52 protein-coding genes, 2 pseudogenes, 1 riboswitch and 1 other annotated feature (1 of these 56 cut by a window edge) are annotated in these 57,671 nt (G+C 40.0%); of the genes and pseudogenes, 17 read left to right on the top strand and 37 right to left on the bottom strand.

The annotated features are described in order from the left end of the window. Nucleotides 1–293 carry the 5' portion of a signal peptide peptidase SppA gene (gene sppA / locus ACQKMR_RS07885; RefSeq protein WP_427696791.1) on the bottom strand. Its footprint begins 709 nt before the window's first position, so 293 of the gene's 1,002 nt are visible here — the first part of the coding sequence; the start codon lies at nucleotides 291–293; the stop codon falls past the left edge of the window. Nucleotides 294–497: 204 nt separating this feature from the next. Here sppA and ACQKMR_RS07880 point away from each other — a divergent pair, with 204 nt between their 5' ends. Then, on the top strand, nucleotides 498–1,298 hold the full coding sequence (locus ACQKMR_RS07880) for an NAD kinase (RefSeq protein WP_427696790.1): 801 nt from the start codon (nucleotides 498–500) through the stop codon (nucleotides 1,296–1,298). 29 nt (nucleotides 1,299–1,327) lie between these two features. On the opposite strand, the gene ACQKMR_RS07875 is transcribed toward ACQKMR_RS07880, so the two are convergent. Genes ACQKMR_RS07875 through ACQKMR_RS07855 form a run of 5 tightly spaced genes read right to left on the bottom strand, consistent with a single transcriptional unit; the run spans nucleotide 1,328 to nucleotide 4,914 of the window. After that, on the bottom strand, nucleotides 1,328–2,098 hold the full coding sequence (locus tag ACQKMR_RS07875; protein ID WP_427696789.1) for a TatD family hydrolase: 771 nt from the start codon (nucleotides 2,096–2,098) through the stop codon (nucleotides 1,328–1,330). An 18-nt stretch (nucleotides 2,099–2,116) separates the two neighbouring features. Next, complete coding sequence (locus ACQKMR_RS07870; protein WP_427696788.1) at nucleotides 2,117–2,860, bottom strand: ABC transporter ATP-binding protein; 744 nt, start codon at nucleotides 2,858–2,860, stop codon at nucleotides 2,117–2,119. Further along, complete coding sequence (locus tag ACQKMR_RS07865) at nucleotides 2,844–3,626, bottom strand: ABC transporter permease (RefSeq protein WP_427696787.1); 783 nt, start codon at nucleotides 3,624–3,626, stop codon at nucleotides 2,844–2,846. Before ACQKMR_RS07865 ends, ACQKMR_RS07870 begins: the two co-directional genes overlap by 17 nt. Continuing rightward, nucleotides 3,623–3,907, bottom strand: a complete 285-nt coding sequence (locus tag ACQKMR_RS07860; protein WP_053347303.1) for a thiamine-binding protein — start codon at nucleotides 3,905–3,907, stop codon at nucleotides 3,623–3,625. The genes ACQKMR_RS07865 and ACQKMR_RS07860 overlap by 4 nt, the downstream gene beginning before the upstream one ends. An 11-nt stretch (nucleotides 3,908–3,918) precedes the next feature. After that, nucleotides 3,919–4,914: an ABC transporter substrate-binding protein gene (locus ACQKMR_RS07855; protein WP_427696811.1), complete on the bottom strand. Its 996-nt coding sequence runs from the start codon at nucleotides 4,912–4,914 to the stop codon at nucleotides 3,919–3,921. Between the two features lie 144 nt (nucleotides 4,915–5,058). After that, a riboswitch (TPP riboswitch) is annotated at nucleotides 5,059–5,168 on the bottom strand. Between the two features lie 217 nt (nucleotides 5,169–5,385). Between ACQKMR_RS07855 and ACQKMR_RS07850 the strand changes: the two genes are divergently transcribed. Continuing rightward, nucleotides 5,386–6,207, top strand: a complete 822-nt coding sequence (locus ACQKMR_RS07850) for a protein-glutamine gamma-glutamyltransferase (protein ID WP_427696786.1) — start codon at nucleotides 5,386–5,388, stop codon at nucleotides 6,205–6,207. Nucleotides 6,208–6,364: 157 nt separating this feature from the next. Here the strand turns inward: ACQKMR_RS07850 and rarD are convergent, their stop codons facing one another. The 6 genes from rarD to ACQKMR_RS07820 all read right to left on the bottom strand — a co-directional run bounded on the left by rarD (nucleotide 6,365) and on the right by ACQKMR_RS07820 (nucleotide 13,484). Beyond that, a complete protein-coding gene (gene rarD / locus ACQKMR_RS07845; protein ID WP_427696785.1) occupies nucleotides 6,365–7,294 on the bottom strand; it encodes an EamA family transporter RarD in 930 nt (309 codons plus the stop codon). A 79-nt stretch (nucleotides 7,295–7,373) separates the two neighbouring features. Then, nucleotides 7,374–8,975, bottom strand: coding sequence for an amidohydrolase (locus tag ACQKMR_RS07840; RefSeq protein ID WP_427696784.1), 1,602 nt, complete (start codon nucleotides 8,973–8,975; stop codon nucleotides 7,374–7,376). Nucleotides 8,976–9,120: 145 nt separating this feature from the next. Continuing rightward, nucleotides 9,121–10,704, bottom strand: a complete 1,584-nt coding sequence (mbcS, locus tag ACQKMR_RS07835) for an acyl-CoA synthetase MbcS (RefSeq protein WP_427696783.1) — start codon at nucleotides 10,702–10,704, stop codon at nucleotides 9,121–9,123. A gap of 134 nt (nucleotides 10,705–10,838) precedes the next feature. After that, a complete protein-coding gene (locus ACQKMR_RS07830) occupies nucleotides 10,839–11,045 on the bottom strand; it encodes an alpha/beta-type small acid-soluble spore protein (RefSeq protein WP_053347308.1) in 207 nt (68 codons plus the stop codon). An 82-nt stretch (nucleotides 11,046–11,127) separates the two neighbouring features. After that, complete coding sequence (gene thiI, locus ACQKMR_RS07825) at nucleotides 11,128–12,339, bottom strand: tRNA uracil 4-sulfurtransferase ThiI (protein ID WP_427696782.1); 1,212 nt, start codon at nucleotides 12,337–12,339, stop codon at nucleotides 11,128–11,130. Then, complete coding sequence (locus tag ACQKMR_RS07820) at nucleotides 12,336–13,484, bottom strand: cysteine desulfurase family protein (RefSeq protein ID WP_427696781.1); 1,149 nt, start codon at nucleotides 13,482–13,484, stop codon at nucleotides 12,336–12,338. The genes thiI and ACQKMR_RS07820 overlap by 4 nt, the downstream gene beginning before the upstream one ends. Nucleotides 13,485–14,137: 653 nt before the next feature. On the opposite strand from ACQKMR_RS07820, the pseudogene ACQKMR_RS07815 reads away from it, so the two are divergent. Then, nucleotides 14,138–14,371, top strand: a pseudogene (locus ACQKMR_RS07815) (IS5/IS1182 family transposase); the annotation flags it as partial. Beyond that, a pseudogene (locus tag ACQKMR_RS07810) lies at nucleotides 14,338–14,528 on the top strand (transposase); the annotation flags it as partial. The pseudogenes ACQKMR_RS07815 and ACQKMR_RS07810, both read left to right, overlap by 34 nt. 129 nt (nucleotides 14,529–14,657) lie before the next feature. On the opposite strand, the gene ezrA reads toward ACQKMR_RS07810, so the two are convergent. Continuing rightward, nucleotides 14,658–16,352, bottom strand: coding sequence for a septation ring formation regulator EzrA (gene ezrA / locus ACQKMR_RS07805; protein WP_427696780.1), 1,695 nt, complete (start codon nucleotides 16,350–16,352; stop codon nucleotides 14,658–14,660). Nucleotides 16,353–16,519: 167 nt separating this feature from the next. Between ezrA and hisJ the strand changes: the two genes are divergently transcribed. Beyond that, nucleotides 16,520–17,323 carry a histidinol-phosphatase HisJ gene (hisJ, locus tag ACQKMR_RS07800; protein WP_427696779.1) on the top strand — a complete coding sequence of 268 codons (804 nt, stop codon included), beginning with the start codon at nucleotides 16,520–16,522 and terminating at the stop codon, nucleotides 17,321–17,323. 1 nt (nucleotide 17,324) lies between these two features. Here the strand turns inward: hisJ and refZ are convergent, their stop codons facing one another. After that, the gene (refZ, locus tag ACQKMR_RS07795) at nucleotides 17,325–17,981 is read right to left on the bottom strand and encodes a forespore capture DNA-binding protein RefZ (protein ID WP_427696778.1); all 657 of its coding nucleotides are present in this window, start codon (nucleotides 17,979–17,981) and stop codon (nucleotides 17,325–17,327) included. Between the two features lie 153 nt (nucleotides 17,982–18,134). On the opposite strand from refZ, the gene ACQKMR_RS07790 reads away from it, so the two are divergent. After that, nucleotides 18,135–18,614, top strand: coding sequence for a GAF domain-containing protein (locus ACQKMR_RS07790; protein ID WP_427696777.1), 480 nt, complete (start codon nucleotides 18,135–18,137; stop codon nucleotides 18,612–18,614). 126 nt (nucleotides 18,615–18,740) lie between these two features. Here the strand turns inward: ACQKMR_RS07790 and ACQKMR_RS07785 are convergent, their stop codons facing one another. Further along, on the bottom strand, nucleotides 18,741–19,010 hold the full coding sequence (locus tag ACQKMR_RS07785) for a hypothetical protein (RefSeq protein WP_427696776.1): 270 nt from the start codon (nucleotides 19,008–19,010) through the stop codon (nucleotides 18,741–18,743). Between the two features lie 467 nt (nucleotides 19,011–19,477). On the opposite strand from ACQKMR_RS07785, the gene rpsD reads away from it, so the two are divergent. Next, nucleotides 19,478–20,080, top strand: a complete 603-nt coding sequence (gene rpsD / locus ACQKMR_RS07780; RefSeq protein ID WP_427696775.1) for a 30S ribosomal protein S4 — start codon at nucleotides 19,478–19,480, stop codon at nucleotides 20,078–20,080. 106 nt (nucleotides 20,081–20,186) lie between these two features. Here rpsD and tyrS read toward each other — a convergent pair whose 3' ends face one another. Next, complete coding sequence (tyrS, locus tag ACQKMR_RS07775) at nucleotides 20,187–21,443, bottom strand: tyrosine--tRNA ligase (RefSeq protein WP_427696774.1); 1,257 nt, start codon at nucleotides 21,441–21,443, stop codon at nucleotides 20,187–20,189. Between the two features lie 69 nt (nucleotides 21,444–21,512). Then, nucleotides 21,513–21,729: a binding site (T-box leader), on the bottom strand. Nucleotides 21,730–21,876: 147 nt separating this feature from the next. Between tyrS and ACQKMR_RS07770 the strand changes: the two genes are divergently transcribed. Continuing rightward, the gene (locus ACQKMR_RS07770; protein ID WP_427696773.1) at nucleotides 21,877–24,876 is read left to right on the top strand and encodes a transglycosylase domain-containing protein; all 3,000 of its coding nucleotides are present in this window, start codon (nucleotides 21,877–21,879) and stop codon (nucleotides 24,874–24,876) included. 211 nt (nucleotides 24,877–25,087) lie between these two features. Here ACQKMR_RS07770 and acsA read toward each other — a convergent pair whose 3' ends face one another. Further along, nucleotides 25,088–26,806, bottom strand: a complete 1,719-nt coding sequence (acsA, locus tag ACQKMR_RS07765; RefSeq protein WP_427696772.1) for an acetate--CoA ligase — start codon at nucleotides 26,804–26,806, stop codon at nucleotides 25,088–25,090. A 354-nt stretch (nucleotides 26,807–27,160) separates the two neighbouring features. Here acsA and ACQKMR_RS07760 point away from each other — a divergent pair, with 354 nt between their 5' ends. The 3 genes from ACQKMR_RS07760 to ACQKMR_RS07750 are packed head-to-tail and all read left to right on the top strand — an operon-like array spanning nucleotide 27,161 to nucleotide 29,645. Then, on the top strand, nucleotides 27,161–27,793 hold the full coding sequence (locus ACQKMR_RS07760; RefSeq protein ID WP_427696771.1) for a GNAT family N-acetyltransferase: 633 nt from the start codon (nucleotides 27,161–27,163) through the stop codon (nucleotides 27,791–27,793). A 27-nt stretch (nucleotides 27,794–27,820) separates the two neighbouring features. Further along, complete coding sequence (locus ACQKMR_RS07755) at nucleotides 27,821–28,471, top strand: acetoin utilization AcuB family protein (RefSeq protein WP_427696770.1); 651 nt, start codon at nucleotides 27,821–27,823, stop codon at nucleotides 28,469–28,471. After that, nucleotides 28,464–29,645, top strand: a complete 1,182-nt coding sequence (locus tag ACQKMR_RS07750) for an acetoin utilization protein AcuC (RefSeq protein ID WP_427696769.1) — start codon at nucleotides 28,464–28,466, stop codon at nucleotides 29,643–29,645. The genes ACQKMR_RS07755 and ACQKMR_RS07750 overlap by 8 nt, the downstream gene beginning before the upstream one ends. Nucleotides 29,646–29,745: 100 nt before the next feature. Here ACQKMR_RS07750 and ccpA read toward each other — a convergent pair whose 3' ends face one another. Together ccpA and ACQKMR_RS07740 are read right to left on the bottom strand one after the other, a co-directional pair. Beyond that, nucleotides 29,746–30,750 (bottom strand): catabolite control protein A, encoded by a 1,005-nt coding sequence (ccpA, locus tag ACQKMR_RS07745; RefSeq protein WP_427696768.1) that lies wholly within the window; start codon nucleotides 30,748–30,750, stop codon nucleotides 29,746–29,748. 379 nt (nucleotides 30,751–31,129) lie between these two features. Then, nucleotides 31,130–32,206, bottom strand: coding sequence for a bifunctional 3-deoxy-7-phosphoheptulonate synthase/chorismate mutase (locus tag ACQKMR_RS07740; RefSeq protein ID WP_427696767.1), 1,077 nt, complete (start codon nucleotides 32,204–32,206; stop codon nucleotides 31,130–31,132). A 240-nt stretch (nucleotides 32,207–32,446) separates the two neighbouring features. Here ACQKMR_RS07740 and ACQKMR_RS07735 point away from each other — a divergent pair, with 240 nt between their 5' ends. Further along, a complete protein-coding gene (locus tag ACQKMR_RS07735; RefSeq protein ID WP_427696766.1) occupies nucleotides 32,447–34,588 on the top strand; it encodes a cell division protein FtsA in 2,142 nt (713 codons plus the stop codon). A gap of 56 nt (nucleotides 34,589–34,644) precedes the next feature. On the opposite strand, the gene ytxJ is transcribed toward ACQKMR_RS07735, so the two are convergent. From ytxJ to ACQKMR_RS07720, 3 genes are all read right to left on the bottom strand, one after another. Further along, nucleotides 34,645–34,971, bottom strand: a complete 327-nt coding sequence (gene ytxJ, locus ACQKMR_RS07730; protein ID WP_427696765.1) for a bacillithiol system redox-active protein YtxJ — start codon at nucleotides 34,969–34,971, stop codon at nucleotides 34,645–34,647. Nucleotides 34,972–35,105: 134 nt separating this feature from the next. Beyond that, entirely contained in the window at nucleotides 35,106–35,687 is a 582-nt protein-coding gene (locus ACQKMR_RS07725; protein WP_427696764.1) for a YtxH domain-containing protein, read from the bottom strand. Between the two features lie 47 nt (nucleotides 35,688–35,734). After that, nucleotides 35,735–36,244, bottom strand: coding sequence for a DUF948 domain-containing protein (locus ACQKMR_RS07720; protein WP_427696763.1), 510 nt, complete (start codon nucleotides 36,242–36,244; stop codon nucleotides 35,735–35,737). A 227-nt stretch (nucleotides 36,245–36,471) separates the two neighbouring features. On the opposite strand from ACQKMR_RS07720, the gene ACQKMR_RS07715 reads away from it, so the two are divergent. Next, nucleotides 36,472–37,584, top strand: coding sequence for an aminopeptidase (locus ACQKMR_RS07715; protein WP_427696762.1), 1,113 nt, complete (start codon nucleotides 36,472–36,474; stop codon nucleotides 37,582–37,584). 96 nt (nucleotides 37,585–37,680) lie between these two features. On the opposite strand, the gene murC is transcribed toward ACQKMR_RS07715, so the two are convergent. From murC to ACQKMR_RS07700, 3 genes are all read right to left on the bottom strand, one after another. Further along, nucleotides 37,681–38,985 (bottom strand): UDP-N-acetylmuramate--L-alanine ligase, encoded by a 1,305-nt coding sequence (gene murC / locus ACQKMR_RS07710; protein ID WP_427696761.1) that lies wholly within the window; start codon nucleotides 38,983–38,985, stop codon nucleotides 37,681–37,683. A gap of 285 nt (nucleotides 38,986–39,270) precedes the next feature. Beyond that, nucleotides 39,271–42,138, bottom strand: coding sequence for a DNA translocase FtsK (locus ACQKMR_RS07705; RefSeq protein ID WP_427696760.1), 2,868 nt, complete (start codon nucleotides 42,136–42,138; stop codon nucleotides 39,271–39,273). 406 nt (nucleotides 42,139–42,544) lie between these two features. Beyond that, nucleotides 42,545–43,732 carry an amidohydrolase gene (locus ACQKMR_RS07700; protein WP_427696759.1) on the bottom strand — a complete coding sequence of 396 codons (1,188 nt, stop codon included), beginning with the start codon at nucleotides 43,730–43,732 and terminating at the stop codon, nucleotides 42,545–42,547. 682 nt (nucleotides 43,733–44,414) lie between these two features. Between ACQKMR_RS07700 and ACQKMR_RS07695 the strand changes: the two genes are divergently transcribed. After that, nucleotides 44,415–45,056 carry a DUF4272 domain-containing protein gene (locus ACQKMR_RS07695; protein WP_427696758.1) on the top strand — a complete coding sequence of 214 codons (642 nt, stop codon included), beginning with the start codon at nucleotides 44,415–44,417 and terminating at the stop codon, nucleotides 45,054–45,056. 282 nt (nucleotides 45,057–45,338) lie between these two features. Here ACQKMR_RS07695 and ACQKMR_RS07690 read toward each other — a convergent pair whose 3' ends face one another. The 3 genes from ACQKMR_RS07690 to ACQKMR_RS07680 all read right to left on the bottom strand — a co-directional run bounded on the left by ACQKMR_RS07690 (nucleotide 45,339) and on the right by ACQKMR_RS07680 (nucleotide 47,447). Further along, the gene (locus ACQKMR_RS07690) at nucleotides 45,339–46,145 is read right to left on the bottom strand and encodes a DUF1444 domain-containing protein (protein WP_427696757.1); all 807 of its coding nucleotides are present in this window, start codon (nucleotides 46,143–46,145) and stop codon (nucleotides 45,339–45,341) included. Between the two features lie 50 nt (nucleotides 46,146–46,195). Beyond that, on the bottom strand, nucleotides 46,196–46,507 hold the full coding sequence (locus tag ACQKMR_RS07685) for a thioredoxin family protein (protein WP_340450671.1): 312 nt from the start codon (nucleotides 46,505–46,507) through the stop codon (nucleotides 46,196–46,198). A 430-nt stretch (nucleotides 46,508–46,937) separates the two neighbouring features. Beyond that, on the bottom strand, nucleotides 46,938–47,447 hold the full coding sequence (locus ACQKMR_RS07680; protein ID WP_427696756.1) for a hypothetical protein: 510 nt from the start codon (nucleotides 47,445–47,447) through the stop codon (nucleotides 46,938–46,940). Between the two features lie 144 nt (nucleotides 47,448–47,591). Between ACQKMR_RS07680 and ACQKMR_RS07675 the strand changes: the two genes are divergently transcribed. Beyond that, complete coding sequence (locus ACQKMR_RS07675; RefSeq protein WP_427696755.1) at nucleotides 47,592–48,041, top strand: YtoQ family protein; 450 nt, start codon at nucleotides 47,592–47,594, stop codon at nucleotides 48,039–48,041. Between the two features lie 205 nt (nucleotides 48,042–48,246). Here ACQKMR_RS07675 and ACQKMR_RS07670 read toward each other — a convergent pair whose 3' ends face one another. The 3 genes from ACQKMR_RS07670 to ACQKMR_RS07660 all read right to left on the bottom strand — a co-directional run bounded on the left by ACQKMR_RS07670 (nucleotide 48,247) and on the right by ACQKMR_RS07660 (nucleotide 50,968). Then, nucleotides 48,247–49,110 carry an AraC family transcriptional regulator gene (locus tag ACQKMR_RS07670; RefSeq protein WP_427696754.1) on the bottom strand — a complete coding sequence of 288 codons (864 nt, stop codon included), beginning with the start codon at nucleotides 49,108–49,110 and terminating at the stop codon, nucleotides 48,247–48,249. Nucleotides 49,111–49,302: 192 nt separating this feature from the next. Further along, nucleotides 49,303–49,815 (bottom strand): DUF84 family protein, encoded by a 513-nt coding sequence (locus tag ACQKMR_RS07665; RefSeq protein WP_427696753.1) that lies wholly within the window; start codon nucleotides 49,813–49,815, stop codon nucleotides 49,303–49,305. Nucleotides 49,816–49,894: 79 nt separating this feature from the next. Next, nucleotides 49,895–50,968, bottom strand: coding sequence for a M42 family metallopeptidase (locus ACQKMR_RS07660; protein ID WP_427696752.1), 1,074 nt, complete (start codon nucleotides 50,966–50,968; stop codon nucleotides 49,895–49,897). Nucleotides 50,969–51,144: 176 nt separating this feature from the next. Between ACQKMR_RS07660 and ACQKMR_RS07655 the strand changes: the two genes are divergently transcribed. Continuing rightward, nucleotides 51,145–51,462: a hypothetical protein gene (locus ACQKMR_RS07655; RefSeq protein WP_427696751.1), complete on the top strand. Its 318-nt coding sequence runs from the start codon at nucleotides 51,145–51,147 to the stop codon at nucleotides 51,460–51,462. 45 nt (nucleotides 51,463–51,507) lie between these two features. On the opposite strand, the gene ACQKMR_RS07650 is transcribed toward ACQKMR_RS07655, so the two are convergent. Beyond that, the gene (locus tag ACQKMR_RS07650; RefSeq protein ID WP_427696750.1) at nucleotides 51,508–52,353 is read right to left on the bottom strand and encodes a YtnP family quorum-quenching lactonase; all 846 of its coding nucleotides are present in this window, start codon (nucleotides 52,351–52,353) and stop codon (nucleotides 51,508–51,510) included. A gap of 219 nt (nucleotides 52,354–52,572) precedes the next feature. Further along, on the bottom strand, nucleotides 52,573–53,211 hold the full coding sequence (trmB, locus tag ACQKMR_RS07645; protein WP_427696749.1) for a tRNA (guanosine(46)-N7)-methyltransferase TrmB: 639 nt from the start codon (nucleotides 53,209–53,211) through the stop codon (nucleotides 52,573–52,575). Between the two features lie 264 nt (nucleotides 53,212–53,475). Between trmB and ACQKMR_RS07640 the strand changes: the two genes are divergently transcribed. Beyond that, nucleotides 53,476–53,751 (top strand): YtzH-like family protein, encoded by a 276-nt coding sequence (locus tag ACQKMR_RS07640; protein ID WP_427696748.1) that lies wholly within the window; start codon nucleotides 53,476–53,478, stop codon nucleotides 53,749–53,751. Here the strand turns inward: ACQKMR_RS07640 and ACQKMR_RS07635 are convergent, their stop codons facing one another. The 4 genes from ACQKMR_RS07635 to thpR form a co-directional block, all read right to left on the bottom strand. Next, nucleotides 53,752–54,534 carry a phosphotransferase gene (locus ACQKMR_RS07635; protein WP_427696747.1) on the bottom strand — a complete coding sequence of 261 codons (783 nt, stop codon included), beginning with the start codon at nucleotides 54,532–54,534 and terminating at the stop codon, nucleotides 53,752–53,754. 305 nt (nucleotides 54,535–54,839) lie between these two features. Then, a complete protein-coding gene (locus ACQKMR_RS07630; protein ID WP_427696746.1) occupies nucleotides 54,840–55,784 on the bottom strand; it encodes a diacylglycerol/lipid kinase family protein in 945 nt (314 codons plus the stop codon). Then, a complete protein-coding gene (locus ACQKMR_RS07625) occupies nucleotides 55,771–56,778 on the bottom strand; it encodes an NERD domain-containing protein (RefSeq protein ID WP_427696745.1) in 1,008 nt (335 codons plus the stop codon). The genes ACQKMR_RS07630 and ACQKMR_RS07625 overlap by 14 nt, the downstream gene beginning before the upstream one ends. Before the next feature lie 24 nt (nucleotides 56,779–56,802). Beyond that, a complete protein-coding gene (gene thpR / locus ACQKMR_RS07620; protein ID WP_427696744.1) occupies nucleotides 56,803–57,357 on the bottom strand; it encodes an RNA 2',3'-cyclic phosphodiesterase in 555 nt (184 codons plus the stop codon). Nucleotides 57,358–57,671: the final 314 nt, after the last annotated feature.

Genomic DNA, 57,671 nt, shown 5'->3' with positions numbered 1-57,671 from the left:
TCCTCTGCCATCTTTAGCTTATCCATGAAGGCACGGTGATTATATGTTGCTGAACTTAGTAATGAAGCTTCTCCTGTATCCTGAATCGTTCCGTCTACATCGAATACTGCAATAACATTAGAAAAATCATCGCCTTCTATGACTTCCTCGTAAAATGCACTTTCGGAAGCAAATAATCCATCAATGATATTTTCCGTATCCGCTGTAAATACAGTCGTAGCCGTCCCTACAAGAATAGAGACAAAAAATAAACCGGCTGCGATTCCAAGTGCTGCCCAACGCTTTCCATTCATCTGTGTTCCCCCTTAAATATATGTATCCTTCTTACCATACGAACTAAATACAAAAATGTTTCAATCCATGATAAACTAAGACATATAAAATTGTAGCAAATAATCCTCTAATTGGAAATGCGAAGATATACTTTGTAATTTCGGCTTTCTCATATATAGAAAAAAGAAAGCCCTTTCATCACTATACATACTAGGGGGATCATGATGAACACTCGAAAGAATATTTATTTTTTCCATGCTTCAAATGCAGAGATGCTGAACAAGGTCGAACGTCTAGCCGAGTTGGCAAAGCAACATTCATATGAAATCGTTCAAGACTCCACAAAAGCCAATATTATCGTAAGTATTGGTGATGACGGCACCTTTTTACAGGCAGTCCGCAAAACCGGATTCAGAGAAGATTGTTTATATGCTGGGGTTTCCACTACAGGTAATCTGAATTTGTATTGCGATTTCCACCTAGAAGATACAAACAAAATGGTTGATGCCATGACAAGAGAGCAAATCGAGGTGCGAAAATATCCAACTATTGATATTCAACTAGATGACCAACCTTCCTTTTATGCCCTCAACGAACTAAGTATCCGCACTTCTATCATCAAAACGTTCATCATGGATATTTTCATTGATCAAATCCATTTTGAAACCTTCCGCGGGGACGGAATCATTATAGCAACACCGACCGGTAGTACCGCCTATAATAAATCGGTCAATGGGGCCATTGTGGACCCACTTCTCCCATGCTTTCAGGTAAGCGAGCTAGCTTCAATCAATAACAATACCTATCGGACCTTGGGTTCTTCATTCATCCTAAGCAGCGATAAAACATTGACTGTTCACCTTGAACAAAACGGGCCAAGCTATCCAATCATCGGCTTGGACAATGAAGCCTTGAGCATTAGCTATGTCGAAAAAGTCAAGGTCCGATTAAGCGGTAAAGTCATCAAAACCGTTAAGCTGAAAGACAACTCCTTTTGGGAAAAAGTAAAACGGACCTTTTTATAAATTATCCAAATTATTCAAGATGCTGGTACCTATATATTATAAAAATCTTTCGTATTCCGATAAAGGGTTTCATACACAAACTCAATTGGTAAGTTTTTAATTGAAGCAATTTGACACGCGCTGTAATGCATCATGCCTGGATGCGTCCATTTTGCTTCAAAAATTTTTTCAAACAGCCATGGGCCATCTGTTTCAATCATCATCAGCTTAAGCGGATAAATCGAAACTAACTCCTGTATTTCTTCTTCGTAACAAACATCAGGTGTGATGGAAATGTGGTACCCGTTTTTTACCATTCTTTCTACTGTCTTGATATCACCTTTAAACCAATGAAAATGGACCTTTGTAATTTGATTTTTCTCTAATAGGTCACAAACAATAGGCGCATCATCATAAACCGCATGAAGAACGACTGGTTTTTCAAACTCTTTCGCAAAAGCAAGGAATCTCTCAAGTATCTCTATGTACTTTGACGTATCAATACTGGGATTTTCTTGCCTTAAGTAATATGGCAGCCCTACCTCACCTACTGCAAACATATTGTCCCTATGTTCCCGCATCCAATTCAATAAATCAGTCACTTCTTCTTCACTCGGGAGGGACTGCTCAGGATGAAAACCAAAGGCAGGCTTAATACGTGAATCTTTGATGGAAAGCTGATAATTTTTTATGGAAGAGGTCAAATTCATGGAAACAGTTAGCAAGGATTCCACATGTTCCTTTTCCATATCAGAGAGAATCTGCATCTGCTTACTTTCATCATACTTATCCAAATGGATATGGCTGTCGATGATTTTCATTTTATATCCCCTCCTGAATTAAGTAGTAAAAGTTGGCTTTAGTGCGGCATATAATTCTCTCTTCAATTTGAAAAATTCATCACTAAGAAGCTGTTCCTCACTTCTTGGCCTTGGAAATGGAACTACAATTTCTTTGATGACAGTTGCTGGTTTTGCTGATAACACATATATTCTATCGGAAAGAAATACCGCTTCATCAATGCTATGCGTAACAAAAAGCACCGACCTCCGATTTTCTTCCCAAACAGACATCAGCCATTTTTGCATTTGCAATCTTGTCAGTTCATCCAAGGCAGAAAAAGGTTCGTCAAGGCACATCAATTCCTGTGGGCTTAATATACTTCGAATAAACGCAGCTCTTTGCTTCATGCCGCCAGATAATTCGTGCGGATATGCTTTCTCGTACTCTTCTAATCCGGCTTTCATCAATAGAGCCTTTGCCATCTCTTTGTCTTTAACACCCGCAAGCTCGCTTCCAAGCAAAACATTTTCTAATACCGTTCTCCAAGGTAAAAGGGATGGCTGCTGAGGCATATAACTGATATGACCCTTTAAGCCATTTATTTTTTTACTGTCCAGTGAAATGATGCCTTGATGCGGCTTCAAAATGCCCCCGATTAAGTGGAACAATGTACTTTTACCGCTACCAGATGGCCCAAGGATTGTTACAAACTCTCCATCATCCACATGGAAATTTATATTCTCTAAAATATTCTGTTTACCATCGAAAGAAATAGAGACATCTTTAATTTGCAGCTTCATCCTTTTCACCCTCCTTTCTCTTCCATGAAACAAAGTATTTTTCAAGTAAGGTAATGATTCCAAAAAAGAGAAGGCTCAGTCCCATAATGATAAAAATGGCAACAAACACCCGATCTGTCCTAAATGAAGAGGATGCGAGCGTCATGTAAACACCTATCCCCGATTTAGCCCCAAGCCATTCCGAAATAACCGCGCCCATTACACTGTATGTGGCCGAAATTTTCAGGCCAGAGAAAATGAACGGAATCGAGTGAGGAAGTTCCAGCTTCCAAAAAAGTTGCATTTTCCCCGCTCCCATCATCTTGAAATAATGCTTAAGTTCATATGGAGTCTGGCGAAAACCGTCCAATGAAGCAACAGCAAGCGGAAAAAAACATACGAGAGAAATCACTATCAACTTAGGCAGCATACCAAAGCCAAACCAAATCACTAGAAGCGGTGCCAAAACGATGATAGGAATATTTTGTGATAGTATGAGAAGCGGATAAACAGCATCTTTCACACCAGGAAAAAGGTGTAAGAGAGCCGCAATTACTAAGCCAATACAGCTTCCAATAAAAAAACCCGATAATGCAAGGTTAGTAGTTGATATAAGGTGTCCAAAAAGGCTGTGAAACGACTCTATTCCTTCGATAAAAATGGCAGATGGAGCAGGGAGTAGCCATTTTTCAACCTTTAATAAGCCTGTTGCTAACTCCCATACTATTAGCAACAATAATAAAAGAAAGAAGGGAGCCCCCTTCTTCCAAATCTTTCTTCCGCTCATGGCCGATATTTCTCCGTTAACGTATCCATCGTGATCCCGCTAGGCTGATACAATATTTTCACTTGGGATATGACGTTCGGCGAACCTATTTCAATCATTCTCACATTCATTTTTTCTATAACCGCCAGAAGCTCCGAAAGCTCACCTTCCATTGTTGTTTCAAGAGGGTGCACCTCGTACTTGACACCTGATTCATCTATGATTTTAATCGCTTCATCGACTAAAGGGATGACATTTTCCCCTTTAGGAATAATTTGTATACTAATTAATGAGTTTGCCATTGTAGTTCCTCCTATTTTGGTAAAAATTCATTGGTAAATGCTTTCTCCGGATCGAAATCACCTTCAAGAAGATTATTTTCAGTCATCCACTCACTATAATTCTTCCAAATTTCAAGCTTTTGTTCACCCCATCGCGGAGCATCATCCTGATACTTAGATGCAAGCCACTTCTGGCTTTTCTTTACTAGCTTTGTATCTAGATCTGGTGCAGCCTTGATTAAAATGTCTGCTGCATCATCCGGATTCTTAATAGCGAACTGGTACCCTTTCGAAGCTGCCTCAACGAATGCTTTAACCGTATCGGGATCCTCTTTAATCATCTTTTCATTTGTGGTCAAAACAGGTGTATAGTAATCGAGCTTATCTGAGTAATCGGTTAAGTAAACCATATTCACCTTTTCATTTCGCAATTCAGCCTCAACGCCTGTCCACCCATAATAAATCCAAGCGAAATCAATATCTCTTTTCACTGAAGTGAAAAAATCCGAGTCGCCTGTATTTACTATTTCCACTTTATTTACATCCGCATTTTCTTTTTTCATGAGAGATTCGATGATGGCCTTTTCAACTGGAGACCCCCAGCCACCATACGTTTTCCCTTCAAAATCCTTAGGTGTTTTAATATTTTTAGCCACAGGAGAAGCGAATCCAGAGGTATTATGCTGGATGACAGCAGCTAGCGAAACAATCGGCACACCTTGCACGCGGGCCTGTGTAATGCCCTCCTGGTAGCTCACGCCAAATTCTGATTTCCCTGAAGCCACAAGCTTATCAGCTCCCGCTTCACCTGGCATGATAATTTCTACATCCAGGCCTTGTTCTTTAAAATACCCTTTTTCCTTCGCTACATACAATCCTGTATGGTTTGTATTAGGTGTCCAATCGAGTACAACCGAAACCTTTTTTAATTCTTTATTGTCTTCATTTTTAGCTGATTCTTCCTTTTCAGTAGTGCCACATCCAGCTAAAAGGAAGAACAAAGTTAACAGTGGTAAAAATTTATTCACTATTTTCACTATTTTTTCCTCCTACACTTTATATAAGATCCATATGCCGAAACTATATTGGGCGCCAGGCCACATCCAAATAACAGATAAAAAAAACAAAAAAACGCCCGAGGATGAATTCGGACGTTAACATACAAAACAGAAAGTCAGTCATAATATGTTCCCTCCGCTGGCATCATCCAGATCAGGTTCAAAGAGTCAGCATCTAAAGGACACAATCTCAGCCAGCAATACCGGCCCCCCTACATTTCTTGCACATATGAACTTTTCTCTCTCATTATATCAATTCATACAGAAAAGGGAATACTAATTTGCTTCTTCTAACGATTGGCCATTCTGATCATCCTCAGTAATAGGAATTAATTTGATCAGTATTGTTCAACAACTCATATAATAATTATTACACTGTAGCTAGTTCTTGACCTACTTGTATTAATCATTTAATTTTGTGACCAAGAGGTGGATATGATTATGATAAAAATTAATCAAAAATGGTTAGATGTCAGTCAAATCCAACCAGGTATATTATCTGAAAAAGCATTAGAAATTCTCCATTTAATGTGGAGATATCCTAATATTTTTGTATATAAGACAATGGAAGATCTTAAATTTGATCTAGAGATGAGGCTGCAAGTCATTCAAGCTGCCGTTTCGTTAGATAAGAGTAATCCTGAATTTACATCACTCGAGGATTCTGTATGCAATGAACAATATTGGCGACTTACAAAAGATGGGGCCTTCGAACTTAAGCAAAGGGTACCCCCTCATGTAGCACTTGAAGATATTTTCATAAACGGAAGTCTTTACGCTTTCGAATGCGCGACAGCGATAGTCATTGTTTTTTTAAAAGCTATTTTAGATTCGGCTGGTCCTAAGAATTTTGACCGTCTTTTTTCAGGCCTTACTCTTTATGACTGGCACTATCCGCAGAATCTGATTATTAGAATACATGAAGGGACAGATTATGTACCAGGCGACTGTGTTTACTTCAAAAACCCAGATTACGACCCTGCCACTCCAGAATGGCAAGGGGAAAATGCGATATTCCTTGAAGAAAACCTCTTTTATGGCCATGGGATTGGGATTACAGATCAACAAGGAATCATCAATGAATTAAATAGCAATAGAAAAGGGAATGCCAGCATATCAGCGTTCCTAACACAGCATATTATACGAATAAATAGTTCCCACTATAAACAATTCAAGCAAAATACCCTCCGTAATAACCCCGTATCTGAGTGCCTATCGAATATGATTGTTTCTGAAATAGGCTCGATAACTTATCTTTCGTAGCATTAACAGTTTCTCTTTAAAGAAAAATAGAATTTTCATATTGAAGATATAGATTTTGAATCTCCATTTAATAGCTTTTGAAACTCGACCTTCACTGATGAGTATCACTATAAAAAAAACGCTTGGGAGATGGATTTCCCCAAGCGTTTTTTTCTATTTATGCACCAAAATTTCTTTTTTCTTTAAACCTACGGGCCCCTGCCTTACCCCATTTTGTAATGGAAAGCGTATAAACCACTAAGGCAGACCAAATGAATAAAAAGGCTAAAAGATGTGCTTTTGTAAAACTTTCATGATAGACGAATACCCCGATTAACAAGGTTAAGGTTGGAGCAATATACTGAAAAATGCCAAGCATCGATAACGGTATCTTTTCTGCCCCTTTTGCAAAATATAATAGTGGTAGGGCTGTGACAACACCACCGCCAATTAACAGCAAGCTTGTGCTCCCTGAGGTTAAAAATTGTGATTCGGTTTGGTACATCAAATATATCAAGTAACCCAGAGCAAGAGGGGTTATCATCATCGTTTCGAGTGTCAGCCCGATTGCTGATTCGGCCTTGATCATTTTTTTTGCTAGACCATATAACCCAAATGTCATGGCTAAGGCTAGAGAGACCCATGGGATCGTACCGAAATGAATACCAAGTATCAATACACCGATTCCGGCGAGCAGGAACGACACAATCTGTGCCCCGCTCAATTTTTCCTTTAAGACTATTACTCCCAATAAAACACTGACTAGCGGATTGATATAATAGCCGAGGCTCGTGTCGAGAATTCGGCCTGAATTAACAGCCCAAATGAACACTCCCCAATTAGCTGTAACAAGCAGTGATGCCGTAAGCAATGCGGCGAATAATTTTGGGTTTCTCATTATGTTTTTGACATAATCCAGAAATGCATGCCATTTTTTCATAAACATCAATAAAACAAGCATGAAGACGAAAGACCATAACACCCGCTGAGCTAAAATCTCTATTGCACCAACTCCCTGAAGGAACTTCCAGTAAATTGGTACAACTCCCCACATTAAATAAGAAAGGGCGGCATATATCGCCCCTTCTTTTTGTTCATTTACTTTCATAACCTGCCTTCTTTCTAATTTCATTCCTTTATCGAAATCCTATTAATATTTTGCTTATCTATTCCATGTTTTGCAACTGTTATTTTTTATCATACATTATTCGGTCGTCAATGACCGTCATGACCGCTTCCACTTTCAGAAGCTCATCTGGATCTATAGCTAAGACATCCCGGTTAAACACGGTAAAATCGGCGTCGTACCCCTTTATGATCTGACCTCGCTGGTTTTCAAGACCAATCGCAGCCGCACTGCCTTTTGTATAAAGCGCGAAAGCGTCATAAACAGAAAGCCTTTCATCCATGCCGTACACTGTCCCATCATCACTGTTAATCTTTCGCCTTGTAACAGCTGCATGAATCCCCAAAATTGGATTTAATGGTTCAATCGGTGCATCTGACCCTCCCGCACAAATGATCCCCAGCTTCAAATACGTTTTCCAGGCATATGAGGATTCCAATAATTTTGCTGAAACCTTTTCTTCCACCCACGGAAAATCAGAAGGTACGAAACCTGGTTGAATATCAAAGATGACCGGTAGTTTTGCAGCCCGCTCCAAGAGTTCTGGACGAACAATCTGTGCATGTATGAGTCGGTCCCGAAGACCCTTTTTAGGTGGAAAAGCTTCAATCGCATTCAGGACATATTCAAATGCGAGATCACCAATGGCATGAACAGCAATCGGCATATCAGCCTGACGTGCTTTTTGCACTAATTCCTGCAGTTCCTTTTCAGTGAAAATAGCCACACCATTCGTATCCTTTTGATCTTCATAAGGCTCGCTCAACAGGGCCGTATGTCCTCCTAATGAGCCATCGGTAAATATCTTCATGCTATCGAATTTAATATATCGAGTCCCTTCTTGATACCGCCCACCGGATGCCAGCATCTCTTCAAATGCTTGGTGATGAACGAGTAAATTGGCCCGAAAGGTCATGTTTTGTCCCTCAATGACCGATTTAAACGCCTGATAAGTCGGAATGAAACCATTGTAGTAAAAGAGATCCTCTGTATGCCCACCGGTCAAACCAAGCTTATATGCGTCTTGTATGGCCTCTGTAAGCGCGTTTTCGATATAGTCCTGGTCTATGCCGGGAAGACGGTCTAACACGAGGTTCTGGGCCTGATTTTCTTTAAACAAACCATTTAGACGTCCATCCTGATAACGGCAAATCACTCCGCCTGACGGTTCTTCTATTTCTTCTGTAATCCCTGCTTCTAATAGGGCACGAGAATTAACGACCAGGGCATGACGGCATACGCGTTTTAATACGATTGGATGCTCTGTAGATATGGCATCTAGTTCATCTCGTAGGATCAATTCAGAACTAGGCCATTCATTTTCATTCCAGCCCTCAGCAACAATCCACTTTCCAGCTGGTGTTATTTCGCACTTTTTCTTTACGGAACTCATGATGGACTCCCGGCTATTCATCAAAGAAAGGTCTAAACGGAGCAATCGTTCACCATGCCCAACCAAATGAAGGTGACTATCTACTAACCCCGGCAGCATAGTTTGTCCTTTTAAGTCGATTTCCCTGGAAATATTGTCAGCATATTTTTCATTTATATATGCAAGTCTCCCAGTATCAACGATCACACCATTGTCAGTGAAGAGTGCCTCCACTCGATCTTTTTCTTTTATCATCGTATAAATCGACCCATTGAACCATAAAGTTCCCATCCCCGTTTTACACTCCTTATTAAATGTTTCGTATATATGCAGTAAGTGTACCATCTCATTTCATGAATTCCCATATTTTTGATTTTGAAAAATCCTCTGTTATTTAAAAAAACGCCAGCCGGAGGGCTGACGGTATGGCTTTAATTTAATTATTAAGAAGTGCCTCTTCTCTTTTCCTTAAATCTACTCGTTTGATTTTGCCCGAAGTCGTTTTAGGAAGTTCTTTTAAAAATTCAATCTTCCTAGGATATTTATATGGCGCTGTCAATTCTTTTACATGCTTTTGCAATGTCTTGATCAAGTCTGGGCTGTTAGGATCAATTTCATCTATTAACACGATGTACGCTTTAACCACATTTCCGCGTATTTCATCAGGACTGGCTATAACAGCACACTCTTTCACATATGGATGCTTAACGAGTGCATCTTCTACTTCAAATGGTCCAATGGTATATCCCGAGCTGATGATGATATCGTCAGAACGACCTTCAAACCAGAAATAGCCTTCTTCATCCATTTTCGCTTGATCGCCAGTTATATAGTAGTCACCACGGAACTGCTTTGCTGTTCGCTCTGGATCCTTAAAATATTCTTTAAAGAGAGCAGGTGTATTTACATGCACTGCAATATCCCCTACCACACCAGGAGGACAAGGCTTACCGGAATCATCAATGATTTCTACTTGGTTGCCCGGAGTTGGTTTGCCCATTGAGCCCAGTTTAATTTCCATGCCTTTTGTTACACCTACCAACAGTGTGTTCTCAGTTTGTCCATATCCGTCGCGGACTTCGATATGAAAATGATTTTTAAAAACTTCATACACTTTTTGGTTTAAAGGTTCCCCCGCTGATACAGCACTATGAAGGTCGGATAGATTATAGTCGTCAAGGTTATCAACTTTGGCCATCAAACGGTACTCTGTTGGTGTACAGCATAGCGCATTCACTTTATAGTCCTGCAACAACTGTAGATATTTTTTCGCTTCAAACTTCCCGTGATAAGCAAGGCCGGTTGCTCCTGTACCTAGAACAGCTAAAAACGGACTCCAAATCCATTTTTGCCACCCAGGTCCTGCCGTTGCCCAAACCACATCTCCATCACTAATGCCCAACCAGTTTGCTGCAGACGTTTTCAAATGGGCAAACGCCCATCCATGTGTGTGGACGACTCCTTTTGGATTTCCCGTTGTTCCGGAAGTATACGATAAGAATGCCATATCCTCACTCTTTGTAGCTGCCATAGGCAGCTGATCAGATTCCGCGTCAGCAAGCTCATTCAAATCAATCCAATTCTCCATTTGTTTTCCGATTGAGAATTTAAGAAGGCTTTCCGTTCCCTGTACTTCATCAAATTCATGAGTGTATTCATGATAACTAACAATTCCTTTTACATCACCGTGATTGATTCGAAACTCCAAATCCTTCGCACGGAGCATTTCAGAACATGGAATGACAATCATGCCGATTTTCAAAGCGGCTAAATACACTTGATAAGCTTCTACTAAACGTGGGATGATGATAAGGACGGTATCACCTTTCCCAAGCCCTTTTTTCTGGAAGGCATTTCCGATTTTATTTGCACTTTTTAATAAGTTCTCATATGTAAGTTGTTTTTTGTCTCCGGATTCACTTTCCCAAAGGACAGCAACTTTTTCTGGATTTTTTGCAAAATGTTCCATTTCACTCACTAAGTTGTAATGTTCCGGAGCTAATAAATCTTCACGTTTCATTTTCTTCCCCTCCAATTATGAACTCTTAGTACCTACTCATTATACAAGATACTTCTCTAATATATCTATGTATTTTTACAAATAAATAAAGAGAGCGGGTTAGGAACCCGCTCTCTGTAGCCATATTTATTAAATTATCGTTTGTATCCTCCGCCTAATTGTTGTTCAGCCATTTGAACAAGGCGTTTTGTGATTTCTCCACCAACTGAACCGTTAGCGCGAGATGTTGTGTCGGCACCAAGTTGTACGCCGAATTCTGTAGCAATTTCGTATTTCATTTGTTCTAGAGCTTGTTCTACTCCAGGTACCAATAATTCGTTTGAGCTGTTGTTGTTTGCCATGTGTTTTTCACCTCCTTGTGATTATAGAGTGTGTTAAAACACATGGCTTCATTCGTACTTATTTATTGGTAATTGTAGGATATTAAAATAAATCTTCCATTGCTTCTTTTTTATCGAATGTCTGCCCCGGTGTAACCGTCAATACTTCTGTGTCCGACACCGCTTTTGCAATTAACGATTCGAAGTCGACGAAGCTTTCATAGTAATTGACTTTTTCTCGTTTCGGTTTTGTTTTAGGACTTGCCGGGGTAAAGACCGTACAACAATCTTCGTATGGAAGATTGGAAATTTCAAAGGTATCGAGCTCTCTGGCAATTTTGATTATTTCCGTTTTATCCATAGTAATCAACGGACGTAGAATCGGTGTATTCGTCACCTCATTGATGGCATACATGCTGCTCATCGTCTGACTCGCTACCTGTCCAAGGCTTTCACCGGTGATCAGTGCCATTGCTTCTTCTTTTTCACGGATTTGATCGGCTACTCGCATCATTAAACGGCGAGTTGTCGTCATAGAGTAGTTCTCCGGAATCTGTTTTTGAATTAACAGCTGAATTTCCGTAAACGGAACGATATGCACTTTCATGCTGCCATTTATTTCAGCAAGCTTGCCGGCCAAGTCAATTACCTTTTGACGTGAACGCTCACTTGTGAAAGGAGGGCTGTAAAAATGAATAGCTTCTACATCCAATCCACGTTTCATGGATAGGAATCCAGCAACAGGGCTATCAATCCCTCCTGAAAGCATCAACATTGCCTTGCCGCTTGAACCAAATGGAAGCCCACCAGCTCCCTGAATGATCTCACCCGTTAAATACACTGCTTCACGTCTTACTTCAACTAGCAAATTCAAATCCGGATTTTTTACATCCACCTTTAAATCTTCTGTATTGCGAAGCAGATGACCGCCAAGTGCCCGGTTAATTTCATCGGTTTTGTATGGAAAGTCTTTATCTGCTCGTTTTGTCGTTATTTTAAACGTGCCCACTTCTTCTAGAGTATGATTAAGATAATATAACGCAGCCGTTTTCATCACTTCTAAATCACGTTCGATTTTAATCGCAGGACTTAAAGACTGGATGCCAAAAATTCCTTTTAATCGTTCAATGACAGGCTTATGGTCGACCCCGTTTAAGAGCACATACATCCGTTCCCGATTGGCTGTAAGCACAACGCCCTCGATATCCTTTAAACTCCACCGGATATGCGCCTTCATCTTGTCCACAAAGCCTTTACGGTTTCTTTTTTTCGTAGAGATTTCGCCATAGCGAATAATTATATGATCAAATTTCATTTTGCAACCCTCATTATTTTTTCTAAATTAGCGACTATTTTCTGTATCGCCGCCAGAACTTTTTCTGCTTCTTCCATTTCATTGCTATAGGAAGTACTGATTCGGATAACACTTTCAGAACGAGCTTGATTATGGAACATTGCATCTACCGTTTTGCTCACCGTTCTCTTTTTCGAAGAGCAGGCACTAGTCGTCGAAACATATATCCCATCCGCTTCAAGAGCATGAATCAATACTTCTGATTTGAGTCCCGGAACGGAAAAATTCAAAATATGGGGTGTTCCCTCTTCAGGACTGTTAACTAGTACTCCATCCATCTCTTGCAAACCTTTATATAAATATTTTTTGATTTGCTGTAGCTTATCATGATACAGCAACTGGTTGTTCATACTAATACGGAAAGCTTTTGAAAGGGCGACGATGCCCGCGACATTTTCGGTGCCGCTCCTGATTTTCGTCTCTTGATTGCCACCGTGAAATAGCGGATCGATCCGGACTCCATCACGAATGTAAAGGATACCTGTTCCTTTTAAGCCGTGAACTTTGTGACCGGATATGGTACATAAATCCACATTCGCATCACACAGTGAAAGAGAAATCTTTCCAGCACCCTGAACGTTATCAACATGAAAGAGTACCTGTGGATATTCTCTCAACAATTTCCCAATTTCAATAATTGGTTGTATCGAGCCCACTTCATTATTAACATGCATAACAGATACTAAAATGGTATCTTCTCTTAAAGCTTGTTTGAGATCTGCTAATGCTATTTGACCATATTCATTTACAGGCAGATAAGTAATTTCATATCCCTGTTTCGATAATGAATGGCATGCATCTTCTACAGAAGGATGTTCAATTGCTGTCGTGATAATATGTTTCCCTCGGTTAGCATGTGCGAAAGCGGCTCCTTTAATCGCCAGGTTGTTTCCTTCTGTACCCCCGGAAGTAAAATAAATTTCCGAGCTTTTCACCTTTAATAATTCAGCAATCTGCTTTCTTGCAGCAGAAAGCAATTTTTCTGACTGTACCCCAAGCCCGTGAAGCGATGAGGGGTTGCCAAAATAGTCAGTAGAAACCTTTATGAAAGATTCAATCACTTCTGAATATGGTTTTGTTGTTGCACTATTATCAAAATAAATCATGGGTTCACCTTCCATGTTTTTGTATCTATGATGGTCAATCTTTTATATGTCGTTTCAAATGTTGTTGTTGCGACTTCTAATATTAACATAATTGAAATTGAAAGAGAATGTAAAACGCTGGTCAAACACCCTTAAATACATGAAAGAGAAGTTGTATGAATATTGTCTTTATAGACATTAATTGAATTCCCTACAATCAAATAGTGTAAAATGAAATGCTATATAAAACTCATTCTGCAAGAAATCTAACACGTTTCATGGTTTTTTTAATCAATATTTTGGAAACGGAATATGAAGTGAAGGCTATCTTAACTTTATGTGTTTCTACCATTTTAATAAAACAATAAAACACAAATAACTCGCCATAGCGGGTTTCAGACTGTAGACAAACTCGATGAAAATCGAGTTTTCCTACAGTTTTTTTATGGCTTGTACAATTTGAACGTTGATTGGAACGTGGGGCACTCGCTTTCCGCGGGCGGTCCGGGAGCCTCCTCGGCTGCGCCTGCGGGGTCTCCCCTAGACGCGCTTTTCCCGCAGGAGTCTCGCACCTTCCGCTCCAATCAAATTTGTTATAAAATTTAGATAGAACCTCTTTTGCCTACAGTCTTTTTTGTTTTAAAATGGAAGTATTAAAACTTGAGGTGATGAAGATGCTTTCTAAACATGATTCTATTCAGCGAGATCAGCTTGAAATGATTACTTTATATCAACTGGTGCCAGCGAACCATTTGGTTCGAAAAATTGAGGCCGCCATTGACTTCTCATTCATATATGACTTGGTGAAAGATATGTATTCAGAGGTAGGACGCCCAAGTATTGATCCAGTTATTTTAGTTAAGCTGACATTCATTCAATATACCTTGCGAAGCGTAAAGAAACGATTGAGCGTGTTTTCGCAGATGAAAAAGAAAAGCATGGCATGCGTTGGACTACTTTAAGGGGACTTAAAAAATTGTCGATGCAGGCGATGCTCACTTTCGCTCTGCCATGAATTTAAAGAAGATGGCCAATTGGACATGGCAAGGTCCAAAAATGGCCTAACATAGTGGTCTCGTAGAGACCCAATTCCTTAATATTGAGCAAAATCCAAAGGAAATTTCAAAAGAGGTTCGGAATGTTTTAATTCCGAACCCCTTTTGTCTACAAACTGAAACCCGCTATAGCGGGTTTTCAGGATAGAACTTTTTCTATATTTTCCCCAATTTTTCGTAAGCTGCCTGGATCGACCTTTTCAATAGCCTCGGCTGCGGTTTCCAATGCAGCTTGATACTCATAGCTGCGGAATTTCGCTTCTGCTTCTCTTAAGCTATCGGCAACGGTATCGTGGCTGCTGCGGTAGCGATTTCCGAATTGAATCACTTTTTCCGCTAAATACATATGCTCGATCAGCTCTTGTGCCTTTTCGTAGACCTTATTAACCTGTTCGACTGCTTTTTCTAAAAAGATAAAAACAGCTGCCATATCAAGCGGCTTTTCTTCAAGTTTGTTTTGAACGTCATCTATGCTTTCTTTTGCATCATGAAGCACCACTTTATACTCTTCAGGCAGACCAGGGATATTGCTTTTTGCAATTAAACGGCTTGTATCAACCATTTTGCGTTTCAGCTCTGCCAGTGAATCACGCGCATCCATTTCATCTTTTCTTAAAGCTTGTAATTTAACTGTAAATTCTTTCTGGTATTCCTGCAATTCGTTCAACTGTGCTGCTAGCCCTTGCATCTCTTCGCTGATAAGCGAGCTCGCCATCACATTGTCCTTCATTTTCAAGACAAGCAATTGATGGCGTTTCGAAATTTGCACAATTTGCTTTTCCATTTTCCGTTGTGCTTCCAACTCATTTTCAGTTAGATGATAGGTGTGTTGAACATGTATAGTCTCAACTTTGAGTTTATCGTTTTCATATTCAAGGTCACTTATCGTTTTCCTGAGGATTTCATCATTTTTCAAGACATACTGCTTGGAAAGCACTTCCTTCTCCAGGAGGTCATAAAGCACATCAATGCTTTCGCGCATCTCTTTAATCCCTTTATCAACAGCTTCAGTTTCGGCATTTTCCAATTGTGTTTTATATAGATCCAGTTCTTCCTCAAGCCGTGAAATCTCCTGTTCGAATTGGATATGACTTAACAGATAACCCTGTCCGGACATTTCCTCATATCCTTCTTTTAATTCATGAAGTTGAGAATGCAGCTCGGATTGACTATCAACCAATAATTTTGGAAGCATCTCCATTTTAGCAGTTAAGACCGCAAGCTTTCCTTTTATGGAAAGAACAAGCTCCCTCGCGTTCAAATAATTCCCATTTTCAGTTTCTGCTTCATACTTTTGAAGGATCTGCAATACTTCATCCAAAGAGGCCTCTAGCTTATCCGCAGCTTTCCCATAATTATGTCGGTGTGCAAGCAATGATTTCTTCAATTGACGATAAGATTCTTTTATATCCTCAATTTCTAATCTATTCTTTTCCTCACTGCCTACAAGTTCATTTAATTCGTACAGAATTTTTTTAATCATTTCTTCAATTTCATTCAGCTTGACTGTAATTTTCCGCTGTACCTCTTTTGAACGGCTGAAACGGTATTTATCGACAAACTCCTCGGCTTCGAATAAAAGCTCCTCGACTTCCGGCATATAATCCGTGATGATAGCGTCCCATTCAATGCGCCAGTTTTCAAACATTTCCTCTGTTTCACCAGTCATGTTCAATTGTTTGACTTTAGAAAGCTCTTCTAGCACGGGGCGGTGCATGATGCTTATTTTCCAGGATTCCAGACGATCAATATCTTTAAAAAATCTCTTTTTGAAAAAATAACCCCAAATAATAAAAATTAAAATTAATACAATTATCCCAAGTATGTAATCCATGGTAAGCCCCCTGTTCTAATCCTTACAGCCTCGCTCTTTTATATATCAATTTTAAAAATGTTAAATTTAATGCTTTTATGATACCATGTTAGCAATAATTTTTGATGAGAAAAAGATTTTTTTGTGGAAAATTGCTACAAAATACCGGTTTTTTGGAGGGAATGGCCATGAAAGCTGACAGACATGTACATACTCCGTTTTGCCCACACGGTTCTACGGACAAATTCGATGAATATATTACGCGGGGAATTGAGCTAGAATTAAAGGAAATCACCTTTACAGAACATGCTCCTTTGCCAAGAAATTTTCAAGATCCTACACCTGCAAAAGACAGCGGTATGGAAGCTGCCATCCTCCTAGATTACTTTCAAGAACTCCGCGTCCTGAAAGAACACTATAAAGACAAAATCCTGATCAAAATAGGTCTAGAGGTTGACTTTATAGAAGGTTATGAAACTGAAACAAAAGAATTCCTCAATGAAGTGGGCGAATTCCTTGATGACAGCATTCTTTCCGTCCACTTCATAAAGCAGGAAAGCAGCTGGCATTGCATTGATTTCAGTGATGATACGTTTGGTGAGATTGCCAATAAACTAGGTTCTATCGAAGCGGTTTATGCCAAATATTACGATACCTTAGAGAAATCAATCACCGCTGATTTAGGCATTTATAAGCCAAAAAGGATAGGACATATTACACTTGTTCATAAATTCCAGCACCGATATCCACCTGCAAAAAGCTTTGACGACCGTGTTTACAGGGTATTGGATATGATCAATGAACAACAATATGCAATAGATTATAATGGAGCAGGGTTCGTAAAGCCGCTATGCCGTGAGCCCTATCCTCCTGAACGGTTTGCAAAACGTGCCATAGACCTTGGCATCCCGCTTATATATGGTTCCGATGCCCACCAGGCTAAAGATTTAGGCCAGGGATATGAATCGTTGATTTCAGAATTCAAAGGGTAAATCACGTAAACACTTCAGGCCGTCCCGCAAGCAGGGGCTGGAGGTCTTCGGCAATAAATAATGTATCCTGCAGGAAACGGCCGACTTCCTCAACATATAAATTTGTGTAATAGGCTTCCTGTGGGAACACATGAAGGACCTCCATTGCATAATGAGTATGCAGGACCGGAGCCGATAGCAGGCCCTTTAGTTGCAGCATATACAAGGGGATAGAGACCGACTGAAAACTTCTGCTTTTAATGCCTTGTTCCAAAACATATTGAAAATAAGACTTTTCCTTTGTAAAATAAGTCGAATGAATTTCCCGGTTTAAATTTGAATCGAGTGAAGATTCTCCATATATAAATCTAGCTGCCAGGAAGTTTTCTCTTTGAAATGTAAGAATATCCTTTACCAAATTCATCAAGCAATGCTTCGGACCTTTATGATCCAGCAGTGTCATGTTCGTCTCAAGTACGATAATATAATCTTCTAAATAGGAAGTGAAACAGAATTCTAGCAAACCCTGCTTATTTTTAAAATAGTAAGCAATATTAGCAGCATTCACTTTCGCTTTATTCGCAATATCCCGAATGGATGTCGCATGATAGCCTTTTAAATGAAATAAATGTAAAGCAGCTTCCACAATAGCTTGTTTCGTTGGCGTCTGGCGATTCATTAGGCAATCCCTCGCTTTCTTTGAGACAAGTCTTGTGGACTATTTCTGCATTGAAGAGCTTGAATCCTTTAGTAAGTTCTCGACAATTTCTCTTCAATCAAGCGGCTTAACTATAAAGTACTGTAAAAATATGAGGAAGACAGGTGAACCCTTTTGTTTAATGTCGAAATGTATCAAGGAAAAAAAGAAAAAAACTATGAACTTGTCCAAAAACAGCTCTTTGCCTTAATTGAGGATGAAACAAACCAGATAGCCAATTTCAGTAATGCCGCTGCCTTACTGAATCAATTTCTCATTGAGATTAACTGGGTCGGCTTCTATTTACTTGAAGAAGACCAATTGGTACTAGGACCCTTCCAAGGCCTTCCAGCCTGTGTCCGCATTCCAATGGGCAAAGGCGTATGCGGGACCTCAGCGGCCACAAAAAAAACCTTGCGCGTCGATGATGTCCATCAGTTCCCAGGACATATTGCCTGCGATGCTGCATCGCGGTCTGAAATTGTCATACCCCTAATGAAGGATGGCAAACTGATTGGCGTGCTTGATATTGACAGCCCAATTACGAACCGATTTGACGAAGTGGATCAGCAAGGACTCGAGAAATTCGCGGACATCCTATCCAAGCGATTATAGAGTAAAAAGGGAGCGACAATCCATGCCGCTCCCTTTTATTGTTACAGAACTCCATGTACATGAACTTTTTTTTCCCTGAATTCTTCGCAATATATAACGCCTCATCGGCCCTTTCAACTACCTCTTTCATGTTATCAATATCGTTTCTATGTACTCTTGTACAGGAACCTGCATGTTATATTCGTGTAAACATCCGGTAGAGATTTCTTTATTAAATTGCTGTTTCCACTCGTCAAATTTAAAGAACATTACCTCTTCCAAACCTAGCAGGGCTTTCGTCTCAAATAAAAAAGTCTCCAAGCACGTTTCGTAATGGAGGTCACCTTGCATATTCTGCATGTGTTGAAAGAAAAGGACTCTTAATTCATTAATCAACCGAGCTGTTTTAATCTTCATCTCTATCATCTCTATATTACAGCCTATTTTTTCAAAAATCTTTTAAGGTTTCATAATACTCCAACTATAAAACAAAGCAAAAAACTAGATTCAAACGAAACTTATCGAAATAGTTTCCACTGAAAGAATTTTCACTTATTATAACGCTCCCATCGGAAAAACTCTCACAAAAATAGTGTTTTTATAACTGATTGTAATTTTATTCCTTGGATTAACTTTAAACTACCTTTAATGAAAAGCTAACTGTCCTTGACTCATTGAGCAGAATATTATACAATACTCCTTGTGTAAAATATTGCAGCCTATGTGACAGCTTTTATGTTCTCATTTTGTTCCTCAATACAGAGGTGTATCTCGTAACTCTCTGCTGCTAGGGCGAAGGTACATGAAAACAAAATGGTCATAACCGTTCATTCACACGGTTTTTATTTTACCAAAATAAAAACATTTAAAGGAGGAGTCATCCTATGGCTCGTTATACTGGCCCAAGCTGGAAACTATCCCGTCGTTTAGGAATTTCCCTAACAGGTACTGGTAAAGAATTAGAAAAACGTCCTTATGCTCCAGGACAACATGGTCCTAACCAACGTAGAAAAATTTCTGAATATGGAATTCAACTACAAGAGAAACAAAAACTTCGTCACATGTACGGAATCACTGAACGTCAATTCCGTACAATGTTCGACCGCGCTGGCAAAATCAAAGGTGTTCATGGTGAAAACTTCATGGTTCTTCTTGAATCACGTCTTGACAACCTAGTTTACCGTCTTGGTTTAGCTCGTACACGTCGTCAAGCACGTCAACTTGTTAACCACGGTCACATCACTGTAGACGGAAGTCGCGTAGACATCCCTTCTTACAAAGTGTCTCTTGGACAAACAATCTCAGTTCGTGAAAAATCACGTAACTTCTCAATCATTAAAGAATCAGTTGAAGCAACTAACTTCGTACCTGACTTCCTTACTTTTGATGCTGAGAAATTAGAAGGTACTTTCACTCGTTTACCAGAACGTTCTGAATTGCCTGCTGAAATTAACGAAGCTCTTATCGTTGAGTATTACTCTCGTTAATAACTTCAAAAACCCTCATCCTCGGATGGGGGTTTTTTTTGTACAGAACTCAACTCCCAGACATAAATAACAAGGCCCGGCTGAGATTCAACCGGGCCTTGTTATGTCATTTCACTAATGTATATTTCTTCTTACCGCGACGAACAAGGATGAACTCTCCTTCAATCTTAACCTCTTCAGTCACTACATATTGCAGATCAGTCACTTTCTCGCCATTGATGGAGATCGCTCCATTCTGAATATCTTCACGAGCTTGTCGCTTGGATGGAGAAATCTTTGCTTCAACAATAAAATCAACTAAGCTGATCTCTTCCTTACTTTCACGTTCAAAGGTCGGAACATCTCTAAAGCCCAATTTAATTTCGGCAGCACTTAAATTTTTCACCTCACCGCTGAATAAAGCTGCAGAGATTTTGATTGCTTGGTCAAGAGCTTCCTGCCCGTGAATCAAACGTGTCATTTCTTCCCCTAAAGCTTTTTGCGCTTTACGTAAATGCGGTTCAGTCTGCACGGATTGCTCTAACTCTTCAATTTCTTCACGTGATAGGAATGTGAAGAATTTCAAGTATTTCACGACATCAGCATCCGCTGTGTTAATCCAGAATTGGTAAAATTCATATGGAGTCGTTTTTTCCGGATCAAGCCAGATTGCTCCGCCTTCCGTTTTACCGAATTTCGTTCCGTCCGCTTTCGTAACGAGCGGAATCGTCATGCCGAACGCTTTTGCTTCCTCGTCATGCGATTTACGAATCATTTCAAGACCGGTCGTAATGTTACCCCACTGATCACTTCCGCCAATTTGCAACTTACAGTCATGATTATCGTATAAATGACCAAAGTCGATCCCTTGTAAAATTGTATACGCGAATTCCGTAAAAGAAATCCCTGTTTCCAAACGGGAAGCAACCGTGTCTTTTGCCAACATGTAGTTAATGCCGATGTATTTCCCGTAATCACGCAAAAACGTAACCATATCGATTTTACCTATCCAGTCATAGTTATTGACCATAACTGCGCCATTTTCACCTTCAAATTCAAAGATGTGGGATAGCTGCCCTTTAATACAGTCTGCATTATAAAGCACTTTTTCCAAAGTTTGCAGCTGGCGTTCTTCTTTTTTACCGCTTGGATCACCGATAAGTCCAGTCGCTCCGCCTACAAGCACAAGAGGACGATGACCGTGCTGTTGGAAACGGCGCATTGTCAAGAATGGCAGTAGATGTCCGATGTGCATACTATCCGCGGTTGGATCTACCCCACAGTATAAAGAAATTTTCTCTTTTTCTAAAAGATCCTTAAAACCCTCTTCATCCGTTTGTTGATAAATTATCCCTCTCCACTCGAGTTCCTTTAGCAATTCCATTTTATAATTCCTCCTTCAATCCGAAAAAATCCCGCAAAAAGCATACAAAAACGCCCCTTCATATAAATATGAAGGGACGAATAAATTCGCGGTACCACCCAACTTGAGGACATAGTGCGTCCTCCGCTCGAGACGAATAACGGTCGTCAACCGTTTCCTGCTACTAATCGTTTCACAGTAAATGCTCCAGGAAGTAATTCATCTCACTATGTGTACCGATTTCCACTGACCACCGGCTCTCTAAAACAGGGATAGTTTGACTACTGGGTCCTATCATCGCGCTTTTTTAATAAATTTTATTGTTAATAAATTTTTATCATACATAACATTCATTGTCAACATCACCCTTACAGATTCTAGAAAAATATGAAAGTTCGCCTTTCCTTTCCGTGTTATATGCTATAATATATGTGATTTCAGGGGGTATGATACGATGAATAATAATCAAAAAGATAGATTTCAAACAGCATGGAAACAGATAACCCGTTTTTTTAAAAGTGAAAAAACACAAAAGAATGCAAGGGTTACATACCAAGTCATTTGGAACCTAATGTTGATCCTCATTATTGTTGGGGTTCTAGGATTCTCATTCGCCGGTGGCGTTGGAGCCGGCTATTTCGCTGCCATCGTCAATGATGAGCCGGTACGCTCAAAGGAAGATTTAAAAAAGGACATCTACAATTATGAAGAGACCTCTGAGGTATACTTTGCGGATAACGTATACTTGGGCAAGCTTAAGAGTGACCTTGAGCGTGAAGAAGTGTCCATCGATAAAGTTTCCGAGCATCTTAAAAATGCAGTCATCGCTACAGAAGATGAGTATTTTTATGAACATGACGGGGTTGTCCCGAAAGCTATCCTGCGTGCCATTTACCAGGAATTTACGAATGCATCCGTCCAATCGGGAGGAAGTACTTTAACACAACAGCTCATTAAAAACCAGGTACTGACCAACGAAGTATCATTTGACCGGAAAGCAAAAGAAATCCTGCTTGCACTCCGTGTCGAAAAGTTCTTTGAAAAAGAAGAGATTTTGGAAACCTACTTAAACGTCTCCACTCTGGGACGAAATTCTTCCGGTCGTAACATCGCAGGTGTCGAGTCCGCTGCTGAAGGTATTTTCGGCGTGGAGGCCAAAGATCTGACACTGCCTCAATCTGCCTTTATTGCTGGATTGCCGCAAAGTCCTTTTGGCTATACTCCCTATACTCAGCAAGGGAAACTTAAAGATAATCAAGAACCCGGCATTAACCGGATGAAAACGGTTTTAAAACGGATGTATAGTAATGGATACATAACAAAAGAGGAATATGATAAAGCAATCGCATACGACATAACAAAAGACTTTATCGGTAAAAAGGCGTTGCCATCTGAGAAATATCCATGGCTCACCTATGAAATAGAAAAACGCTCCATTGAAATCTTATCTGTCAGTCTAGCAAAAGAAGATGGATATGAAGAGAAAGATTTAAAGAATGATGATTTAAAAAATCAATATCTAGAACTTGCCGATCGTAAGCTGCGTCAAAACGGCTATCAGATTTATACGACGGTCAATAAAGAGATATATGATAAAATGCAGGAAGTTACGAAAAACTATCCGAATTTTGGATACGATAAAGCGGGTGAGCCCGTTGAAGCCGGGGCTATTCTAATCGAAAATAAAACAGGAAAAATCATCAGTTTCGTAGGTGGCCGTGATTTCAAGCGGGAACAGACGAACCATGCAACCGCATCACTGCGATCAAATGGATCAACGATGAAGCCTTTGCTCGTATATGGTCCAGGGATTGAGTTAGGAAAGATCTCACCTGGAAGTGTATCCGCCAACGTACCCATTTCCATTCCAGCAGGCAGCAAAGCGTGGCATCCAGGAAACTATGGCGGCGGAAGCTATACGGGGGTAGCGACAGCCCGTGAGGCCCTGAAGAATTCCTATAATATCCCGGCAGCGCTCTTTTACATGAAAATAATCAACCAAAGGCCGGCTTCCTATTTGGAAAAAATGGGCTTTACAACAGTGACGAAAGATGATTACTCACATCCTTCCATGTCATTGGGAGCGATGGACAAAGGTGTGACCGTTGAAGAAAATGTCAATGCGTTTGGCACATTTGCCAATTCAGGGGAGTTCGTCGATGCTTATATGATTGATAAAATCGTATCGAAGGATGGCGAGGTCATCTATGAACATAAAGTGAAACCAGTGGAAGTATTTTCACCACAAGCCGCTTACCTGACGCTTGATATGATGCGTGATGTCGTAAACAGCGGGACAGCCGCTTCGGTCAGGAACCGACTTGCTTTCTCAAGCGATTGGGCAGGTAAAACCGGAACTTCACAAAACTATTGGGACGCTTGGTTCGTTGCCACCAATCCTAATGTATCATTCGGTACATGGCTGGGATATGACACACCGAAATCCTTACAAGGAACCTATAATGGTCTAGAATATAATAAACGTAATATGTATTATTGGGCAGATCTGATCAATGCCGCATACAAAGTCGATCCTAAACTCATCGACCCCGATAAGCGGTTTGAAATGCCGGGCGGAATTGTCAGCCGTTCCTTCTGTGGCGTTTCAGGACTGCTGCCTTCAAGTGCGTGCCAAAAGGCCGGGCTTGTCAAATCAGATTTATTCATCGCCAAGTATGCTCCTTCTAGAGCAGATAATAGTTTCATAGATGGACAATATGTATCAGTCGGCAGCAAACGCTACGCGGCCCTTCCACAAACGCCTAGTGAATTCACAAGCGGCGGGTTCATGCTGAATCCTGAATCCTTTGGAGATATCGGATTGAAATATGTGGATGACCCGGGAGCCTTGATTCCTGGAGGCAAAAATGGAGGAAATGTCGTAGGGACTAAAGCAAAACTTAATGATAATGGAAAAACGCCTGATGCCCTTTCTATCACTGTAAGTAACAATAAGATTTCATGGGGGCTTCACCCTGAAGGAGATGTCGTCGGCTACCGCGTCTACAATAATGGTAGAAAAGTGGCGAGCATTAAGGCTGGGGATAATCTTGTTTACACTGCCGGCTCAGGTGGATCATATTACGTAACAGCTGTAGATATAGTCGGTAAAGAATCAGCACCTTCGCAACATGTTGAAATCGGCGCTAAAAAAACCAGTGCAAAAACGGAAACTAAAGATACTGGCAATAAATCCAAAGATTCCACTAAGCATAAAGATAATATCGCAAATGAAAAAGTAGATACCGAAGATAAAAAGCCAGACTCAAAAGAAGAGACCGTTACTGTGGAAAAAGACACAGATAAAAACAACACAGATAAAGAAGATACAGGCAAAGATATAAATATAGATAAAGATACAGACAAAGATACTGGCAAAGATACAAATATAGACAAAGAAACAGACCAAAACAAAGATACAGATACAGATAAAGCTGAAGAGGAAGAAGAATAACACGCTTCTTAATTAACCTAGCAGGCTGCCGGAAAACGACCCGGCAGCCTGTTTTTTATAGATTTATAATTTCTTTTCTATGCTATTTAAGTTATTGATGAACTTGATTAGCATTGGACCTTTAAACTTGAGACACATGAAAAAGGCATCCATGCCAATGAACGTGGATGCCTTTTTTTCTACTATTCTTGATTCTAGATAACTCGGCTTTTTAATCTTCCATTGATGATAAATCGCCAGTTGGAAGATCAAGTTCCCAAGCTTTCAAGACCCGGCGCATGATTTTACCGCTTCGTGTTTTCGGAAGTTTATCTCGGAATTCAATTTCACGTGGTGCAGCATGTGCTGCGAGACCCAGCTTAACAAATTGACGAATTTCTTCAATCAATTCATCGTTGGCTTCGTATCCGTCACGAAGGGCAATAAACGCTTTAATAATTTCTCCCCGGACTGGATCTGGCTTCCCGATAACCCCTGCTTCTGCAACGGCTGGATGCTCAACCAACTTGCTTTCCACTTCGAAAGGACCTACTCTTTCCCCGGCTGTCATGATGACATCATCTACGCGGCCTTGGAACCAGAAATATCCTTCTTCATCCATATAAGCGGAGTCCCCAGAAACATACCAATCGCCTGGCATAAAGTAAGATTCATATTTTGACTCGTTATTCCAGACAGTCTTCATCATTGAAGGCCAGCCTTTTTTAATAGCAAGGTTCCCCATTCTGTGCGGAGGAAGCTCTTTACCTTGATCATCCACTATTGCAGCCTCCACACCTGGGATCGGTTTACCCATCGAACCCGGTTTGATTTCCAGGCAAGGATAATTACAGATGAGTTGTGCACCTGTCTCCGTCATCCACCATGTGTCATGGATGCGGTGATTGAATACTTTCATCCCCCAACGGACCACTTCCGGATTCAACGGTTCACCGACACTTAAGACATGGCGGAGAGAACTTAAATCGAATTGTTTAACGATTTCGTCACCTGCGCCCATCAGCATCCTGAATGCAGTCGGTGCACTATACCAGACCGTGACACCAAAGTCTTGCAGAGTTTTGTACCAAGATTCAGGCTTAAATCGACCACCTATGATGACATTAGATGTACCTGTCAGCCATGGACCAAAGATACCGTAAGACGTCCCTGTCACCCATCCAGGATCCGCTGTGCACCAATACACATCTTCCTCCTGTAAATCAAGGACCCACTTTGCCGTTTGATAATGCTGAACCATCGCATTATGTACGTGGAGCACACCTTTTGGATTCCCTGTGGAACCGGATGTATAGTGAAGAATCAGTCCATCCGCGCGGTCCACCCATTCAATCTCAAATTTTTTGTCCGCTTCTTTTAATTTTTTATTAAAGTGATAATATTTTCCTTCTTCTTTGATATTTTCCCCTACTAAGAAAATATGCTTCAAATGGGGCAATTCATCCACCGGGACACGTGGCAAAAGCTCCGGAGTCGTTACTATCACACTTGCCTCGCTATCTTCCAGACGATCTCTTATGGCGCCTTCCATGAAAGCTTCAAACAACGGACCGACGACTGCTCCAGTTTTAATGGCCCCCAGTAATGCAAAATAAAGTTCGGGGGAGCGAGGCATGAAAATGAAAACGCGATCACCCTTTTCCACCTTGGCGATGTTCTTGAACACATTGGCCGCTTGGTTTGAATAATCTTTCATTTCCTTAAATGTATACTTTTCATTTCTTTTTTCATCTTTGTAATAAAGGGCGACCTTGTTTTTTCTGTATGTTTCAACATGGCGGTCAATGGCTTCATATGCGAGATTCACTTTACCTGTTTCAGACCAGGAGAATTCCTTTTCCGCTTCAGACCAGTCAAACGTCTTGTATTTTTCATCGTAATTTTTTAAATTAAAATTACCCTCCACTACTGGCAGACCTTTCACATTCATACGACATACTCCCCCTTTTTTCAGCTTTATACTTTGTATTATAGTATAAAAACCTAATATTCTCAATTTTTAAAAAACTTATTTTTTCCATATTAGGGAAAATTAATCTGCTATAAATTTTGAAAATTCAAGGTGGATAATGCTATAAAAAGGAGGAATACGTATTGATATCTGGAACGTAAAGCAACGTTGTAACAAAAGATTCAAATATGTCTCGAACTTTCAGAATTATGTCACTTGTTTTTTATGTATAATTTATGTAAACTTTCCATTTGGATGGTTTTCAAGCATAATGAATCTTATACTTTGGGATATAAGTATAAAAGATAACTATTTTACGAGGTTGGTGAAGGAATGGAATATAATAAGACCTATTACGCTAAGGAACTGCAGACATTAAGCGGTACACTCATCATTGAAGGCCCGCTTAATGGACAAAAAATGGCATCCTATGAGTTTCACGAAGACTTAGTCGCCTTTCGCCCACCTGCTCTGCAGCATAAAGCGTTAATCGAGATCGCAGACTTGCCTGAGGGCAGAATCTTTATAGCGCGTGAAAATCAAACCATCGTTGGTTATGTAACTTATTTATATCCCGACCCCTTGGAACGCTGGTCAGAAATCAAAATGGACGACCTGATTGAGCTTGGTGCAATCGAAGTCATCCCCAAATATCGGGGTGCCTCCGTCGGGAAGAACTTAATCCGTCTCTCCATGGAAGACGATTCGGTAGAAGACTTTATCATCATTACGACTGAATACTATTGGCATTGGGATTTGAAAGGGACAGGATTGAATGTTTGGGACTATCGCAAAATCATGGAAAAAATGATGAGTGCTGGCGGCTTGGTCTACTTTGCAACAGATGACCCGGAAATCAGTTCCCATCCAGCCAACTGCCTGATGGCTCGGATTGGAAAAAGAGTGCAGCCCGAATCTATCCAGAAGTTCGACCAACTACGTTTTATGAATCGATTTATGTATTAAAAAGGTGAGTAACGAGGAGGAACAAATATGATTGTTGAAAAAATAATGAATGAAGATATTATTTCTCTCACTCCTACAGATACAATCCATAGCGCTGTCTTGATCATTAAGGAGAAACAAATTCGCCATATTCCCATTGTCGATGACAACTTTCAACTTGTAGGATTAGTCAGCGACCGTGATATACGGGATGCTGCTCCTTCTATTTTCCGCACCTCAGAATACAAAAATGATTTACAAAAACCACTAACCAGCATCATGAAAACAGATATAATCACAGGGCATCCGCTCGATTTTGTTGAAGAAATCGGAGCTGTATTTTGTGAAAACAATATCAGCTGCCTGCCAATCGTGAAGGAAAAAAAGTTAGTAGGCATTATAACCGGTTCTGATTTACTTCATTCTTACGTTGAATTAACAGGGGTCAATCAGCCCGGTTCCCAAATTGAAATCAAAGTTCCGAATAAAACAGGGGCCCTTTACGATATTGCCCTTATTTTCAAAAAGCGCAATTTGAATATCCTGAGCACTCTCGTTTATCCGGAAAAGGCTGAAATTGATTATAAGATTCTTGTAATCCGTGTGCAGACAATGAATCCATTTATGGTGGTGGAGGATTTAAAGAAAGAAGGCTATACCGTTTTATGGCCTAGTCTACCGGGGACTTCTCATGACTGATAAATCACTGTTTGTCTATTCTGATGAACTCCTTACCTATAAATTCAGCGACGAGCATCCTTTTAATCAAAAGCGGCTTAAGCTCACGCTAGATTTGTTAAAAAAACACCATGCCATTAGTGATAATCAAATTATAAAACCTAGAATCGCTACCGATGAAGAATTAGAACTGATTCACGACCACCATTATGTAAACGCTGTCAGATTGGCGGGCGAGGGAAAACTTCCTCTTGAAAAAGCCGTGAATTACGGATTAGGAACAGAAGATACTCCAATTTTTCCTAATATGCATGAAGCAAGTGCCTTACTTGTAGGTGGAACCTTAACAGCCGTGGATGCCGTTATGACCGGTCAGTCTCTGCATGCCCTTAATCTTGGTGGGGGCCTGCATCATGGTTTTCGCGGCAAAGCTTCAGGCTTTTGCATTTATAATGATAGTTCGGTCGCGATTAAATACTTACAAAAAAAATATGGCGCACGTGTCTTATATGTCGATACGGATGCCCATCATGGGGACGGGGTACAATGGTCGTTTTATGATGACCCAGATGTCTGCACCCTATCCATTCATGAAACAGGACGTTATTTGTTTCCCGGCACGGGCAATATTAACGAACGAGGACAAGGAAAGGGCTACGGCTATTCATTCAATATTCCCGTCGATGCGTTCACCGAAGATGACTCTTGGCTCGAATGCTACACAGCTGCCTTTAAAGAGGTGGTTGAATTCTTCAAACCGGATGTCATCTTAACACAAAATGGTGCCGATTCTCATTATTATGATCCACTCACCCACCTATCTGCCACCATGAAGATTTACAGGGAAATACCAAAATTGGCTCACGAATTGGCCCATCAATATTGTGAAGGCCGCTGGATTGCAGTTGGCGGCGGAGGCTATGATATATGGCGTGTCGTTCCGCGTGCCTGGTCGAGGGTCTGGCTTGAGATGACGAATAATGATATATCAGGCCCCTTATCGAAAGAATGGGTCAATACATGGCAGCCTGAGTCCCCTGTGACTCTCCCAAATGAGTGGGATGATATGGAGGACATATACGAACCGATCCCAAGGAAACCAGAAATTACCGAAAAGAATGCCCAAACGCTCGAAAAGGCTCTTTATCCCATCCGATCCTCCAAACAAACATCAACAAGCAATGATAAAAGCTGACTAAAAAGGTCGTTGAAAAACGATCTTTTTTTTCGTAAAGTCCCTTCATATAGTTTTACAAAACTAAAAGAGAGTGCCCTAAGGACACTCTCTAATCAACTTATTTCGTTGATTGCCGCTTTTCAATTCGATGTGGTAAGATCACTTTTTCATGACCCTCCTCCACTTTTTCTTTATTCATCAATTTTGTCAGAAGCCTCATTGCAACCGCTCCAATATCGTATAAAGGTTGAACAATCGTCGTAATTTGCGGGCGAACCATTAAGGTCAATCGGGTGTTGTCAAAACTGATCACTTCAAAGTCTTCCGGTACATTATAACCTTTGTCCTGAGCGGCATGGACAATTCCTAGCGCCATTTCATCAGCGCCCACGATAAACGCCGTGGGTTTCTTTTCAGCTTCTAGAAACGTATCAAAAGACTCAATCCCTGAATCATATGTATAATCTCCATCAAAGATATAACTCTCATCGAATGAAATCCCAGCTTCTTTCAACCCTCGTTTATAACCAGCTAATTTCTTTTCATTAATTAGCGCGGACAAGTTTCCGCTTACAAAAGCAATATGCTCGTGACCCTTTTTAGCGAAGAAGGTAACTGCATCAAATGCAGCTGCTTCATAATCAATATTAACAGAATGGACTTGTCCGCTTTCTTCTACTGAACCAGCCAGTACAATTGGAACAGGTGAATTTTTAAACTCTCTCACATGCTCATCAGAAATATTACCACCCATGAATACGATACCATCTACTTGTTTACCAAGCATTGTATTCAACAAATGGAATTCCTTATCTATATTCTCATCAGAACTGCTTAGAATGATATTGTATTTATACATAGTCGCAATATCTTCTATGCCTCGTGCTAACTCGGCAAAAAAGATACTAGAGATATCCGGGATAATAACCCCTACCGTTGTTGTTTTCTTGCTGGCAAGACCCCTCGCCACTGCATTAGGACGGTATCCCAACCTATCAATCACGTCTGAAACTTTCTTTCTTGTTGCAGGCTTTACATTTGGATTCCCGTTTACTACGCGGGAAACAGTGGCCATAGAAACATTCGCTTCGCGTGCCACATCATAAATGGTTATATTATTCATTCATCCATTCCTCCATTTCTTTCATTTTTCCCATAAAAGACTCGAAATATTTGAGAAAAATTCTTTTATACGTTTTTCTTCTATAAGGAAGATTATTTTAGGAACAATCTGACTAACAAAAATGCAGTCCTACTCTTTCTTCTCAGCCATGATTCATAATCTCTACAAGTATAAAATTCACATAGATATCACTTTATGTATGACTCAACCTTCCGAACAGTTCTCATTCTTGTTATTTATCATACGATAGTAGAATCTTTCCTGCAATCCAATAGTGCCTTTTTATAGACTTTTTCTGCAAAAAACAAGTATTTTACCATTAAAAATAGCCCTTGCCAAGATGGTAAGGGCCGTAAGTGCATATTAAAAACTTTCTAACTTATACTGTTACCCAGTTCAAGCGTTTAATTTCTTCGTAGAATTCATCAAATTGTTTGAAGTCCATTTGCTGTGCAGAGTCTGATAAAGCAACAGACGGATCAGGATGAACTTCTGCCATGACACCATCCGCACCGATAGCAAGAGCTGCTTTAGCTGTTGGAAGCAATAGATCGCGTCGTCCAGTAGAATGCGTTACGTCAACCATAACCGGTAAGTGAGTTTCTTGTTTTAAAATCGGAACAGCAGAGATATCAAGTGTATTTCTTGTTGCTTTTTCGTAAGTACGGATACCGCGTTCACAAAGGATGATGTTACCATTACCCTGTGACATGATGTATTCTGCAGCATGAATGAACTCCTCAATTGTTGCAGCAAGTCCTCGTTTCAAGAGAACAGGTTTATTTACGGCACCTGCCGCTTTTAACAAGTCAAAGTTTTGCATGTTACGTGCCCCGATTTGGATGACATCAATGTGTTCAACCGCCGCTTCGATGTCGTTTGCACTCACGATTTCACTGATTACAGCTAAGCCGTATTCATCAGCTACACGCTTAAGAATTTGTAAGCCTTCCAAACCAAGTCCTTGGAAATCGTATGGAGATGTACGTGGTTTATATGCACCACCGCGCATTAGTTTCAAGCCTTTTGCTTTGATGACTTCAGCTACTGCAGCTGTTTGTTCGTAAGATTCAACGGCACATGGTCCGAAAACAAAGCTTGGAATTCCATTCCCAATCAATTCGCCTTTAATATCGATGATTGTATCTTCCGATTTTTGTTTTCTAGAAACAAGAAGCGTTTTCTTCTGGTCATCTTTTTGAAGTTCCAAGCCTAATTTGAAGATTTCTTTGAAAATATGTTTAATCGAACCAAGATCAAGAGGTCCTTGATGATTAGCTTCGATAAGGTCAAGCATTGTTCTTTCACGGACCGGATCGTAACGGTTTACACCTTGTTTTTCTTTGACGCGGCCAATTTCCTGTACAAGTTCAGCACGTTGATTAATAAGATGTAATAACTGAAGGTTCACATCATCCAGTTGATCACGAAGTCCATCAAGCTCTTTGTTGCTCATAACAAATCCATCCCTTCGTTTTTTAAAATATAAACCGGTTCAGTGATTAAAAGCCCAAATTATTTATTTGAATTTTCACTCATTTGCCCCGATTAATTTATCAATGAAAAATTTTATAATATTTCATGTATAATTAAATCAATTATAAATGAAGTATCTATAAATGTCACTACATTTTTCTTTAATAATTAAACGCTTTTAAGCATTAAAGTTATAATAACATAAAAGTAGGTGTTTACCATGCACGAAAAACTGTTTGCTTTAGATATTGGAACACGATCTGTTGTAGGAATTATTTTGGAAAAAGAACAGGAAAGCTATAATATAATAGATATTTTATCTAAAGAGCATTCTGAGAGAGCCATGCTCGATGGACAAATTCATGATGTCCTTGCCGTATCCAAAGTCATTTCTCATATCAAGAGTCAACTGGAGGAAAAACACGGTTCCTTAAAGAAAGTTTCTGTGGCTGCTGCCGGAAGGGCCTTAAAAACAAAACGGGCGGAAATGGCAATCAATATTGGAGGCAAGCCGATGCTGACACGTGAAGATATCCTCCACCTTGAATTCAGTGCCGTCCAGGAAGCACAGGCCATTGTTGCCAAGCAAACCACTTCGCATTCCATGTATTATTGCGTTGGTTATTCTGTTTTATACTACCGGCTTGATGGACAGGAAATAGGTAGCCTAATTGACCAGAGCGGTGATGAAGCATCTGTTGAGATCATTGCTACCTTTCTTCCCAAGGTTGTAGTAGAATCGCTGCTGGCAGCCTTAAAGAGAGCGGATTTGGAAATGCAGGCTCTCACGCTTGAGCCTATAGCGGCTATCAATGTACTCATTCCGTCATCCATGCGGCGATTAAACGTCGCTTTAGTAGATATTGGAGCGGGGACATCCGATATTGCCCTGACGGATTCAGGGACCGTCATAGCCTACGGGATGGTACCAATTGCCGGTGATGAAATAACCGAGGCAATCAGTGACTACCTGCTTCTTGATTTCCCATTAGCCGAAATTGCAAAAAGAGAGTTATTCGATCATGATCATATAACGGTTACAGATATCCTTGGTTTTGCCAACGATTTTTCCAGGGAGGAAATCATCCATAATATTCAGCCCTCACTCGATCGTTTGGCCGAGTCAATCAGTACGGAAATTCTATCTCTGAATAACGCAAGACCCCCTAAAGCAGTGATGCTTGTTGGTGGAGGAAGCCAGACACCAGAGCTTACCCGCCTGTTGGCTGTAAAATTAAATCTACCTGAAAACCGAGTCGCTATTCGTGGTATAGACGCCATCCAAAACCTCGGGATTTCAGATACGATTCAAAAAGGTCCTGAATTGGTTACCCCAATTGGCATAGCTATTGCAGCCGATAAAAACCCGATACAGTATATGAGCGTAACCGTTGACGACCGTCCTATCCGTTTATTCGAGATGAAACGGACAAGGGTGGGGGATTGCCTGCTCACGGCCGGTATCCGGATGAGTAAACTGTATGGAAAGCCTGGGATGGCTAAAATTGTACAAATCAATGGGCAGCAAATTACGCTTCCAGGAGGGCACGGGAAGAAGCCTCTCATTACTCTAAATGGGAAAGAAGTCTCCTTAGATAATGAAGTTAAAAATGAAGATGTCATTATGACCACAAAGGGCGAAGACGGTGAGCCCGCTATTTTACGGATAAGCGATGTGCTTGACGATTACACCAGTAAAAAAGTTACCCTTAATGGAACAGAACATAGGATTTGGGCCTCTATCACCAGAAATGGAAAAGCGGCGTCTAGCAATGAACTTGTTGAGGACCATGATCAAATAACTTGCGACACCCCTGAAACAATCCAAGAATTGATTAAGGCTGTTCAACAGCCTGAGCTCCTTTCTCGTCTTGAACCTTTTTCCTTTCAGTTAAATGGGAGAGCCATTAGGCTCCCGGCCTTAACAGGAAGAATCACTAAAAATGGTTTAGAATCAAAACTTGCCTACTCTTTTGATGATGGAGATGAAATAGAAATCACAAGACGGACCCAGCCAACATTACTTGATGTTGCTGGAGCCCTTAATATTCAGCACACCTTCTCCATCCCTGTTTTTTATGAGGATAAGCAAGTTATCCTTTCGAAGAAAGTAGCTGAGTTCCGGCGGGACAACGAACTTCTTGAAGAGAACGATTTCATTCATACAGGAGATTCAATCAGCTTAGTCCGACAAAAACTAGAACCATTTATTTTTCAGGATGTATTCCGCCATGTCGAAATCGACTTGCCCACTCAAGGAAATAAACGATTTACCCTTATCAAAAACGATCAAGAAACGACCTTTCAAGAAGTAATTTCTCCCGGGGATCATTTAAAAATCCTTTGGCCAACTACTGTATGAATGAAGGCGGAATAAAAAAGCCGGATCCCTCAAGCAGAGGGATCCGGCTTTTTAACTTATTCAGAGATAGCTTTAGTTAATGAATCATATGTAATACGCCAATGAGATTCATTCCAGGCCGGTTTTCCATTTTTAAAAAGAATAACCTGTGGAGATTGATGTTTAATATCATATGTTTCTGCCACATAATTGGATAAAGGACGCGCTTCTTGAACAGCTAAATAGGCTGTTTTTAGTTGAGCGTTCTCTGCCATGTACTTTTCATATTGTTCATATGCTTCAGCACTGACTGGGCATGTTAAACTATGCTTGAAAAGAAGGAATGTATCCTCATTTAAAAGCTCATTGAATTGTTCTTCAGAATCAATTTTATTTATTGTCATTTTTTGCAGTCCCCTTTCATGATTAGCATATTTTATCATCAAAAAGACGATGAAGCTATCGCAGCGCTTCATCGCCTGATTCTTGACAAACTTCTATGCGCCATCACCCGCAATATATGGATGAAGATTCGAGTTTAATTTTTAAAATTATTTTCTGTTTCATCAAATGCTTTTTTCGCTTCATCAAGCTTTAATTTTGCCGTATTCTTGTTTCCGCTTGTAGGATCCGCTGGGGCATTTTCTGTATCGGTGTTGTTATCGTTCGTATAATTGGTTTCAACCGATACGATTGGAGCATCTGAAGTACCAGTTACATCATTATCCCTGTTACTCGAATTTGTAGTATTATCGGCAGCATCACCGTTTTCTTCTTTACCAGCTTTTAAACTTTTCACTTTATTAACAATACCAGATGATTTGTTAGAAACAATTTCAGTGACAGAGCTTGTTTTTTCTTTTGCAGTATCGGCCAGAGCTGTACCTTTTTCCATTGCCGTTTGTCTTAGTTTTTCTGTTTTCTCTGAAAGATTTTTAGCTTGTTCATTTAAATCACTTCTTAGTTCCTTACCTGTTTTCGGAGCCATAAACAGCGCTGTTGCTGCTCCAATCATGCCGCCGATTAAGGCGCCAATCATAAAGTCCTTTGAATTGATAGAGTCGCATTCGTCCTCACATGATTTCTGATAGTCCTTTGTCGGAAATTCTTTTTGAGTCATAGTACATTCCCCTTTCAATTTTCGGTTTATTTTTATTTAACTAGATTTTAAGATCTAGAGCGTAAAAACCTTTTTTTAGGTAAGTTATCTGTTTCTAGTGCTTCTCGTTCTAACTCCGCTCTTTCATTTGGAGTCGGGGCAGTCTGCTTATTTCTGGTTTTCCATTTGTCCCTAATTTCCAAGGCCACATTACCCCATTGTACAATTTGGGAGATTCGCTCTTGATTATTATCAATCTCCGTCTGTACCTTATGGGAAACCTTTTGGACAGAAGAGTTAAAGCTTGAGATGGATGTGCCGACATCCTTCACAGCATCAACTACTGTGTTCAGGTTTTCTGATTTTTGTTGCAAGTCTTCAGCCAACGTATTTGTTTTATGTAGTAGCTGGGTAGTTTCGAGCGTTATGCCCTGCATTTGGCTTTCAAGTCCTGTCAGCGTCCGGGCCACGCTGTCCAAGGTAGCTTGAAGTGATGTTAGTACCTTGGTTAAAAAAATAACAAGGACTAAGAAAGCGATCGCTGCAATTGCAGCACTTACGTATAAAATAATCTCCATTGGAACACCTCCGAAAAAAATCGACTATTAAGTAACTGTTAGTAATTAGTTACCCCTTCCCTGTTATTATAAACGTTTTTATTTTTTCAATATACCCTACCAAACCCTAATCTGGAAATATTGTTGTCTAAAACCATTTCCTCCATAGGAGTCTATAGATGAACTTATGGCAATAAATCGGGTATGATAGAAAGATAAGTCGAATTTAAACAATGGAGGTATTTTTTATGAAAGATCCTAGGATTGAAACATTAGCAAATAACTTAATCAATTATTCCGTGAAGCTTCAAAAAGGTGAAAAAGTCTTAATAGAAAATTTCGGATTGCAGCGTGAACTTGTTAACGCCCTTGTGAATGAAGCCTATGCAGCAGGTGGCTACCCGTTCGTCCTTTTAAAAGACCACCAGGTGGATCGTTCCTTGTTAATGGGTGCTCAAGAAGAACAATACAAGATGATGGGTGAGTTTGAAGCAAACGTAATGAGCCAGATGGATGCTTATATCGGGCTTCGTGCCGGGGATAATATCAATGAGCAGTCCGATGTCCCAGCAGAGAAAATGGCAATTCATGGCCAAACAGTCGGGAAAGTACATAGAAATATCCGCGTACCAAAAACAAAATGGGTCGTACTTCGCTACCCGACAAATTCCATGGCCCAATTAGCCAAAATGAGTACAGAAGCATTCGAAGATTTCTATTTCGAAGTCTGCAACCTCGACTACGGCAAAATGAGCGAAGCAATGGACAAGCTTGTTGAATTGATGGATAAAACAGATAAAGTCCGCTTAACAGGTCCCAGAACGGACTTATCCTTCTCCATCAAAGACATTAAAGCTATCAAATGTGCAGGTGAGCTCAACATTCCTGACGGTGAAGTATATACGGCTCCTGTGAAGGATTCAATCAATGGTGTGATTTCATATAATACTCCGTCCCCTTATCAGGGTTTTACTTTTGAAAACGTGAAGTTAACATTCAAGGATGGGAAAATTGTTGAAGCAATTGCGAATGATACTGAACGCATCAACAAAATTTTTGATACAGATGAAGGCGCACGTTATGTCGGTGAATTTGCGATTGGTGTAAATCCTTATATTCTACACCCGATGCAAGATATCCTCTTTGATGAAAAAATTGATGGAAGTTTTCATTTTACCCCCGGACAATGCTATGATGATGCCTTTAACGGAAATCATTCAAACATTCACTGGGACCTAGTCAATATCCAGCGCCCTGAATATGGCGGAGGAGAAATCTATTTTGATGATGTCTTGATTCGCAAGGACGGACGCTTTGTTTTACCTGAACTGGAAAAATTAAATCCAGAAAATTTAAAATAATATTTAACCCGCCGCAATCTGTTTTGCGGCGGGTTTTTTATATGGATCTAAACTGAAAAAAAAATGACCGACCCGCTAACGGATTGGCCATTTTTTTTATTTAACCTGTAGTAACTGCTCATAGGCCGCCTGGAACTTTTGAATGTCCCCTGCACCCATAAATAGTACGACACTGTTTTCATGATTTTGCAATATTGATGTTGTGTTCTCCGTTATCAGCTCGGCACCAGGAATTTTCTCTTGAAGATCTTCAATCGACAGTTTTCCTTGGTGTTCACGAGCAGATCCAAAAATTTCGCATAAGTATACTTTGTCGGCTAAATTCAAGCTGTCAGCAAATTCATCCAGGAAAGCTTGCGTTCTTGAGAAAGTATGTGGCTGGAATACCGCAATAACTTCATGCTCTGGATATTTTTGACGCGCTGAGTCAACAGTTGCTGAGATTTCAGTCGGATGATGCGCATAATCATCAATGATGATTTGACTTCCGATTTCCTTTTCAGAGAACCGGCGTTTGACTCCGCCAAAAGTCCGTAATTGGGCTTTCACAGCTTCTGTATCCAAGCTTTCATATTTACAAAGTGCAATGACACCTAGTGCATTCAACACATTATGCTTTCCGTAAGTCGGAATAGTAAATGTATCATAATAATTGTTTCTTACATGCACATCGAATGTAGTGCCATCTGGAGTGACGGAAACGTTTTTCGCTTGAAAATCATTTCCTTCAGCAAATCCGTAAAAAATAACCGGTACCTTCGCCTGAATATGTGGTAAATGCTCATCATCTCCGCACGCAATAATGCCTTTGTTGACTTGTAGAGCCATCGTTTGGAATGCCTCAAACACGTCTTCAACATTGGCAAAATAATCAGGATGATCGAAATCAATATTCGTCATGATTGCATAATCCGGATAATAAGAAAGGAAATGACGGCGATATTCACATGCTTCAAATACGAAGTAATTAGAATCCACAATCCCTTTACCCGTTCCATCCCCAATCAAATAGGATGTTGGTTTTACGCCACCCATAACATGGGCCAGTAATCCGGTTGTCGATGTTTTACCATGCGCTCCCGTAACAGCCACACTGATATAGTTTTTCATGAAATCACCAAGGAAACGGTGATAACGGATGATTGGCAAACCCAGTTCCATTGCCTTAACGATTTCCGGATGGGTGTCCGGGAACGCATTCCCTGCAATGATGGTCATTCCAGGTTGTATATTTTCCTCATTGAAAGGAAGAATTTTTATCCCGGCTTTTTCTAACGCTAATTGTGTAAAAAATTCTTTTTCATAGTCGGAACCCTGCACTTCAATATTCATATCATGCAGTATTTGAGCAAGAGCGCTCATACCCGATCCTTTAATTCCCACAAAATGGTAAGCAGTCATAAAGCGAACCTCCACCAATCGTCTACCTGTATGACAGTATATGACGTCATCTTTTATTTGTTTTTTCATTACGAGACTTGAAAGAAACGCAATTTCTTCATAGGTTTTTTATGCTTATATTTTCAATCACTCATCAACAAAAAACTATTATACCACTTTTTTATTCATTCATCCATGTCAGGCAGATACCAAATTATCAAATCATTGGCTATTCTGTCATTAAAGGTGATAACACCGCGTTTTCACCCTTTCACATTATATACAATTTCCTTTTAATAGGTTCTCTTAATTCACATGCAAAAATTCAAGTTCTTCTTCTGTGATTAAAACATCACGAGGTCTGCTGCCTCTTGATTCCGAAACAACCCCCTGCTGCTCCATCATTTCTATTAGACGCGCTGCCCGGTTATAACCGACACGGAAGCGTCTTTGGACACTTGATGCTGATGCAGCCTGCTGACTCACAACAAATTCACATGCCTCAAAGAATAGCTCATCTGCATCTTCAGTAACCTGTGCCCGATTTAACAAATCTTCTTGCTCAAATAAATACTTCGGCTGCTGCTCCAGTTTCACGTGGTTGACGACTTGATCAATCTCTTCGTCACTTACAAAAGTTCCTTGCAAGCGCACCGTTTTTGATGAGCCGTTTTCAGCAAATAACATATCCCCTTTTCCTAACAGCTTTTCTGCCCCTCCGCTATCGATAATCGTGCGTGAGTCGACTTGGGAAGAAACAGAGAACGCGATTCTTGTCGGAATATTGGCCTTGATTAATCCTGTTATGACATCGACTGACGGTCGCTGTGTGGCCACAATTAAATGAATACCACAGGCACGGGCCTTTTGAGCAATCCGACAGATAGCTTCCTCGACATCAGCTGGGGACATCATCATTAAATCCGCCAGCTCATCAATAATCACCAAAATATAAGGTAGCTTGCTTGAATATTGTCCAGCTTTTTCTGCTTGGTCATTAAAGCGGCTTATATCACGGACGCCGGCATGAACAAACAATTCATAACGCCGTTCCATTTCCTCTACCGCCCATTTCAGGGAAGCTGTAGCGGCCTTTACATCAGTTATGACTGGACTGACCAAATGCGGAATCCGGTTATATGGAGCAAGCTCGACCATTTTCGGATCGATTAATAGTAATTTCAACTCCTGAGGCGTCGCTTTATACAGCAAGCTAACCAACATCGTGTTGATACAGACACTTTTCCCTGATCCGGTTTGTCCGGCGATCAGGCCATGCGGCATTTTTCTTAAATCAGTGATAATCGGCTGCCCTGATATATCGAGTCCAAGTGCCACAGCAAGCGGTGATTCATTCTCTTGAAATTCAGTACTTTCCAGAACCTCTCGTAAAAATACCGGCTTACTTTTCCTGTTTGGAATCTCGATACCAATTGTATGCTTACCCGGAATAGGTGCTTCCATCCGCATATCCTGAGCAGCTAGGCTTAATTTGATATCATCCATCAAGTTAGTTACTTTATTTACCTTCACACCCGGTTCGGGATGCACCTCGAAACGAGTCACTGCTGGTCCTTGCGTGACATTGACAACTTTTGCCCGGACATTAAAGTTCTTCAGTGTCTCATCTAGTAATAATGTCTGCTCCTCAAGCCACTCATCATCATGCTCTGCGTAGGTAGGAGGTGTCAGCAAATCAATCTTCGGAAACATATAATAAGGATTGTCGTCCACTTCTGTTGACACCAGAGTTTCTGAGATATCCTTGCTGCTTCTTCCTTCTACCTCTGTTACAGCCTCTGTATTCGGTTCTTTTTGATCAACAATTTCAGAAGTTTTCATTTCCGGCATGAAAGGCGAGACATGGCCCCTACTAGATTTCATATTGGATTCACCGGCATTCTCAGGTTCTGCTACCGTTACGGATTCATACCGCGTTTCTGGGAAGCTTATAGGTTCTGGCATGACCGGCTTCTCTTCCAACACGATTCGGTCTGCCTCTGCTTTCAATTCATGAACGGGTTGTACGGGTTGTCCAGAACCTGTCTCATCAGGATTTATTGTAGGTTTCTTTTCAAAAGAAGCTACTCGTCTCTCTGAATCAGGGCTTTTTTTTTCCGCTATAATCTTATTTTGGTATTGAGTTTTTTCCCGATCCTGCTTAAGCATCATCACATTAAAAGGAATATGTTTCTTTTTGCTTTTAGGTTGTTCTTCCGTAATTGTGGCAGCGGGTTCGCTTTCTATATCAATCACTTTACTTTCGACAGGTTCCTCGACATATTCCGGTGTTGGTTGTATAACTTCTTCCATGGGAGCTACGAAAGCTTCAGTCGGTGTAGCTTCCACTTGTTCCATAATCGAAACAGCCACTTCCCGTCCAAAATCACCCTGATCCAGTTCGAAGGCTTCTAATTCTTCCACCTGTTCAGAATTAGGTTCAGAAGGTTCACTTGCTACTTCCTCAAGGGGTGTCGCAGGCGCGTTTTTACGGAAATAAGCGGGAATCTCCGACATCTCTTCTTTCCTTTTTTCTTCTACTTGTTCTGGTGCAAGAACAGAAGGTTCAATTGTTAATTCCTCATAGGCCACTTCTTTTGTGTTGTTAGGGATATACGCCGGAACTTCTGGCTCTTCTTTTTTGAGAACAGGCTGCTTGTTTTCCAATTCATACTCGACAATTCGCTCAGTAGTGACCGTCTTTTTATCTGGACGACGGAACCCATATATAGGTGAGGGAATTTCCGTCGGACGGAATGGAGTATTCGATGGAGCTATTTTTTTTGTTGATTCACGATCGACGCTTCTATGCTTTGGTTCAGGTCCCTTCACAGGACTTCTAGCTTTGGTCACTTTTTCCTGTTCAGGCTCACGCTCTTCCCTTTTTCTTTCCCTAGGCTTTCTTTTGTGATGCTCTTGGTCAGGAATGAGCGGAAACTTAAATTGTCCTTTCGGATATTGAAATAGGATTTTTGTATCCGGATCATTCACCTGGGACATTTTCGCCACTTGTTGATTGTATTCTTTTATTTCTTCTTTCTTTGTCTTTGCAAGCTTGGAAAAATCCATATTCTTTAATGTTTCTTCATCTATGGGTTCATCTATAATTATTTCTTCAATCTCAATAATTTCCTCTGCTTGGAACCACTTCTTCATCTTATTTAGCCATTTCAAACCTATCACTCTTTCTACTATCTGTAGTTATGTAACTAATTCTACCAGTTATTTATAAAATATCGAGAGAATTTAAGCTGAATAGGAATTTGTATGTGCTTTTTTATATTTATTTGTACTAATCCTTCGATTTTCGCATAACACTTATCCTATTAAACCCCTTCTGAAAAGAGTTTAAACCTATTCTTTATAAAATAATATTAGCCATTAGTCTACTATTTAAATAAAACACCGCTGTTAAATGATGTTTACAAAGAGATTAAGTTTTAATACAACTATATCATCTTTGGTGAATACTTCTAGTTTAATGAATGGAGCGGCAAGATTCTACAAAACACCGTTCGGTTAAACCGAACGGTGTTTTGGGGGTTAGATAACTTTTTTAGAAAAGAAGGACTACAGTTGACTAATCTAATTCATAAAAACTACATACAACTTGCGCCACTGATTTGGCCGCAATCAGAAGCGCATCTTCATCGATATCGAATTTCGGATGATGATTGAAATACACCTTCTCTACCCCTTTTGGTTTACAGCCAATGTAAAAGAAACAACCAGAAGTTTTTTCCGCATAATATGAAAAATCTTCTGATCCTGAGAACATTGGGAATTCTAAGACCTGCTTAATATCTGGGTCATTCATGTTTTGAAGGCTATTTTTCACAAATTCAGTCATTTTAGGATCATTATATAAAGGTGGATAATCAGGCATATATAAAAGCTCACACTGAACATCAAATTCTGTTTCAATCCCCTTAACAATCCGGTGTATTTCCTTGCTTATCAGCTGTTGGGTCTCCTCTGTCATATAGCGTACATCCCCTTCAATCTCTATCCGGTCTTTTATGACATTAAAGCTTCCTTTTCCATCGAAAGAACCAATAGTGACAACGCCCATATCAAATGGGTTCAAGCGACGGCTAATTACAGTTTGAACAGCTGTGACAAAATGGGAACCTGCAACAATAGCATCATTAGCCATATGTGGGGAAGAACCATGGCCGCCTACACCTTTTATCCCTAACTGGAAATAAGTCCTGCCAGCCATCGAATAGCCGCTACGATACCCCACCTCTCCAGCTGGATGTGAAGGGAATAAATGCGTTCCAAAAACTGCATCTAGATCATCTAGCACCCCTGATTCCACGATGCTTTTTGCCCCTCCTGGCGGTACTTCTTCAGCATGCTGATGGATGATTTTAATAGTACCAGAAAGAGACGATTTCAACTGAATGAGGCAATCTGCCAAGACTAATAGATAAGCTGTATGTCCATCATGTCCGCAAGCATGCATCACACCTTCATTTTTAGACATGAATGGAACCTCGGTTTCTTCTAAAATAGGCAGCGCATCAAAATCTGCACGAAGACCTATCGTTTTTCCTGGTTCCCCTCCTTCGATTGTTACAATGATTCCTAATCCATTTCCAACATTCGTTTGAATATCCACATCTTTTCCCTTATAAAAATCAATGATATATTGTGCCGTTTTTTCTTCCTTAAAGGAAAGCTCCGGGTTTTCGTGTAAATAACGACGAATTTGAATCATTTCATTTTTACGCATTTCTAACATGTTCATTAATTGATTTTTCATAGTTATTGTCCCCCTTTAAATATCGGGCTTGCTTATTATTTGAGGAGAATATTAATTAAGAAATGTTTCTTTCGTTCAAACATCGAAATGTTAACGGATTTTCTTAAAGAAGACTATTAAATAGTTTGAGAACTCTGTGTATACCAAAACCATAAGAGAAATGATTTTTAATTTTGGGTTTAGCAATTTGTTTTATTCGCGTCATCTTAAATCTTACATACTGACAGCATAAAAACAAACTACCTTACAGTTTCGCTTTAACTATTTACACTTCCTTCTTTTGTAATAGAATGATTAAAGTCCCTTTTCATCTTTTATCTGTTATTGCTCTAAACGGATGTTTCTTACATCACTTAAGATGTGAATATTGCCGTTTCTAGATAATATTCCTCTGTTCCTAGCTTTCTTGAAGATTGTCTGGGAAATAAATTAAGAAAAAGATTATGAGCTTATTTAATATTTTTATAAACTACTGCGATGCAGAAAATATAAAAATTATGATATAGTTCCTTATAATATTCGGTAGCTTTAGTTCGGGAAGAATTAAACTTTTATTTTCTTGTGGAATTGAGTGGGATAAAGTATATCATTTAGAAGACCAGCAAGTACCTGTGTTATAAAACTAACGGAGCAGCATTCCTGTAATGAATGAGAATGAGAATACTTTATAGTGAGGTGTACAATGAAAAGTTCAACAATTAGAAAAGATCAATCCGAAAATATACTAAGAACATTAAATGTTCCCATTAATGTGCATTTACCCTTAGCAGAAAATGAAGATGAAGTTTCTCTTAGAACAAAAGAAGAAATTATAAACAGAATAATACCATTAACCATTGTTTCAGCAAAAGCACTGAAGGCGCCAAAGGCAGAAATCAAAAAATTCATCAATAGATATAATGCTAATGAATTATTTACAGAAGAAGAACAAAAGTTTATATCAAAATGGCGACCTAAACAGGAAGATTTAATCGCTTATTCCTGGAAATTAGAATGTATATGGGTTCTGCTTTGGTCTGTAAATTTAATATCTGAAATAGATACTCCTGCTAATATGTGTGATGTAGATTTGGTGTTAGAAACGGTTTTAAATCATTCGAAACAAGAATTGCTAAATATGGCCACTTTAAAACCAATTAACGATGTCTTGGATAATCTGGATTTTATTTATCGCGCACATTGGGCTGTAAGAGAAGCCCAACTAAATCATTTGGAAATTCCCTCTGCTCTAGACGAAGGTGTAGTTTACGAAAGACATTATGCTCTTAATTGGTTGGTTAATTACATGAATCAAGAATGGGAAGAGATTAGTACAGATACATAAAACTAAATTTTTATTCAACCCCAAAAGAATCTTGGGAAACAGTTGCTCTTTATGTAGCTCATGCTTCTCTTTCTTTGATTGTTTGGTCTTGAAAATTTGGAGAAAATAAATTATAAAAATGAACCACATTATTTCGTCGGTATAGCGGTAAAAAATAGCCTTAAAACAAATTGTTTCATAAATCTCATAAAAAACAGGCTTAAAATTAAAAATAGGACCCCTGACGAGCTGGAATTTTTCCACACTTGCAGGGGTCCTTATATTTTGTGCAATCTGCTTTACTTACTGTTCACGCTTTTTGTTTTTACCTAAAATAAAGATAGGCTCCAGCTCGTCCTCTTCGTAAAGGAAGGATAAAGCAGTAATCGGTACGTGGCCACTGGCAAAAAAGCTCATCGCCATTTGTGCGAGCACATCATACCCAGTATTATTCTTCACATCTGCAATGATAATGACATCCTGATGAGGAATCGCTACTGCCATTGTTCCCTGAATTTTGTCCTTCACTTCTCGAAGCCATGATTCATTAAGGATTCTGCTTGCGTCGTAGCCATCATTTGTGTTCAAAAAGTAAAATGTATTATCCGCGACGATATCAGACTTCATTTTTGTTGAGAGGGAACGGACATTGAAACGGGCAATCTCTCGGATTCGGTCCCCCTGCCAATTTTCCCGCTGAATCATTTTTTCATCAATCAAACGGTAGGTTTTACCTAAGTCCAGTGCATAAAAGACACGGGTTTCGGCCGTATGCTCATCGAATAAAAACGGGTTTCCTTCTTCCGATTCCATTGGAAAGGACGTCGAACGAATGACTGGGAAAATGAATTTCTCCTTGCCTTCCATGCTGTGCTCTTCCCCCATTACATTCAGACCCTCTTCCACGTAATAGGCAACTTCATCGATGGCTTTTTCCTGAACGTTTTCATAATTAGCTAGCACCGGCGGCAATTCGACGGTGATACCTTTACCCGTTTTCACATTTTCCACTCGTAACGTATCTTTCTTGCTATCGAATTTAAACGTGCGATTATCGTCTTTTAAACGTTCTTTTAAGATGTTTTTCAGCTTCGTGCTATCCATTTTCAAGATTGACCCTCCTCTTCATTGAAAAATCCCCAGCGAGAAGGGGATTTTGATTATAATGCTTGAATGAATTCTTCAATTTGTTCTTGTGTTTTACGATCTTTACTCACGAATCTGCCAAGCTCTTTGCCATTATCATAAGCGATAAAACTTGGTATTCCGAATACATCATTAGCTACACAAACATCGATGTATTTATCACGGTCTACATAAATGAACGTAAATTCAGGGAATTTCGCTTCAATCTCCGGCATTATTGGTTCAATCACACGGCAATCTCCACACCATGTCGCTGAAAAAAGAAAAATATGTTTGCCTTCATTTTTTAATACATCATATTGTTCTACAGTCTGTAAATTTTCCACTTTTGTATTCCTCCAGCTCTAAATTATTATCTTAATTTTTTATAATTCCATCATACCAGACTCTGCATAAATCAACCATTAATACGGATTAGTTGAATTACTTATTAAAAATATAACTAGCTAATATTAATTCTCCATCAAATTAAAAAACTGATTGCTGAATCACAGAAATTCGAAGAATATAAATCGCAGCAAAGCCAATCTATCGCCCTTACTTAAACAGCCTCTGAAGACCTTGTCGCATTACCAGAAGCTTCCGAAGAGGTTAGCACTTCGAGCAAAAATCAATTATCCATTACCTAAGTCAACGAAGCTCCTTCCGAACTAAGTTTCTTTGCCAATGGTATACAATCGGTCACTAGCCAGTTTCATCTTAATGATAACGAAGCTTAATAAGTGAAAGCCCGGAATGATACTTCCGAGCTTTTCCTTATTTCTGAGGCACTGATGAAACGATTTCCATCATTTGTTTCGCATCGTGTTTTATTTGATCTTTATCCGTTTCGGTTGTCAGCTTGACTCCACCGATTCCTACCGCAAGCTCATACTTTTCTTCCGCTAACTCTTTTATTGTGATAAACCCAAATTTATCATCATTTTGAAAGGAATGCAGCACCAAATATTTATCCCCCTGTTCTTTAATCGCCAGAAATAATACGGAGCTGTCTTCATTTTCATTTGGATTCACAAATAATATATAAGCCTGATTATCACTTTTTAAAATCAAATTATTATCATGTTCTTCTTCTACCTTAAAATCCTCTGGCAGATACACCTGAATGAGCCCTGCCTCTATATTTGGCTGTTTCTTATCGTCACGAAATGCCAATTCTGCGGCCTTTACTGCTTTATCAGTTTGCCTTTCAATGCCCGAGCAACCAACAACAAATAGACTGCTCATTAACAGGAAAGTAAGAATTTTATTAATTGATAGAGCCATCGTCATTCCTCCAGCCTTCTCTTTTCCAAAATATTGATTTCAGGATACACTCTTATGCATACTATTATCCTTATTTATGAAATTCATCCATTTTCTCAAAACATGATACAATGAAAACAATTTATATACTAAGGAGGAACAATTATGAAATTAACTGTTTATCTTGCTGGGGAAATCCATACAAATTGGAGAAGTGAATTAAGAGATAAGGCAATCGCCTTGAAGCTTCCGTTGGAATTTGTCGGACCGATGGAAAACCATGAACGTTCCGACAATATCGGAGAAGAAATTTTAGGAGAACAGCCCACCCCGATTTTGAAGGATACGGCCGCTTCCCAAATTAACAATTTGCGGACAGGTCTCTTGATGAAACAAGCCGACCTTGTCGTCGCACTTTTTGGTGAAAAATATAAACAATGGAATACTGCCATGGACGCAAGCACTGCCATCTCTCTGGGCAAACCGCTTATTTTGATTCGTTCGGAATCCCATCACCATGCCTTAAAGGAATTATCGGAAAAGGCGAGTGTCACAGTCGAAACCGTGAACCAAGCTCTGAAGGTGCTTTCTTATATTTTTGAAGATGGATTGTAAAATTCCCCATTCCCGAGACTCTAGTTTTCACCACAATAAACACTATATTATGAAACAGGTACATTAATGCTTTTTAATGTATAAATAAGACGGGGTTAATCTAGCTTTTCAAATCCAAAGTTCATTCAAAATAAAAAGCTTGTAGGGAAAATTAAAAACTTTCTCTACAAGCGAAAACAAATATAATAACCCTTACTCCTCAATACTATTTAACAGGAATCCAAATCTCGGAGTAGTAATCAGGGTTTGAAGCATCATCGTCTGTGTATACTTCCATTTCAGGAGTTCCAGCATGTTCATAACCGCTTGTAGGAAACCATTCCGAAAAAATTCGTTTCCAAACTTCTTGAATAGCATCTGGCATCGGTCCGTGCACTTCAAATATAACCCATTTGGAGGCCGGTATTGTTAGGCTTGAATACTCTTCTGGCGCTTGACCGTCATACTCTGTCGCTATCCAATAATCCATAGTCTCATTTTGTTCCAATATTCGTTTGTCAACACATACTCCCAGCAGCCCTTTTATTTGGCCATTGTTCAACTTTCCTAACTGATGGTCGGTTCCATCCGAATTCACTTTGTCCCAAAGCTTTGGAATTCCAATTAAATTTTCTCCATTAACTAATGAAAACTCTCGCTTGATTCCAATCAATTGAAAGGAATCTCTTTCAATAATATTGTATTTCATCGGTATTTCCCCTTTCAGAATTACCTGTATTACCAGGCGTTCATAAAATGTCAGCTTCCCTATATACTTTCGGGCTTCACTTGGAGATACTCCATGTTGCCTCCGAAAAGCCTTTGAAAAAGCCTCGGGAGTGTCATAGCCATACTTGTAAGCTAAATCAATGACCTTGCAACTTGTACGTGATATCTCCTGAGCAGCTAAAGTCAGTCTTCTACGCCTGACATATTCACCAACGGATATGTCCGTTAATATGGTGAACGTCCGTTGAAAATGAAAGACTGAAGCATTCGCTTGTCTGGATATACTTTCAATGGTTAGGTCATCTAGTAAATGCTCCTCCATATAGTTGATGGCCTTTTGGATTGATTCAACCCATCCCATACCGTTCACTCCTTGTTTCTATACTAGCAACCCTGTTAACGTAATACCTGTCAATTTCTGCTTTGTTGTGACTGTCTTCTATCTTCACCTATCTTCTTAGTCAACCCCTTCAAAGCAATCCTTTGATTTGGAAAGAAGGAGATTACTTTCAAAAGTTCAAAATAGTTAAATCAAAAACCTTTGGACAGAATCTCACTTTAGCATTTTCTGCTTATACTCGTGCTGACCGGCTAGCATTTTCATAATATGAAGGAACATTTCCGATCGGGTAATTCGCTCATTTGTAAACACTCCGATAGCTCCTTCTTTTTTGCTAATATTCGCTTTCTTAGTGAAGTCGTCCATGACCGGACCCAACTCTTCACCGTTTAGCAACCGTTCAGCGACAATTTCCGGGAGTGGAATTCTCGCTCCACCGGCGATGTATATCTCTCCATCCTTCGTAGCCATCGCCCCCCAGTTGCATACGAAAAGGCCGTGCTTCATTTTTACGACACCGCCTTCAAGACCGATTCCGATTTCGGCATCGCTTTGGCTCAAACAATTTTGGGCGCGCGTTACCGCTCCATTCATTGTTTCCTCATCAGAAAATGGCTGTTCCGAGACCCCGCTTTCTACTTGAAGTGAAATGATTTCAGCTTCTTCGTAAACGTCAAATACAGCCTTTACTTTAGCCGGATTTTTACTACCTACTGCTATTTTCAAAATAGTTACCTTCCTTCTATGTAAAAAAAGCTGCTGGAAAAGGGTATAGCTAAACCCTTTTCCATTTCAGCTTCCTCTATTAGCCGTTATTTTTTAATGTCTCAAATGTCGTTTTATCACATGCACGAACTAATTTACCAATCAGTTCACGGGCTGCCGCATAATCATCAATATGAATCATGGACGCATGTGTATGAATATAGCGTGAACAAATGCCAATTACGCTACTTGGAATACCTTCATTCGCAATATGAACTTGCCCAGCATCCGTGCCGCCTTGGGAAACAAAATATTGATATGGAATATCATTCGATTCGGCTGTATCAAGGATAAATTCCCTCATACCGCGATGTGTGACCATCGACCGGTCAAAAATACGGAGAAGGGCTCCCTTACCAAGCTGGCCGAATTCACTTTTACTGCCTGACATATCGTTTGCTGGACTTGCATCTAGGGCGAAGAAAAGATCCGGTTTGATCATATAAGCTGCTGTTTTTGCACCACGCAACCCTACTTCCTCCTGCACCGTTGCTCCGGAGTATAAGATATTTGGTAAAGTTTCATCTTTTAAATCTTTTAACAACTCAATTGCCAGTCCACATCCATAACGATTATCCCATGCTTTCGCAAGAATTTTTTTCTCGTTAGCCATCGGTGTGAAAGGACAAATCGGTACAATTTGCTGACCTGGTTTGACACCAATTCTCTTCACATCTTCCTTATCATCTGCTCCGATATCAATCAGCATATTTTTAATGTCCATTGGTTTTGAGCGTTGTGATTCATCTAACAAATGAGGCGGGATCGAACCAATGACGCCAATAACAGGTCCGTTATCGGTGATGACTTCAACTCTTTGCGCCAAAAGCACCTGACTCCACCAGCCACCTAGAGTCTGAAAGCGAAGCATTCCGTTTTCTGTTACCGAAGTGACCATAAAGCCCACTTCATCCATATGTCCAGCAACAAGTACAGTTGGTCCTTCTTCATTCCCTCTTTTTACACCAAAGATTCCACCAAGGCGGTCTTGAACAATTTCATCTGAATATTTTTCAAGCTCACTCTTCATGAAATTTCGAACAGCATGTTCATTTCCTGAGGCACCTGGTAATTCTGTCAATGTTTTAAAAAGCGCTAAAGTCTCATGATTCATCATTCTACCCCTTAACTATGTATTATTTCTTTCTATTTTACAGAACTTAGTATAATGTTACACTAGAAAGTTTTAATTTATCAGTTAATGGTTAAAATTTCAAATTATTAGTCAAATAAAGAGTTCTTCTGTATACTAGAAAGAGTGATGGAAAAAAAGCAATGGAGGAGAAATTCATGAATTGGAAAACGTTTTTACTAGGTACTGTAGCTGGGTTCGCTGCCGGCTATGCGACAAAACAAATTTTGGATCAATCAAGTAATCCTTCTCCGGATAAAGTGTTAGCCCAAGTGAAGGAAACAGTCAAAAAGGACGGAAACATATATGGCTCATGGATTTTGATGAAGCCGGAAAACTATAAAAAAAATGATTTAGACTATGAAGTGTTTAAAGGCGGCATTACTAGAAACTCAGAGGGAAAACGCGAGCAATTCGAATTTGTAGCAGATGCCTCAACAGGAACAATTTTAGAGCTTAATGCACAAAACGATTGAAATAAAAAGGAGGTCGTCAAAATGACGTCCTCCTTTTTGTTTTCCTTACCGCTTTCGTTTCAGTTCAGCCGTTATTTCTTTACCCGTTTCATTCCATTTGATGGCACAGTAGTGGGCATCATGGTAAAAGCTGTACCATGACCCGTTTTCAAGTCCGGATTTCATCCACTTTTCCTTCGCCTGGATGGAGGTCATCGGATAATCATCGTAAGCGAGTACCCAAAGGACATTCGCATGGGCATGTGTCGGCATAATATCAGCCATATGAATCAGCCTGTCCAAACCATCTTCAATGATGATAATCGCATGTCCATCACTATGTCCGCCGGTATGAATCATTTTTATGCCTTTGGTGATTTCTTTCTCTCCTTTAAACGTGCGAACAAGTGAAGCAACAGCTTCCCAGTTTTCTGACCAATATGTACTTTTTGAACGTATATTCGGGTTTTGCATTTCATCCCATTCAATTTGAGTCGTAATAATTTCTGCGCGTTCGAAAACAGGGACCCAAGCTTCACCTTCACGTTTCGTCAACCCACAGGCATGGTCGAAATGCAGATGAGTCATTAAAATGTAATCGATATCATTTGGTTGAATCCCAAGTTTACCTAAATCCTCAATGAGTTGGGATTCTTCCGTTACCCCAAAATTTCGTTTTTGCTTGTCATTCATCTTCCCGTTACCAATCCCGGAATCTATAAGCATGTTTAATCCATTTGCTTGAACTAAAATTGGATCCGTCCGCAACTCAATCTGGTTATTTTCGTTAACCGGATACTTCTTCGACCAAAGCGGTTTCGGTACAACACCAAACATCGCACCGCCATCCAAGTGGGTTACACCACCGTTCAGCCATGTTAATTTAATTTCCCCTATTTGCAAAGTTTCCATTTTACCCCTCCTCTCCCTTAAGTTTAACATCCGCTTCCATTTATTGAAATTGATAACATCCAGCTCTTTATTTCTCGTGAAAAGGCATTGAAAGAGATTGAGAAAATATGGCCTAACCTTTTTCAAAACGGAAGCGTCATAATCACTGACATCACTAATTTATCCAAAGCTGCCCAAAACAAAAAACCAGATGCTAAGCGCCTGGTTTTTCATCAATTATTATTGAAACTTTGCTTCCAGCCGGTAAATCCGATTGCCTTTACTCGAGAACTTCTCTTCATATTCAGTCATGATATTACCTTCAAAGCTGCTGTTATGCAAATCAAGACTTACATATTTTAAAAGCATACCGTACTCGGAAATACTCATCAAGGAAGACTCAAATAGTCCTTGGTTATCCGTTTTAAAGTGAATTTCCCCTTGATTTGGAAGAATGCCTTCATAAACCTCAAGGAAAGTTTTATACGTTAACCGGCGTTTAGCATGGCGTGATTTCGGCCATGGATCAGAGAAATTTAAGTAGACGCGATCTACATCACCTTTAGCAAAATATTCTCCTAAGTTCGCTGCATCAACATTTAACAACTTTAAATTTGGCACTTCTGCTTCAATTAACAAGTCGAGTGCCGCTACAATGACGCTTCTATATACTTCAATTCCAATGAAATTCACATCAGGATGAGCTTTCGCCATTTCTGTTATAAAACGGCCTTTTCCCGTACCTACTTCAATATATAACGGATTATCGTTACCGAATACTTCATGCCATTTACCTTTATGGCTCACTGGCTGCTGAATCACATATTGCGGAAATTCATTCAAACGGTCTTCAGCCCAAGGTTTATTTCTTAAACGCATGATGACACCCCTATTTATAATATAATCGTTCAAACCATAACACGAGTAGATGGATTCCTGCAAGCTGATTTTTTCAGGAACCCCCGGCGCGCGCCCATTCATTAAATAAAAAAACTGCCGGCCATCATGGCGACAGTCTCTGCAGTTTTCATGTATAAAACTTTCCGCAACACACACCATAAATAAGTGAAGGGCAGGGAAAACCATTTGAGAATCCCTTTTATTCAGGCTCACTTTTACTATTTAAGAAAGGAGTGGAATTATATGCCGCTTTCCCACGAACATCAAATGGCACTATTAAAAGATATATTAACCAACCATCAAACAGACTGCTGCGGTTCCGTTTCTGAATGCGAACAGATGGAAAGGCTCGTCAAATCCTTGTTGATCAATATGGATATTGATAGTAGCGTGAAAACGGTACTGACGGAGATTTACGAATACAGTCAGTCAGGCATCGGTGCCGCCGATTTAGAAGCACATATAGCAACCCACCAGAACGACTTGTCCCAATGGGTGGATGACATTGATCAATACTAATCAGCCAGCCATTAATAGCACTTCAAGTTTATGAAGTAAATCGTTTCTTTCCTCGTACCGTTTTCTACGATGATGCCATTGGATGGAAAGCACAAGTTGTGAAACCGTGTGCCATTTCATCCTCATCTCCAGGCCTGCGTCAAGCTTCTTGCCATAACGGGCAAGCCACTGATTCCATTCTTCCCTTGGGACGTAGGAGTACAGGAGTATGCCGAGGTCAATGGCTGGATCGCCAATGACTGCTCCGTCCCAATCAATTAGAAACAATCCGTCAGTTTCGGTCATGAGCCAATTATTGTGGTTCACATCACAATGACAAACGACTTTTTCGTCGCATTCAATCAAGAGGAGATTGTTCTGTAAAAAATGAATGGCTTCCTTGATTATCGGAATATCCGTAACATCCGAAGATAACCCTGTTTCTATGTCTGTAAGTATACTTTCAGGTCGTAAAGGGGATTTCCCAAGCCTTTTGAGCATGCTTAACAAAGGATCGGATTGATGAATTTTTTGAAGCAGCTTTGCGACTCTTATATTGTTCATTTCCTGCTGAGATAGCTCCCTGCCTTCCATCCAATGCTGGGCCGTAATTACATCCCCATTTTCCAAGCGTTTTGTCCACATTAACTTTGGAACAATGCCCTCAGCTGAAAGAACAGCTAAAAATGGCGATGAATTTCGTTTCAGGAAGAGCTTCTGTCCATCTTTCTCGGCAATAAAGGCTTCTCCTGTAGCTCCTCCAGCAGGGGATATATCCCACTCCTGACCTAATAAATGTTTCAACTGGTTCACCTTCGATTTCCTCGCTTAATCATACAAATGTGGGTACGTTCACCTAGTGTATGTATTACCACTACTTTGAGTCCATGTTTAATAAAAAACCCGCCTGCTGGCGAAGCTGCATGTATACGTGCATCGGGATGATACCCCGTAATTAAAAACATCCTCATATTAGAGAAATAAAAAAATAGCTATTGAGCAATTAAACAATAGCCATAAATTAAATTTTAGTTGAAATACCGTTTCTTCGTCAAGTACTATAAAACGATTATACGCATAAAACAACAACAAATAAATCATTTCAAAACTTAAAATGAAATACGGCCCTTGAACATGACACAGATTTTCTCTTTCAGAACCACTACTGCTACCTCATCCATCCCAACAATTTCTCCATCTGACTGAATTTTAGCTGACCCAAAATTCTTAATTTGAATCATTTTACCAGAAAAAAAATCAACGTTATTGATGTTTAGATGCCCACCCCATAAAACGGTGGTGAATACGGTTAATAATTTCATAATCGAAATGTCATGGACCGCAATCACATCCAACATGCCATCGTCTGGCTTTGACTTCGGTGAAATTTTCATCCCGCCGCCAAAATAAGGCTGGTTTGCGATAACAATGAACCATACCTTTTTTAACTGATGTCTATTTCCATCAACGGTCAAATTCATATAGCTGGGCTGGTACGTAAATAGCTTTTTTATAAAAATAAACAGATAAATTAATTTACCCGCTTTCACAAGATTAAACCATTTTTTTAGAGGGGAACGGTCCGCTTCATAAGAAATTTCAGCATCAATACCCATTCCAAGGCTGTTCATAAAATATCCGGTCTGACCATTTGTCTCAAACTTCCCGATGTCAACAGCCTTGCCGACATTTTCCTGAAATATCGAAAGGGCTTCCTCTGCACTCTTGGTTTTCTGAACTCCCCTTACATAATCATTGCCAGAACCAGCTGCAAGGGAGCCAATGATAGCATGAGGAAACTCAGCAGCACCATTTACCAATTCATGTAAGGTGCCATCTCCCCCAACTGCAATTATTCGGGTTTTCTGATTAGTCTGGGAAAGAATTTCCTTCGTCAACCTTAACGCATGCCCTTTTTCTTTCGTAAAAAAGACCTCATAGGGAACATCTTCTGATTTCAGTATTTCCTCGACCCTTTTCCAGATTTTAACACTCCCTTTATTTCCGGCCATTGGATTGACAATGAAATACATCGTTTCATTAAGGAGCTGCATGCTCTTTTCCCTCTGCTTGATTATAATCGGTATCCCATTCTGGACGTATGCTCGAAGTAGTCTGGCAATATTCCAGCAAAGCCTGCGCACCTTTTAACTGCTGAGCTTTAAGGGGAGACGAAATTGTCCGCATCCTTTCAAACCATTCCGGGAATGCCCGTTTATCCAATATATCGATATCATACGGCGTTTCCGGGTAATCCACATACCCATTTCGGGAAAGAACCACTTTTTTAATCGGCAAGTTCACTTCATATAGCTCAAATAACTGGGAGACGATGCTTCCCATCCGATTGACAGCCAATAACGGATTGAGCACTTTTTTGTCAGGATACTTATGATGCCGGCGGACCCAGAATCGATCACTCGATCCAATAAAAGCCGAATCTTCTTCCGCTTCCAAAAATGTTATGCACCAGGCGTCCACAGGCGTTAATAAAATGACATCGACTTCGACAGGCGCATTTTTTAATAGAAAGATAGGTTTGTATAACACCAGAAACGTATCCGGAAACCGCTGCAGAAAAAAGCGGAGCCTTTCATCCAAAAGGAATGATTGGTCCACAAATGACTTTTCTCGAAGCGTCGAGCTGCCCCATTTCATTTGAAATCGGAGCAGCTGATTTAAAAAGTTCTGTTTTAATTCATCCAGATTAGCTGGATTAGAGGGAAACCTTAATGAAAAGACATTTTCAATTCTACCCGGGTTCGGTATTTGCTGCTCTTCGACCTCTAGCGCTAGTTTATCTGAACGGTGGAATAGGCCTTTCACCTTGTTGAACAGGCCTCGTGGCTCCTCCTGAGGTGTCTCGTCCTGCACAAGGGTTTCCGTTACATCATGTTGCCTATACAGCTGATCTAGCTCGCCCGCGTGATAAGCAGCCTTCAATTTATCCCATTGCTGCTTTTTTAATTTTGCAAATTGTGTTGGATATCGATAAATATCCTGCTCATACCGAGAAATATAATCCTGCATTTTTATGAGCTGTGCCATTCGATCACCACCCATCTTCCTCAATTATTGAAGGTTTATCGTAAAAATCTGTTCGTATGAAGGGGAAACCCCAAGATGTGTTTGATAAAGCGCAATCTGAGCTGCTTCAAAATGCTTCGACTCCAAATTTGCTATCTGCCGGACCCTTTCTATCGAAAAGAGACTCTCACCCTCGAATTTTCTTGCCAGCGTTATATGCGGCTTAAACGGCTTTTTATCCAGTTCAAAGCCTGTCTGCACACACGATTCGTAGATTTTTCTTTGAATGGTAAAAAGTCTGTCTTGCTGTTTGACACCTGCCCAAAGAATTCTTGGGCTCTCATTTTTGCCAAAAACCCCAATATCCCCGAGTTCCAGGTCAAACATGGTCTCATTTGCAAGCTCGCTTTTCACTCGCCCTAGGGCATCCTTTTTCATTGAATCAGGAGCATTCCCTAAAAACGCCATCGTAATATGATAATCGGCTTGATGCAGCCATTTCTTAAATGGAAACTCCGATTTGATTTGTTCTGTCGCATCATTTAAAAAAGTCTTTATATCATCAGGTAACACCAAAGCAAAGAAAAAATGAGTATTCATTCGTCACTATCATTCCTTCCTGTTCTCCATATAATTTTACCATAATCCCAATTGGGAATACCTTCCTTTAACTTACTCTTAGAGATTTCCTTTAAGTGAAAAAAAATCTGAAGTTCCCAGTCTTCCCTTTACAGCAATTCTTTATGCCATCTCGTTATCGCTGGTTCGGTGTCTACAACTAACTTGTCTTTTCTAAATACATACCTGCACTCTGGTTGCCGTCTAAGCAGTGACGGTATTCTTCACCAAGCAGAATAATGAAATTGACTTACTTGCCGATATCCATCCTATAATCATGAGTAATCCCCCAATGC

Origin of the sequence: Peribacillus sp. NPDC096540, from assembly GCF_050278525.1 — a bacterium.
Lineage (GTDB): Bacteria > Bacillota > Bacilli > Bacillales > DSM-1321 > Peribacillus.
Note: the sequence above shows the minus strand (reverse complement) of the source record. Positions and strands in the feature narration are given on the sequence as shown.

Coding starts and splice junctions, on each gene's coding strand:
- ACQKMR_RS07880 (WP_427696790.1), top strand. CDS start 498: ATGAACACTCGAAAGAATATTTATTTTTTCCATGCTTCAAATGCAGAG.
- ACQKMR_RS07875 (WP_427696789.1), bottom strand. CDS start 2,098: ATGAAAATCATCGACAGCCATATCCATTTGGATAAGTATGATGAAAGT.
- ACQKMR_RS07870 (WP_427696788.1), bottom strand. CDS start 2,860: ATGAAGCTGCAAATTAAAGATGTCTCTATTTCTTTCGATGGTAAACAG.
- ACQKMR_RS07865 (WP_427696787.1), bottom strand. CDS start 3,626: ATGAGCGGAAGAAAGATTTGGAAGAAGGGGGCTCCCTTCTTTCTTTTA.
- ACQKMR_RS07860 (WP_053347303.1), bottom strand. CDS start 3,907: ATGGCAAACTCATTAATTAGTATACAAATTATTCCTAAAGGGGAAAAT.
- ACQKMR_RS07850 (WP_427696786.1), top strand. CDS start 5,386: ATGATAAAAATTAATCAAAAATGGTTAGATGTCAGTCAAATCCAACCA.
- rarD (WP_427696785.1), bottom strand. CDS start 7,294: ATGAAAGTAAATGAACAAAAAGAAGGGGCGATATATGCCGCCCTTTCT.
- ACQKMR_RS07840 (WP_427696784.1), bottom strand. CDS start 8,975: ATGGGAACTTTATGGTTCAATGGGTCGATTTATACGATGATAAAAGAA.
- mbcS (WP_427696783.1), bottom strand. CDS start 10,704: ATGAAACGTGAAGATTTATTAGCTCCGGAACATTACAACTTAGTGAGT.
- ACQKMR_RS07830 (WP_053347308.1), bottom strand. CDS start 11,045: ATGGCAAACAACAACAGCTCAAACGAATTATTGGTACCTGGAGTAGAA.
- thiI (WP_427696782.1), bottom strand. CDS start 12,339: ATGAAATTTGATCATATAATTATTCGCTATGGCGAAATCTCTACGAAA.
- ACQKMR_RS07820 (WP_427696781.1), bottom strand. CDS start 13,484: ATGATTTATTTTGATAATAGTGCAACAACAAAACCATATTCAGAAGTG.
- ezrA (WP_427696780.1), bottom strand. CDS start 16,352: ATGGATTACATACTTGGGATAATTGTATTAATTTTAATTTTTATTATT.
- hisJ (WP_427696779.1), top strand. CDS start 16,520: ATGAAAGCTGACAGACATGTACATACTCCGTTTTGCCCACACGGTTCT.
- refZ (WP_427696778.1), bottom strand. CDS start 17,981: ATGAATCGCCAGACGCCAACGAAACAAGCTATTGTGGAAGCTGCTTTA.
- ACQKMR_RS07785 (WP_427696776.1), bottom strand. CDS start 19,010: ATGAAGATTAAAACAGCTCGGTTGATTAATGAATTAAGAGTCCTTTTC.
- rpsD (WP_427696775.1), top strand. CDS start 19,478: ATGGCTCGTTATACTGGCCCAAGCTGGAAACTATCCCGTCGTTTAGGA.
- tyrS (WP_427696774.1), bottom strand. CDS start 21,443: ATGGAATTGCTAAAGGAACTCGAGTGGAGAGGGATAATTTATCAACAA.
- ACQKMR_RS07770 (WP_427696773.1), top strand. CDS start 21,877: ATGAATAATAATCAAAAAGATAGATTTCAAACAGCATGGAAACAGATA.
- acsA (WP_427696772.1), bottom strand. CDS start 26,806: ATGAATGTGAAAGGTCTGCCAGTAGTGGAGGGTAATTTTAATTTAAAA.
- ACQKMR_RS07760 (WP_427696771.1), top strand. CDS start 27,161: ATGGAATATAATAAGACCTATTACGCTAAGGAACTGCAGACATTAAGC.
- ACQKMR_RS07755 (WP_427696770.1), top strand. CDS start 27,821: ATGATTGTTGAAAAAATAATGAATGAAGATATTATTTCTCTCACTCCT.
- ACQKMR_RS07750 (WP_427696769.1), top strand. CDS start 28,464: ATGACTGATAAATCACTGTTTGTCTATTCTGATGAACTCCTTACCTAT.
- ccpA (WP_427696768.1), bottom strand. CDS start 30,750: ATGAATAATATAACCATTTATGATGTGGCACGCGAAGCGAATGTTTCT.
- ACQKMR_RS07740 (WP_427696767.1), bottom strand. CDS start 32,206: ATGAGCAACAAAGAGCTTGATGGACTTCGTGATCAACTGGATGATGTG.
- ACQKMR_RS07735 (WP_427696766.1), top strand. CDS start 32,447: ATGCACGAAAAACTGTTTGCTTTAGATATTGGAACACGATCTGTTGTA.
- ytxJ (WP_427696765.1), bottom strand. CDS start 34,971: ATGACAATAAATAAAATTGATTCTGAAGAACAATTCAATGAGCTTTTA.
- ACQKMR_RS07725 (WP_427696764.1), bottom strand. CDS start 35,687: ATGACTCAAAAAGAATTTCCGACAAAGGACTATCAGAAATCATGTGAG.
- ACQKMR_RS07720 (WP_427696763.1), bottom strand. CDS start 36,244: ATGGAGATTATTTTATACGTAAGTGCTGCAATTGCAGCGATCGCTTTC.
- ACQKMR_RS07715 (WP_427696762.1), top strand. CDS start 36,472: ATGAAAGATCCTAGGATTGAAACATTAGCAAATAACTTAATCAATTAT.
- murC (WP_427696761.1), bottom strand. CDS start 38,985: ATGACTGCTTACCATTTTGTGGGAATTAAAGGATCGGGTATGAGCGCT.
- ACQKMR_RS07700 (WP_427696759.1), bottom strand. CDS start 43,732: ATGAAAAATCAATTAATGAACATGTTAGAAATGCGTAAAAATGAAATG.
- ACQKMR_RS07695 (WP_427696758.1), top strand. CDS start 44,415: ATGAAAAGTTCAACAATTAGAAAAGATCAATCCGAAAATATACTAAGA.
- ACQKMR_RS07680 (WP_427696756.1), bottom strand. CDS start 47,447: ATGGCTCTATCAATTAATAAAATTCTTACTTTCCTGTTAATGAGCAGT.
- ACQKMR_RS07675 (WP_427696755.1), top strand. CDS start 47,592: ATGAAATTAACTGTTTATCTTGCTGGGGAAATCCATACAAATTGGAGA.
- ACQKMR_RS07670 (WP_427696754.1), bottom strand. CDS start 49,110: ATGGGATGGGTTGAATCAATCCAAAAGGCCATCAACTATATGGAGGAG.
- ACQKMR_RS07660 (WP_427696752.1), bottom strand. CDS start 50,968: ATGAATCATGAGACTTTAGCGCTTTTTAAAACATTGACAGAATTACCA.
- ACQKMR_RS07655 (WP_427696751.1), top strand. CDS start 51,145: ATGAATTGGAAAACGTTTTTACTAGGTACTGTAGCTGGGTTCGCTGCC.
- ACQKMR_RS07650 (WP_427696750.1), bottom strand. CDS start 52,353: ATGGAAACTTTGCAAATAGGGGAAATTAAATTAACATGGCTGAACGGT.
- trmB (WP_427696749.1), bottom strand. CDS start 53,211: ATGCGTTTAAGAAATAAACCTTGGGCTGAAGACCGTTTGAATGAATTT.
- ACQKMR_RS07640 (WP_427696748.1), top strand. CDS start 53,476: ATGCCGCTTTCCCACGAACATCAAATGGCACTATTAAAAGATATATTA.
- ACQKMR_RS07630 (WP_427696746.1), bottom strand. CDS start 55,784: ATGCAGCTCCTTAATGAAACGATGTATTTCATTGTCAATCCAATGGCC.
- ACQKMR_RS07625 (WP_427696745.1), bottom strand. CDS start 56,778: ATGGCACAGCTCATAAAAATGCAGGATTATATTTCTCGGTATGAGCAG.
- thpR (WP_427696744.1), bottom strand. CDS start 57,357: ATGAATACTCATTTTTTCTTTGCTTTGGTGTTACCTGATGATATAAAG.